The organism is Escherichia sp. S10b (assembly GCF_028421345.1).
Taxonomy (GTDB): domain Bacteria; phylum Pseudomonadota; class Gammaproteobacteria; order Enterobacterales; family Enterobacteriaceae; genus ECMA0423.
This window is the reverse complement of sequence record NZ_JAHZSO010000160.1, coordinates 1-56,248: the sequence shown is the minus strand read 5'-3', so window position 1 is coordinate 56,248 and position 56,248 is coordinate 1. Positions and strand designations below refer to the sequence as shown.

Here is a 56,248-nt window from a genome sequence, read left to right as displayed (position 1 = left end):
AATCCACAATTGTTACGCGTAACAAATCGAATCATTGAACGTTCGCGCGAGACTCGCTCTGCTTATCTCGCCCGGATAGAACAAGCGAAAACTTCGACCGTTCATCGTTCGCAGTTGGCATGCGGTAACCTGGCACACGGTTTCGCTGCCTGCCAGCCAGAAGACAAAGCCTCTTTGAAAAGCATGTTGCGTAACAATATCGCCATCATCACCTCCTATAACGACATGCTCTCCGCGCACCAGCCTTATGAACACTATCCAGAAATCATTCGTAAAGCCCTGCATGAAGCGAATGCGGTTGGTCAGGTTGCGGGCGGTGTTCCGGCGATGTGTGATGGTGTCACCCAGGGGCAGGATGGAATGGAATTGTCGCTGCTAAGCCGCGAAGTGATAGCGATGTCTGCGGCGGTCGGGCTGTCCCATAACATGTTTGATGGTGCTCTGTTCCTCGGTGTGTGCGACAAGATTGTCCCGGGTCTGACGATGGCAGCCCTGTCGTTTGGTCATTTGCCTGCGGTGTTTGTGCCGTCTGGACCGATGGCAAGCGGTTTGCCAAATAAAGAAAAAGTGCGTATTCGCCAGCTTTATGCCGAAGGTAAAGTGGACCGCATGGCACTACTGGAGTCAGAAGCCGCGTCTTATCACGCGCCGGGAACATGTACTTTCTACGGTACTGCCAACACCAACCAGATGGTGGTGGAGTTTATGGGGATGCAGTTGCCAGGCTCTTCTTTTGTTCATCCGGATTCTCCGCTGCGCGATGCTTTGACCGCTGCCGCTGCGCGTCAGGTTACACGCATGACCGGTAATGGCAATGAATGGATGCCGATCGGTAAGATGATCGATGAGAAAGTGGTGGTGAACGGTATTGTTGCTCTGCTGGCGACCGGTGGTTCCACTAACCACACCATGCACCTGGTGGCGATGGCGCGCGCGGCCGGTATTCAGATTAACTGGGATGACTTCTCTGACCTTTCTGATGTTGTACCGCTGATGGCACGTCTCTACCCGAACGGTCCGGCCGATATTAACCACTTCCAGGCGGCAGGTGGCGTACCGGTTCTGGTGCGTGAACTGCTCAAAGCAGGCCTGCTGCATGAAGATGTCAATACGGTGGCAGGCTTTGGTCTGTCTCGTTATACCCTTGAACCATGGCTGAATAATGGTGAACTGGACTGGCGGGAAGGGGCGGAAAAATCACTCGACAGCAATGTGATCGCTTCCTTCGAACAACCTTTCTCTCATCATGGTGGGACAAAAGTGTTAAGCGGTAACCTGGGCCGTGCGGTTATGAAAACCTCTGCCGTGCCGGTTGAGAACCAGGTGATTGAAGCGCCAGCGGTTGTTTTTGAAAGCCAGCATGACGTTATGCCGGCCTTTGAAGCGGGTTTGCTGGACCGCGATTGTGTCGTTGTTGTCCGTCATCAGGGGCCAAAAGCGAACGGAATGCCAGAATTACATAAACTCATGCCGCCACTTGGTGTATTATTGGACCGGTGTTTCAAAATTGCGTTAGTTACCGATGGACGACTCTCCGGCGCTTCAGGTAAAGTGCCGTCAGCTATCCACGTAACACCAGAAGCCTACGATGGCGGGCTGCTGGCAAAAGTGCGCGACGGGGACATCATTCGTGTGAATGGACAGACAGGCGAACTGACGCTGCTGGTAGACGAAGCGGAACTGGCTGCTCGCGAACCGCACATTCCTGACCTGAGCGCGTCACGCGTGGGGACAGGACGTGAATTATTCAGCGCCTTGCGTGAAAAACTGTCCGGTGCCGAACAGGGCGCAACCTGTATCACTTTTTAAGACGACAAATTTGTAATCAGGCGAGAGAAAACTCTGATGAAAAACTGGAAAACAAGTGCAGAATCAATCCTGACCACCGGCCCGGTTGTACCGGTTATCGTGGTAAAAAAACTGGAACACGCAGTGCCGATGGCAAAAGCGTTGGTTGCTGGTGGGGTGCGCGTTCTGGAAGTGACTCTGCGTACCGAGTGTGCAGTTGACGCTATCCGTGCTATCGCCAAAGAAGTGCCTGAAGCGATTGTGGGTGCCGGTACGGTGCTGAATCCACAGCAGCTGGCAGAAGTCACTGAAGCGGGTGCACAGTTCGCAATTAGCCCGGGTCTGACCGAGCCGCTGCTGAAAGCTGCTACCGAAGGGACTATTCCTCTAATTCCGGGGATCAGCACTGTTTCCGAACTGATGCTGGGTATGGACTACGGTTTGAAAGAGTTCAAATTCTTCCCGGCTGAAGCTAACGGCGGCGTGAAAGCCCTGCAGGCGATCGCGGGTCCGTTCTCCCAGGTCCGTTTCTGCCCGACGGGTGGTATTTCTCCGGCTAACTACCGTGACTACCTGGCGCTGAAAAGCGTGCTGTGCATCGGTGGTTCCTGGCTGGTTCCGGCAGATGCGCTGGAAGCGGGCGATTACGACCGCATTACTAAGCTGGCGCGTGAAGCTGTAGAAGGCGCTAAGCTGTAAAAGTCAAAACGCCCGATCTACGATCGGGCATTTTTGTAGCGTTTTTTTGCCGGGTTTAACCCTGTACTTTTACCTGTCCGGCGGCGTGCTTCGCGCGTTCAATGGCGTCAACAACACTCTCAGCGGTCGCCAGCGCAACACCCAGACGACGGCTGCCATCAATTTCCGGCTTACCAAATAAACGAATCTGCAAATCTGCGCCTACGGCATTCTGCACATTATCAAACGTGACATTCTGACTGGTCAGTTGTGGCAGAATAACGGCAGAAGCTGCAGGACCATACTGACGGATCCCGCCAACAGGAAGTCCGAGGAAGGCACGTACATGCAGGGCAAACTCTGAGAGATCTTGAGAAATTAACGTCACCATCCCGGTATCATGTGGACGAGGGGAGACCTCACTGAAAATCACCTCATCACCACAGACAAACAGCTCGACACCAAACAGACCATAACCGCCCAGTGCCAGCACCACTTTACGGGCAATCTCCTGCGCACGTTCAAGGGCAAGCGGGCTCATTTGCTGTGGTTGCCAGGATTCACGGTAGTCGCCATCTTCCTGGCGATGACCTACTGGTGCACAGAAATGGACGCCATCCACCGCGCTGACGGTTAGCAGGGTAATTTCGAAGTCAAACTTAACGACGCCTTCAACAATTACGCGGCCCGCTCCGGCGCGACCGCCTTGCTGAGCGTATTCCCATGCCTGAGCAAGTTGCTCTGCAGAACGAATAAACGTCTGCCCCTTGCCGGAAGAGCTCATCACCGGTTTTACAATGCAGGGATAGCCAATGGCGGCAACCGCCTCGCGGAAAAGGCTTTCGCTATCGGCAAAACGATAAGTGGAAGTGGGCAGCTGCAGCTCTTCTGCCGCCAGGCGACGGATACCCTCGCGATTCATCGTTAATTTCGTTGCGCGAGCGCAGGGGACAACATTCAGTCCTTCCTCTTCAAGTTGGATCAGCATATCGGTGGCAATAGCTTCGATCTCCGGCACGATATAATGTGGTTTTTCCAGTTCAACCACACGGCGTAATGCATCACCATCAAGCATATTAATGACATGGGAGCGATGCGCGACATGCATGGCTGGTGCGTCGGCATAGCGATCGACGGCAATCACCTCTACGCCGAGACGCTGACACTCGATTGCCACTTCTTTACCCAGTTCACCGGAGCCTAATAACATCACGCGAGTTGCTGCCGGACGCAGCGCAGTGCCTAATAACGTCATAACGAATATCCCCTGATTAATTCCGCGCGCAGTATAAACGAAAACGTTTGCGTGTGTCTTTATTGCTGATGTTGATTTCTCAACCGAAAAGAAATATACTGTATAAAATCACAGTTATTATGAGAGGCTGCAAATGGCGGTTGAAGTTAAATACGTAGTCATTCGTGAGGGCGAAGAGAAAATGTCGTTTACCAGCAAAAAGGAAGCCGATGCTTATGATAAAATGCTTGATACGGCGGATCTGCTTGACACCTGGCTGACAAATTCTCCAGTGCAAATGGAAGACGAGCAACGTGAAGCCCTTTCGCTATGGCTGGCAGAACAAAAAGATGTGCTGAGCACCATTCTGAAAACCGGCAAATTACCGTCCCCACAGGTCGTCGGTGCTGAATCCGAAGAGGAAGATGCCTCACACGCGGCCTGAAGCAACTTGCGCTCCTGACAATTTGTACCATGCTTTCTCCTGAATCATTGTGCTATGGAGAAAAACATGAAAAAAAGAGGGGCGTTTTTAGGGCTGTTGTTGGTTTCTGCCTGCGCATCAGTTTTCGCTGCCAATAATGAAACCAGCAAGTCGGTCACTTTCCCAAAGTGTGAAGGTCTGGATGCTGCCGGAATTGCCGCGAGCGTAAAACGTGATTATCAACAAAATCGCGTGGCGCGCTGGGCAGATGATCAAAAAATTGTCGGTCAGGCCGATCCCGTGGCTTGGGTCAGTTTGCAGGACATTCAGGGTAAAGATGATAAATGGTCAGTACCGCTAACCGTGCGTGGTAAAAGTGCCGATATTCATTACCAGGTCAGCGTGGACTGCAAAGCGGGAATGGCGGAATATCAGCGGCGTTAATGGCTTCTGATAATTCGATTGACCGTTGGCGGATGCGGCGCGAGTGCCTTGTCCGCCCCAGAACGCACCACAATCGTAGGCCTGAGAAGACGCAACAGCGTCGCATCGGGCAATCAGCATCAAACAATGCCACTCAAAACGACAAACTACTTTCACCTAAAATACCCTTATCACCTGATATACAGTAAATACCTTACCTGGCGCGAATTTCTTTGAATAACGGCCTACCGCCCCGCTTATTTGCGCATCTTTTGTCTCGATATACATTTTCTGACATCCTCATCCGCTATGCTACAGGCACTAAAAATGGTTATTGAGGAGCAAATATGGCTAACTGGTTAAATCAACTGCAATCCCTGCTTGGGCAAAGCAGTTCTTCTACCTCCTCGTCTGCGGATCAGGGATTGGGCAAACTGTTAGTGCCAGGCGCATTAGGCGGACTGGCTGGGCTGCTGGTCGCAAATAAATCAGCACGTAAACTTCTTACGAAATATGGCACCAACGCGTTACTGGTTGGCGGCGGAGCGGTAGCGGGTACGGTGCTGTGGAATAAATACAAAGATAAAATTCGCGCGGCGCATCAGGACGAACCGCAGTTTGGCGCGCAAAGTACGCCGCTGGATGAGCGTACAGAACGTTTGATCCTTGCGCTGGTCTTTGCCGCTAAAAGTGATGGTCATATTGATGCCAAAGAACGTGCGGCAATCGACCAGCAATTGCGTGAAGCCGGCGTGGAAGAGCAGGGGCGTGTACTCATTGAGCAGGCAATCGAACAACCGCTGGATCCACAACGCCTGGCTACCGGGGTCCGCAATGAAGAAGAGGCGCTGGAAATCTATTTCCTGAGTTGCGCGGCTATTGATATTGACCATTTTATGGAACGCAGTTACCTGAATGCACTGGGTGACGCGCTGAAAATCCCCCAGGATGTTCGTGACGGCATTGAACGCGATCTCGAACAGCAAAAACGCACTTTGGCGGAATAATTCCGCTCTCTGGATAGCCTGAAGTTGACTATTTCGGGCTATCCAGAATCGCACAGCCATTTGAACAGGCTGATTTTCTCTGTCTGCATAACATTCGATATCCGCGCCATTACCTGTCATCATCTAAGCAATGACTCCCCTGTTTCGCTTGCATCCCCGGTGAGTTTTGCCACCCTTATAAGATGTTTCAACCAGAAAGAACAATAACATGCTACCAAAAGCCGCCCGCATTCCCCACGCCATGACGCTTCATGGCGATACGCGCATCGATAATTACTACTGGCTGCGGGACGATACGCGTTCTCAGCCAGAAGTCCTGGACTACCTGCAACAAGAAAATAGTTACGGTCATCGGGTGATGGCCTCACAACAAGCCTTGCAGGATCGCATCTTAAAGGAAATCATCGACCGCATTCCGCAACGAGAAGTTTCTGCGCCCTACATCAAAAATGGCTACCGCTATCGGCATATTTATGAACCAGGCTGTGAATATGCTATCTACCAGCGTCAATCGGCATTCAGTGAAGAGTGGGATGAGTGGGAAACATTGCTCGATGCCAATAAGCGCGCAGCTCATAGTGAGTTTTATTCGATGGGCGGAATGGCGATTACGCCCGATAACACCATTATGGCGCTGGCAGAAGATTTTCTTTCCCGACGCCAGTACGGCATTCGTTTTCGTAATCTGGAAACTGGTAACTGGTACCCGGAACTGCTGGATAACGTTGAACCCAGCTTTGTCTGGGCAAATGACTCCTGGACTTTCTACTATGTTCGCAAGCATCCGGTGACGCTGCTGCCTTATCAGGTCTGGCGTCACGCCATCGGTACGCCAGCATCGCAAGATAAACTGATCTACGAAGAAAAAGACGATACCTATTACGTCAGCCTGCATAAAACGACCTCGAAGCACTATGTAGTCATTCATTTGGCCAGCGCCACCACCAGTGAAGTTCGCCTGCTGGACGCGGAAATGGCCGATGCCGAGCCGTTTGTTTTTCTGCCGCGCCGCAAAGATCACGAATACAGCCTTGATCACTACCAGCATCGTTTTTATCTGCGTTCCAACCGCCACGGCAAAAACTTTGGCTTATACCGTACCCGTATGCGTGATGAGCAACAGTGGGAAGAGTTAATTCCGCCACGCGAAAACATCATGCTGGAAGGGTTTACGCTGTTTACCGACTGGCTGGTGGTTGAAGAGCGTCAGCGCGGGTTAACCAGTTTGCGCCAAATTAACCGCAAGACCCGGGAAGTCATTGGTATTGCCTTTGATGATCCAGCCTATGTGACCTGGATTGCCTACAATCCAGAACCTGAAACCGCGCGATTGCGTTATGGTTATTCTTCCATGACCACACCAGACACTTTGTTTGAACTGGATATGGATACCGGTGAGCGTCGTGTATTAAAACAAACAGAAGTGCCCGGTTTTGATGCGGCGAATTACCGCAGTGAACACCTGTGGATAGTCGCCCGTGATGGCGTCGAAGTTCCGGTTTCGTTGGTCTACCATCGCAAACATTTTCGCAAAGGACACAACCCGTTGCTGGTGTATGGCTATGGTTCTTACGGCGCAAGTATTGATGCCGATTTCAGTTTTAGCCGCTTGAGTTTGTTAGATCGTGGCTTTGTCTACGCCATTGTCCATGTTCGCGGCGGTGGTGAGCTGGGGCAACAATGGTACGAAGACGGAAAATTTCTGAAGAAGAAAAATACGTTTAATGATTATCTTGATGCCTGCGATGCATTGTTAAAACTGGGCTATGGCTCTCCTTCGCTTTGTTATGCGATGGGCGGGAGTGCGGGGGGCATGTTGATGGGCGTTGCAATTAATCAACGCCCGGAATTATTCCACGGCGTTATCGCCCAGGTACCGTTTGTTGATGTTGTAACAACGATGCTTGATGAATCAATTCCTCTTACCACTGGTGAGTTTGAAGAGTGGGGTAACCCGCAGGATCCGCAATATTACGAGTACATGAAAAGCTACAGCCCGTATGACAACGTCACCGCACAGGCTTATCCGCATTTACTGGTAACGACCGGTTTGCACGATTCTCAGGTGCAATATTGGGAACCGGCAAAATGGGTCGCTAAATTGCGCGAGCTGAAAACCGATGACCATCTTTTATTGCTCTGTACCGACATGGACTCAGGCCATGGCGGTAAATCTGGTCGCTTTAAATCGTACGAAGGCGTAGCGATGGAATATGCTTTTCTGGTCGCGCTGGCGCAGGGAACATTACCCGCTACGCCTGCGGACTAAGTATTTTCCAGATAATGTTTCAGTGTTAAACGCAGCTCCGGGCTCATGCTGTCCAGGTTATTAAATAACCAGCGCAGATAGCCCGGATCGCGTTCGGCAACGTCGGAAACCGCTTTGCCACGGTATTTGCCAAAGGTGAAGGTCGTCATCAACGACGGACGTCCGGTGATATCGGCCATCTGTTCTGCCGTCCAGCCGGAGGTGTTCATAATATCGATAAGCAACGCGGCGGTGATATAACAGTCATACAACGCGCGGTGATGATGCAGGCCCGGCGGCGTCTGTACATTGAGCTTGCGTGTTTTATATAACGCCATATTGCTGTACTTGATCCCAGGCCACAAACGACGGGCCAGTTTCATAGTGCAAATCCACTCACCGGGCATCTCAGGCAGTACGCGGCGGTCAAAGCTGGCGTTATGCGCGACATACCATTCACTACCGTAATAGTGTGGGATCACATCTTCAATCCACGGTTTATCGGCGACCATGGCTTCGGTGATGCGATGAATCGCCATCGCTTGTGGACTAATAGGACGATCGGGGCGCACCAGGTGGCTCATGGGGTTGACGATTTTTCCGTCAATGACATCAACAGAGGCAATCTCAACGATCCCTCCCTGCAAACCGCAGGTTTCTGTATCGATAATGCGCAACATGGCATGCTCCAGGCCGAAAAAGCCTAGCGTAATGGAATGATATCGCCTTGCCAACCCTGTGATGAACGCTGACCGACTAACAATAATGAACCACGATCGGCGCGAACGATGAGACGACCATATTCATCCCATAGTGCACTGTTACCACGGGCATTTGCCATCAGCACGGCAATCGAGTACTGATGTGAAAAAAATTGTAAGCGACGGGCCGACGCCAGCAGGTCGGGTTCTCCCAGACATTGCCCTGTAGTAAACAGTGAACAGGTCGGGTCCATATCCATACCTTGCGGTTGTTCATCGACCACCGTGATGGTTCTGGAACGACGGCCCAGACATGCACCATGACTCTGATGGTAGATCCCAGGCGTTTTTCGCCACGGTGCGAACACCGCAATTCCACGAATAAAGCGATCGTTATATTCAACGGGAAGGCCGGCAATGATGGTCATTCGCCAGGTCGTTGCGGCATAACAAAGCGGGTCTAACAGTGAGAGATCGGGTGGGGCAGGAAGGGCACGTCGCGAATAATCACACCCCAGTAAAGAAAGCGATGGAAAAACTAACAGCTGACATTGTTGCCTGGCGGCGGCCCTCACAAACTCCAGATGATGAGCTACCTGTTCGGTGAGTGAGGTTTTACGAGGCTCATATTGCGCTGCTGCAACTTTCCAGAACGACATAATGACTTCCTTTTCAAAATGACTGCAAATTATGGGTGCGGTTTAGAAAATACTCATAATTTAGCAGGCGTTATGTAAGAAAGTGTAACTCTGTATAAGTTTTATTTAAGTTTGGGCTCGTAAGGTAAACGTGACAGATTGACCGAAGCCAAACGGTGGGCAATAAGCCGCTCGCGAAACCAGCTGCGCAAATGTTCAGGCTGTTCACGTTCAACCGCTTCAGCGATCACCGGCATATTGTAGCGTTCTTTAAATGCCACCCCGGCCGCCGCCAAATCGACATTCACTTTATCCATTTCTGTTTGATCCAGTTTAGCCAGATTCTTCAGCATTCTTAATCTCCTCATCATTCGCGGGCAAAAGTTACTAAGAGTGAGCCAGGATGGCAAGCCGGAATTGATGATCCTCGACTCAGACATTAGACAAGGTTATGCTCTGTAAAAAAGTTATTACAAAAAGGAATAGATAATATGACTTCAACTGCACGCTCCCTTCGCTACGCGCTGGCAATCCTGACCACTTCGTTGGTGACACCTTCCGTCTGGGCACATGCGCATTTAACGCATCAGTATCCTGCGGCAAACGCGCAAGTGACAGCTGCACCGCAGGCAATCACTTTAAACTTCTCGGAAGGTGTTGAAACAGGATTCAGTGGTGCAAAAATCACGGGGCCAAAAAACGAAAATATTAAAACATTACCGGCGAAGCGAAATGAGCAGGACCAAAAGCAACTGATTGTTCCACTGGCCGATTCGCTGAAACCCGGAACCTACATCGTTGACTGGCATGTTGTTTCGGTGGACGGGCATAAAACGAAAGGACACTACACCTTTAGCGTGAAATAAATCATGCTGGCGTTTACCTGGATCGCGCTGCGATTTATCCATTTCACCTCGCTGATGCTGGTCTTTGGCTTCGCAATGTACGGTGCCTGGCTGGCCCCCTTAACGATTCGTCGCTTGCTGGCGAAGCGTTTTCTGCGTTTACAACAGCACGCTGCCGTCTGGAGTTTGATCAGTGCCACTGCAATGCTCGCCGTTCAGGGCGGGTTGATGGGAACGGGATGGGCAGATGTATTTTCGCCAAACATTTGGCAGGCTGTTTTGCAAACGCAGTTTGGTGGCGTCTGGTTATGGCAAATTGTTCTCGCCCTCGTAACGTTGATCGTCGCCCTTATGCAACCGCGGAATATGCCACGTTTGCTGTTTATGCTCACTACCGCGCAATTTATTCTGCTGGCGGGAATCGGGCATGCGACACTGAATGAAGGGGTAACGGCGAAAATCCATCAGACTAATCACGCGATTCACCTGATTTGTGCGGCGGCGTGGTTTGGGGGATTACTGCCGGTGCTCTGGTGTATGCAACTCATCAAAGGCCGTTGGCGACACCAGGCCATTCAGGCGCTGATGCGTTTTTCCTGGTGCGGGCATTTTGCGGTGATCGGCGTACTGGCAAGCGGCGTGCTTAATGCATTGTTGATTACCGGATTTCCCCCCACGCTTACGACTTACTGGGGCCAACTCTTATTGCTCAAAGCCATCCTGGTGATGATTATGGTGGTCATTGCGCTGGCTAATCGTTATGTTCTTGTACCGCGCATGAGGCAAGATGAAGATCGTGCGGCACCCTGGTTTGAGTGGATGACTAAACTCGAATGGGCGATAGGTGCGGTAGTGCTGGTGATCATCAGCCTGCTTGCGACTCTCGAACCTTTTTGATGGATTACGAAAATGATGAAAAAAAGTATTCTGACGTTTCTGTTACTCACCAGTTCTGCAGCGGCGCTGGCTGCACCGCAGGTGATTACCGTCAGTCGTTTTGAAGTGGGTAAAGACAAATGGGCGTTTAATCGCGAAGAGGTGATGCTGACTTGCAGACCGGGTAATGCTTTGTATGTCATTAACCCAAGTACCCTCGTGCAGTATCCTTTAAACGATATCGCACAAAAGGAAGTTGCCAGTGGGAAGACTAAAGCCCAACCCATTTCGGTGATTCAGATTGATGATCCTAACAATCCCGGCGAAAAAATGAGTCTGGCACCGTTTATAGAACGAGCTGAAAAACTCTGTTAATTACCTAAAATAGCCTTTTGATTTCCAATAAAAAAACCGCCTCAGTTCTTTCACCAGAACGGGCGGTTTTTAACATTTCAGCTGATGACCACCACGCTTTTTATTGACCATTTTGCACGCAAACTGGAAAACCTGGCGTCGTCATCTATTCTTAAAGGGCAAGGCAACTAAGCCTGCATTAATGCCAACTTTTAGCGCACGGCTCTCTCCCAAGAGCCATTTCCCTGGACCGAATACAGGAATCGTGTTCGGTCTCTTTTTATCTGTTAAAAGCCAGAAGCATTTCCTTCGCTGACTTTATAGTCAACCATAACACACACTCTACTGTCTGAGTCCAGCGTTTTTTAACATTCTTGTTAAGATTATGTGATCTTTAGCGCGGGAGGAAAATATTGATGAAACAGCCTGCGCCCGTTTATCAGAGAATTGCGGGTCATCAATGGCGACATATCTGGCTTTCTGGCGATATACACGGTTGTCTTGAGCAGTTGCGCCGCAAATTATGGCATTGTCGTTTTGATCCGTGGCGAGATTTACTTATCTCAGTAGGAGACGTTATCGATCGTGGGCCGCAAAGTTTACGTTGTCTGCAGTTACTGGAACAACATTGGGTTTGTGCGGTAAGAGGCAATCATGAACAGATGGCGATGGATGCGCTGGCATCCCAGCAGATGTCTTTGTGGTTGATGAATGGCGGCGACTGGTTTATTGCGCTGGCAGATAATCAACAGAAACAAGCGAAAACGGCGCTGGAAAAATGTCAGCATTTGCCCTTTATTCTTGAAGTACACAGTCGTACCGGCAAACATGTTATTGCTCATGCCGATTATCCAGATGATGTTTATGAATGGCAAAAGGACGTTGATTTGCATCAGGTCTTGTGGAGCCGCTCGCGATTAGGTGAACGCCAAAAAGGGCAGGGAATTACAGGTGCTGATCATTTCTGGTTTGGTCATACACCGTTGCGACATCGCGTGGATATTGGCAACCTGCATTATATTGATACCGGTGCTGTCTTTGGGGGCGAACTGACTCTTGTGCAATTGCAATAATTAAAAATCACCGTACTCCTGTGCAGGTCGCCAGAAACCATCTATAAAATCCTCAATCGGAAAACAACCGCCCTGGCGGATCCGTTGATCGCTCATAGAATAAAGACACTGCTGTTCCGTGTTGTAGACATCCACAACAATATCTTCACAACCGCCATCCAGGTAGCAAACAAAAAGTACCAGCGCGAACATTTCATCCCCGAAGTGTGGTGCCGTACCGTTAAGTTTAGGAGAGATTTTACAACGGGGGAATAACCAGGACAAATAACCCGCCATGCCGACGGGTTCTTTTTGGATCAGGCAAGACGCATAATCCAGGCATCAGATTGTTGATCGTAACGGGTACGGTAAAGGACAGAGTGTTCGCCATTTAGCAGGGCAGGGATACTGGTTTCAGCATCCCAGGCATCCAGTTGCATACATAAATCGGGGTCAGATTTACAAGGAATGGTTAACGTTCGATCACCTGGCGATTCACCGTGTAATTCGCCGTCGTCGATTTCAAAAGCGCCTATGCGCACACTGGTTTTCATCTTCGTGCTCTCCATTTAGCTGCCGGTTGTGGTACGACCAGTCCGAACGCACCATTTTTCAGCCTAGTTGAGGCAGCCGAATGTGCCAGTCAAAAAGTGCGCTTTTTTTGTGCGCTGTCAGGCGTTACCGGTAAAAAGTTTCCCATCGCGCACCAGTTCACGCGGATAGCTGTTTTTCAATCGCGAACCAATCCGTTTGGCTAAACCAATCGGTTGATGCTGGAAAGTAACCAACACGTCATCCGCCACTGGCGCGGCTTGCGGGTAAACATCGCGCCCGCGATACCACTCCTCCGCTTCCTGCGGTGTCAGTTCAAAAGCGTTCACATTGTCGGGGGTGGCAAGGGCAATAACTGCTTCATGCTGCCAGCGATAACCTTTGTTGTGCGTTTCGGCAAGTTTAATCCCCAAGCGAGAAAATCGGACTTTACCGATCAGGGCTTCAATGCCCACCGGGAACAACCACAGTTCTTTGTCGCGTTGCCAGAGGCGCAGGTTTCCATCCCAGTTTAAGCCAACACTTGCAGCCGCCTGACGAATTTGTCCGGCTTCGCGATCTTTCACCGGGCTGAACGGGAAATTGCCCACTTTGTATTTGGGGGCGGGTAAGGCGGGGATCGCCTGAGTTTTACGCAGACGAGCAACGAAGAAGCCTTCGCAGTCGTAAATTTGTGGGAAAACATGCAAAAAGCCTTCTTCGGTCAGCGCTTTGTTTGCACCAGGGAAGAGATCGCCAAGTGGTAAAAACTCTACTGCGACGGGGTAAGTCTCTTTCAGCCACAGGCAAACGGCTTCGTTTTCTTCCTGGTTTAAGGTACAGGTCGAGTAAACCAGCGTACCACCAGGACGTAATGCATGAAAGGCGCTGTCGATAAGCTCCCGTTGTGTAGCTGCGATTTCCTGATTGCTTTCTGGTGACCAGTTTTTTAGCGCATCGGGATCTTTACGCACCACGCCTTCGCCAGAGCAGGGAGCGTCCAGCAAAATGGCATCGAACATTTCTGGCACTGCCGCACCAAACACGCGGCCATCAAAATGTGTGAGCGCAACATTACTGATGCCACAGCGGCTGATATTGGCATGTAACACTTTTACCCGACTGGCGGAAAACTCATTGGCAAGGATTGCCCCTTCGTTATTCATCCGCGCGGCAATTTGCGTCGTTTTGGAGCCTGGCGCAGCTGCGACATCCATCACCCGCTGTGGTGCATTATCGTCAGCAAACAAGGCGGCAACGGGCAACATTGAACTGGCTTCCTGAATATAAAACAGGCCGCTTAAATGCTCGGCGGTACTACCCAATGGCAATGCATCTTCATTGTCGCGTTCAATCCAGAAACCTTCTTCACACCACGGAATTGGCGTAAGCGTCCAGCCATAAGGAGCGGTTAATTGCAGGAAATCAGCAACGGAGATTTTCAGCGTATTAACGCGAATGCTGCGGCGCAACGGGCGCTGACAGGCGGCAAGAAAATCATCAAATGAGAGCGTCGAAGGCATCGCTTCGCGCATTTGTGTCAGAAAGGCGTCCGGGAAATAAACGGTGTGTTGGGCCACGAGCATGTACCACTGGCAAAAAAACAGGCGCGCAGTTTAGCATAAACGCTCCGGCGCAGGCACGCCGGAGCAGTGGGCATTATTTGGGAAGCGCAGTTCCCCATTCACGCCACTCTTTCGGTTCACTTTCCTGCAACAGGAAGTGTTTGCCTTCCTGGGCTTTCGGTGCCAGTGGCGTACCCGGAGGCGTGGCGAAGGCGATGCCGCCACGGATAAACTGGTTAAAGGTGCCGGTTTTCACTACGCCGCCCGTCAGACCAAAGTCCAGACTGTAACCCGATGCCAACCAGAAGACGGAATTGTTACGCACCAGGTGTTGATAGCGTTTACTGATGCGCATCGCAATCATCACGCGATCTGACAATGTCCCCAGCGTCATTCCTGTAACCGTACCGACTTCCAGACCACGGAACAGCACAGGCGTACCAATACCTAACGAACCGGCTTCCGGCGCTTCAACAATAATGCTTAAGCCATCCAGGTAACGCGAATCAGTAATGGTGGCCTCTTGTAATTCAAAGTCGCGGCGAGGATTGCCCCGGCCTGGTTCGACGTTGATATACGGCTGGAGGATAGTATCAAGATGCTCAACGCCCGCGGCTGAAATTTGCGGTGTGACCACTGAGAAGCGCGTACCACCGCGAGCAAAGGTCTGGACATATTCCGGATAGAGCACCGCCTTTGCCTGTACTTCATTGCGCGCGGTAATCAGATCCAGCGTCTGGATTTGCCCGATATCAATACCGAGATAGCGAATTGGCATCCCGACCGCCAGTTTTCCGGCATCGAAAGCGTGAAGCGTAATCTGCCCACCAACCGCACGGGCCGCTGTTTCGGAAGCATACAGAATACGTTTGTCGCCTTTACGCTGACTGGCGCTGGCACCACTGAGGTTATCGAAGCTAATAGCCCCTTTTAATGCTCTGGAGAGCGGGGATGCCTGTACGGTCAGGCCACTACCATTCAGCTGAACTTTCGCCCCGCCTTCTGCCCAGAACACGCTATTGCTGGTCAGAAGGTTGCGATACTCCGGCTTAATATGCAGATCGATATCAAACGCGTTAGCTCGCGGACGCACGGTAATAACTTCACCAACTTCAAATTTACGGTACAGCACTACCGATCCTGCCTGCACATCCGGCAGCGTCTCTGCACTCAAACTCACGGTTGTGGTGGGTAAATCGCTAAGGCTGTTCTCCAGCGCTTTTTCCAGATTGGCATACAGTGGATAGCTGGCTTTCATCTCGCCTTTATCGCCCGGCAGAATACGTATCCCGCCGTTAATCCATTCTGAGGCGCTGGCACCGAGAAACTCAACGCCATCCAGCCCCACCTTCACGTCGACACGGCTGTTGACGACAAATTTGCTATCGCCTTTTACCAGTTCTCGATGCTGAGGCTCGATGGCGACGGTAAAGGTGACGCCTTTGCTGGTGAGTTTACGATCGATAACCTGGCCTACCTGCACGCCGTGAAGAATGAGCGGCTGACCAGCATCAATACCGTAACTTTCCGGCGCGGTCAGGGTCAGCGTCAGAACATCAGGTTCATGCAGCAGTGCTTTTTCGCCTGGCACAACAACGAACTCTTTGCGTGGCTCGCCATCGCCGGGTACCAACTCGAAGGTTTTGCCAGTCAGCAGGGCGCTGAGATTGGCATCGCTAAGGGATAATTTCGGATTACGTAATTCGATGCGGGTATTTTCACGAAGCAGGGTAACGACGCTGGGATCAACTGTCATTTCCCCAGTGACTTTACCACCAGGATTTAAATCCAGTTTAGTTAGCTGTCCGACTTCCAGTCCCTGATACATTAATGGCGTCGAGTCGGCGGTTAATCCTGCCCCACTCGGCAGTTCCAGTTTTATTATTACGCCACGCTGGCTGTGGGCCAGATCTTCATACAGACCAAAGGTATCTTCCGCCTCGGCAGGTTTCGACTCTTCAGGTGAATCGAAGGCAATCGCACCGTTAACCAGTGCCGCCAGACTTTCCAGTTTCACCTTCGCGCCACTGATACTGACATTGGCATCAACGCCGGAAACGTTCCAGAAACGGCTACCTTTTTTCACCAGATCGGTAAAACGCCGCTCGATCAGGACATCAATCACCACGCCTTGCTTGTTGGGATTGATGGCATAGTCGTAGACTTTTCCCACAGGGATCTTGCGGAAATAGACCAATGAACCGCTGTTCAGCGAACCGAGATCGGGGGCTTGCAGGTGGATCATCAGATCGCCATTGTCCAGTCGATATTTCGGTTGGGTATCGAGTGCGACAAAGTGATCCTGCTCTTTACCTTTACCTGGCATCATGCCGATATAGTTACCACCGACGAGGGCGTCCAGCCCGGAGACACCTGCCAACGATGCTTTTGGCGTCACCAGCCAGAACTGAGTCTCTTCGCGCAGCGCATCTTTCATATCGGACTTGATGCTGACCTTGACTTCAATCTTACGAAGATCGTCGCTGAGGCTGATATCCTGCACTGTTCCGACTTCAACGCCCTGATAACGAACAGGCGTACGGCCCGGGACAATACCATCCGCCGACATAAAGTCGATGGTGACGGTATTACCCCGGTCCTGATAACTGTCCCAAATCAGCCAACCGGCAATCATTAGCGCGATGAACGGCAGCAGCCAGAAAGGTGAGATACGGCGTTTATTTTTAATCTGCGCTTCAGTCGTCGAAGCGGGCGTTTCCTGACTCATGTGCATCCCAAAGTAAGCGGCTGTCCAGCCATTCCACAGCAAGAATAGTCAAAATTACCGCTGCGCCGAAATAAAACGCAGCCGGTCCCATAGTAAAAGCGAGGATCTGATCGCGATTAATCAGCGACATGGTTAAAGATATGACAAACAGGTCGAGCATCGACCAGCGACCAATCCAGGTCACCATCCGCAGTAACAGAATGCGTGTGCGTAAACCTTGCTGGCATTTAAAATGAATGCTCAACAGTAAAGTGAACATGACGATCACTTTAGTAAACGGTACCAGAATACTGGCGATAAACACGATTCCCGCAACCGCAATGTTGCTACTTGCCAGCGACATAATTCCGGAAAGAATTGTATCTTCCTGCCGTCCTCCGTTCAGATAAATGATAGAAATAGGCAACAGGTTGGCAGGTAACAACAAAACGATTGACGCTAACAGCGCCGCCCAGCATTTTTGCAAACTATGACGGCGACGCAGGCGTAGCGGGATATGGCAACGCGGGCAGCGACCACGCTGATCAGGATAGCCGGTAAAATGGCACCCAAGACAGACACGAAGTTTCTCGTCCCTACGCGTAGCGGGGCGCTGCGGATAAAATCGCTCCCACAGCTCCTCGACATTAAGATGTGACAACGTCACCGTCGTTAAAATCACCAACGCCACAAAAGAGAACAAGCCGACACCCGCCTGGATATGGGCATAATCCTGTACCTTTATAGAAGCAACGCCAATGCCGACCAGGTAGATATCCAGCATTACCCACTCTTTAAGTCGCTCAAGCATCAGCAGTACCGGACGTAAATTCATTCCCAGTCGGTTACCAAACCATAAATATGCTATGGAGGACACCAGAATGAGGGGGGCACCAATAACGCAGAAAAAGACCATCGCCCCCGTTATCGTATCGCCCTGTTTGGTCATTTGCCAGATGCCTTGCATGACGTTGGCGTCGATACGAATACCTAACAGCCAGATATGCAACAGCGGTTCGCCCCAGGCAAACGGCATCAGCAACAGCATGGTGAAAGCCATTGCCGCCAGGCGCGTTAGCGACCAGTCGCGCCCGTCGCGAATTTTTGCCTGACAGCGCGGACAATAGGCACTCTGATGAGAATTTATCTCGGGCAGGCTAAACAGCATGTCACATTGCGGGCAACGTTGGTAATCACCACGCGGCAGTTCCTCGCCGATTGCCCTCACTGTTATCTTTTTTGTCGGCGTAATTTGTGGTGTGTTAAGAGCCATGACGTGCCAAATGTAATAAGAATTAACATTAATATTAACCCATGATTGGAATGATCTTGAGCATTAACGCATTTAATGCTTATTTTAATAGGCTGGCAGTTCCAGGTAAGACAACCAAGTGATTATATAATGAACAAAACAGAATTTTACGCGGATTTAAATCGCGACTTTAACGCGCTGATGGCGGGAGAAACCAGTTTTCTGGCAACGCTTGCGAACACCAGTGCGTTGTTATACGAGCGTCTCACTGACGTAAACTGGGCAGGTTTTTATTTGCTTGAGGACGATACACTGGTACTAGGACCATTTCAGGGCAAAATTGCCTGTGTCCGGATACCCGTCGGGCGCGGGGTGTGCGGCACTGCGGTTGCCCGCAATCAAGTGCAGCGTATCGAGGATGTTCACGCGTTTGACGGGCATATTGCCTGTGATGCGGCGAGTAATTCTGAAATTGTTCTGCCGCTGGTGGTGAAAAATCAGATTATTGGTGTTCTTGACATCGATAGTACCGTCTTCGGTCGCTTTACAGACGAGGACGAGCAAGGCTTACGTCAGCTTGTGGCACAGCTTGAAAAAGTGCTTGCAACGACGGATTACAAAAAATTCTTTGCGAGCGTCGCAGGATAATCAACGGATAACGTAGCATTTACTGGTAGCGTCATTATAATGACGCCTGTTCATGCCTGCGCTTGTTGGCTACGTCCGTTGTAATCAGGAAATTTCATGGAAAATCAACCTAAGTTGAATAGCAGTAAAGAAGTAATCGCGTTTCTGGCCGAACGTTTTCCCCACTGTTTCAGTGCGGAAGGTGAAGCGCGTCCGCTGAAAATCGGTATTTTTCAGGATTTGGTCGATCGTGTTGCCGGGGAAATGAACCTGAGCAAAACGCAATTACGATCCGCTTTACGTCTCTACACTTCGAGCTGGCGTTATCTTTACGGTGTTAAACCCGGCGCAACGCGTGTCGATCTTGACGGCAACCCATGCGGTGAGCTGGACGAGCAACATGTAGAGCATGCTCGCAAGCAGCTTGAAGAAGCGAAAGCGCGTGTTCAGGCACAGCGTGCTGAACAGCAAGCGAAAAAACGCGAAGCTGCCGCAGCTGCTGGTGAGAAAGAAGACGCACCGCGCCGCGAACGCAAGCCACGTCCGACCACGCCACGCCGCAAAGAAGGCGCTGAACGTAAACCTCGTGCGCAAAAGCCGGTAGAGAAAGCGCCAAAAACAGTAAAAGCACCTCGCGAAGAACAGCACACCCCGGTTTCTGACATTTCAGCTCTGACTGTCGGACAAGCCCTGAAGGTGAAAGCGGGTCAAAACGCGATGGATGCCACCGTATTAGAAATCACCAAAGACGGCGTCCGCGTCCAGCTGAATTCGGGTATGTCTTTGATTGTGCGCGCAGAACACCTGGTGTTCTGAAACGGAGGCCGGGCCAGGCATGAACATGTTTTTTAGGCTTACCGCGTTAGCTGGCCTGCTTGCAATAGCAGGCCAGACCTTCGCTGTAGAAGATATCACGCGTGCTGATCAAATTCCGGTATTAAAGGAAGAGACGCAGCATGCGACGGTAAGTGAGCGCGTAACGTCGCGCTTCACCCGTTCTCATTATCGTCAGTTCGACCTCGATCAGGCATTTTCGGCCAAAATCTTTGACCGCTACCTGAATCTGCTCGATTACAGCCACAACGTGCTGCTGGCAAGCGATGTTGAACAGTTCGCGAAAAAGAAAAGCGAGTTAGGCGATGAACTGCGTTCAGGCAAACTCGACGTTTTCTACGATCTCTACAATCTGGCGCAAAAGCGCCGTTTTGAGCGTTACCAGTACGCTTTGTCGGTACTGGAAAAGCCGATGGATTTCACCGGCAACGACACTTATAACCTTGACCGCAGCAAAGCGCCCTGGCCGAAAAACGAGGCTGAGTTGAACGCGCTGTGGGACAGTAAAGTCAAATTCGACGAGTTAAGCCTGAAGCTGGCAGGAAAAACGGATAAAGAAATTCGTGAAACCCTGACACGCCGCTACAAATTTGCCATTCGTCGTCTGGCGCAAACCAACAGCGAAGATGTTTTCTCGCTGGCAATGACGGCGTTTGCGCGTGAAATCGACCCGCATACCAACTATCTTTCCCCGCGTAATACCGAACAGTTCAACACTGAAATGAGTTTGTCGCTGGAAGGTATTGGCGCAGTGCTGCAAATGGATGATGACTACACCGTTATCAATTCGATGGTGGCAGGTGGTCCGGCAGCGAAGAGTAAAGCTATCAGTGTTGGTGACAAAATTGTCGGTGTTGGTCAAACAGGCAAGCCGATGGTTGACGTGATTGGCTGGCGTCTTGATGATGTGGTTGCCTTAATTAAAGGGCCGAAGGGCAGTAAAGTTCGTCTGGAAATTTTACCTGCTGGTAAAGGGACCAAGACCCGCACTGTAACATTGACCCGTGAACGTATTCGTCTCGAAGACCGCGCGGTTAAAATGTCGGTGAAGACCGTCGGTAAAGAGAAAGTCGGCGTGCTGGATATTCCGGGCTTCTATGTGGGTTTGACAGACGATGTCAAAGTTCAACTGCAGAAACTGGAAAAACAGAATGTCAGCAGTGTGATCATCGACCTGCGTAGCAATGGCGGTGGGGCGCTGACCGAAGCGGTATCGCTCTCAGGTCTGTTTATTCCTGCGGGTCCCATTGTTCAGGTCCGCGATAACAACGGCAAGGTTCGTGAAGACAGCGATACCGACGGGCAGGTGTTCTATAAAGGCCCGCTGGTGGTACTGGTTGACCGTTTCAGTGCTTCGGCTTCAGAAATCTTTGCCGCGGCAATGCAGGATTACGGTCGTGCGCTGGTTGTGGGTGAACCGACGTTTGGTAAAGGCACCGTTCAGCAATACCGTTCATTGAACCGTATTTACGATCAGATGTTACGTCCTGAATGGCCAGCGCTGGGTTCTGTGCAGTACACGATCCAGAAATTCTATCGCGTTAACGGCGGCAGTACGCAACGTAAAGGCGTAACGCCAGACATCATCATGCCGACGGGTAATGAAGAAACGGAAACGGGTGAGAAATTCGAAGATAACGCGCTGCCGTGGGATAGCATTGATGCTGCGACTTATGTGAAATCAGGCGATTTAACGGCCTTTGAACCGGAGCTACTGAAGGAACATAATGCGCGTATCGCGAAAGATCCTGAGTTCCAGAACATCATGAAGGATATCGCGCGCTTCAACGCTATGAAGGACAAGCGCAATATCGTTTCTCTGAATTACGCTGTGCGTGAGAAAGAGAATAATGAAGATGATGCGACGCGTCTGGCGCGTTTGAACGAACGCTTTAAACGCGAAGGTAAACCGGAGTTGAAGAAGCTGGATGATCTACCAAAAGATTACCAGGAGCCGGATCCTTATCTGGATGAGACGGTGAATATCGCACTCGATCTGGCGAAGCTTGAAAAAGCCAGACCCGCGGAACAACCCGCTCCCGTCAAGTAATATCAAGCAGGCACAAGAAATTGTGCCTGATTTTTTAACAGCGGCAAGATGCCGTAAATCAGATGCTACAAAATGTAAAGTTGTGTCTTTCTGGTGACTTACGCACTATCCAGACTTGAAAATAGTCGCGTAACCCATACGATGTGGGTATCGCATATTGCGTTTTGTTAAACTGAGGTAAAAAGAAAATTATGATGCGAATCGCGCTCTTCCTGCTAACGAACCTGGCCGTAATGGTCGTTTTCGGGCTGGTACTGAGCCTGACAGGGATACAGTCGAGCAGCGTTCAGGGGCTGATGATCATGGCCTTGCTGTTCGGTTTTGGTGGTTCCTTCGTTTCGCTTCTGATGTCCAAATGGATGGCATTACGATCTGTTGGCGGGGAAGTGATCGAGCAACCGCGTAACGAAAGGGAACGTTGGCTGGTTAATACTGTAGCAACCCAGGCTCGTCAGGCAGGGATCGCTATGCCGCAAGTGGCTATCTACCATGCGCCGGACATCAACGCTTTTGCAACCGGTGCGCGCCGTGATGCCTCTCTGGTTGCTGTCAGCACCGGTTTGCTGCAGAACATGAGCCCGGATGAAGCCGAGGCGGTAATTGCTCACGAAATCAGCCACATCGCCAATGGTGATATGGTCACCATGACGCTGATTCAGGGCGTGGTGAACACCTTCGTTATCTTTATTTCCCGTATTCTGGCGCAGCTTGCCGCGGGTTTTATGGGCGGAAATCGTGATGAAGGTGAAGAGAGCAACGGCAACCCGCTGATCTACTTTGCGGTTGCAACGGTTCTGGAACTGGTGTTTGGTATTCTGGCGAGCATTATCACCATGTGGTTCTCGCGTCATCGTGAATTCCATGCTGATGCCGGTTCGGCAAAACTGGTTGGTCGCGAGAAAATGATTGCCGCGCTGCAGCGCCTGAAAACCAGCTATGAACCGCAAGAAGCAACCAGCATGATGGCTTTCTGCATTAACGGTAAGTCGAAATCGCTCAGTGAGTTGTTCATGACTCACCCGCCGCTGGATAAACGAATTGAAGCTCTGCGTACGGGTGAATACCTGAAGTAATATGAAGTAAATACTAAAAAGCGCGTTCTGATCGACGCGCTTTTTTTATGCCCTGGATCGTGGCTGAGTGATACGTAAACCACTCACACAGGCAGCAATCACTGCCAGAATAGCCGCAGCCATCAGCGAAACGTGCGTACCATTATCACCGAACTGATTTAGCATCAGCGCCACCAGTGCCGCGCCGCTACTCTGACCCAGTAGACGAGCCGTTCCTAACATGCCACTGGCTCCACCGCTACGTTCGCGAGGAGCGGAGGTAATAATGGTGTGGTTATTGGGTGACTGGAACAAGCCAAATCCAGCGCCACATAAGATCATCGGCCAGATAATATTGATATCCGCAGGTGACGCGGGCAGCAGAACCAGGGAAAAAAGCCCCGCAGCCATGATGAACAACCCTAGAGCACCCAGCAATCCTGCATGTACGCGTTCAATCAAATAGCCTGCCAACGGAGCCATCACCATCGTTGCTAACGGCCACGGTGTCAGAAGTAAACCTGTTTCGACTTCACTACGCCCGAGCACGGTTTGCAGGTAAAAGGGCAGGGAAACCATTGCCAGCATTTGTGCGCAGAAAGAGCAAACAGATGTGCAAATAGAAAGTGAAAACAGCGGGATACGCAGTAAATCCACCGGTAGCAGCGGTACGGGAAGAGAAAGCTGGCGGCGAATAAAGAAAATACCAACAACAACCATTACCACCAGTTCCGCAGCAATTAACGTCAGCGATTGCCCCTGAGCGAAACCACTCAACGCAGTGATAAGCAGGCCGAAGGTTAACGCGTTCATCACGGCGCTGGGCAGGTCGAAACGGGGTTTACTGGCGCGAGAACCATTGGGTGGCAGAAAACGCATCGCCAGAAGCAGGGCGATAATACCTAACGGTACGTTGATTAAAAATAACCATTTCCAGGATGCGATGGAGAGGATTGCTGCAGCAATTGTCGGCCCGGCAGCAGAAGAGACGGCAACAATAAACGAGTTTATGCCCATCCCTCTCCCCAGAAAACGTTGTGGATAGATCAGGCGGATAAGTGCGGTATTAACGCTCATCAACGCTGCACCGCCGAAACCTTGTATGACACGCGCAAGGGTGAGCATTTGCAGCGAATCAGAAAGGGCGCAGAACAGTGAAGACAACAGAAAAACGACCAGACCGCATTTATAAATACGTCGATAGCCAAACATATCGCCCAGAAACGAAAACGAGAGCAGGGAGATGACAATGGCGATTTGATAGGCGTTCACTACCCAGATGGAACTGGCTGGCGTGGCATGAAGGTCCGTGGCGATTGTTGGCAGGGCGACGTTGGCGATTGCGCCGTCAAGGACAGCCATCGAAATACCAATCACAATGGTTAATATCGCACCGTATCGCTGGGGCAATGGCAGGCCGTCGGCCTGAACTTTTGGCATAGGAATTTTATATCTTTGGTGAATAATCAACAGGGGTATGATTCTAGCACTGATATTCACGGTGGATGTCGCAGAATTGTAACTAACCGGCAAAAGATGGATTGCGACCACCCTGGTGCGAAATTATAATAAAAAACAGTTCTGATTTTTATAAAACACTCGCAATGAGGTGATAAATGGCTAACGCAGATCTGGATAAACAGCCTGATTCTGTATCTTCCGTGCTAAAAGTTTTTGGCATTTTGCAGGCGCTGGGTGAAGAGCGCGAAATAGGGATAACCGAGCTGTCGCAGCGCGTCATGATGTCAAAAAGCACCGTTTATCGCTTTTTACAGACCATGAAAACCTTAGGTTATGTGGCGCAGGAAGGGGAGTCGGAGAAATATTCCCTGACCCTGAAATTGTTTGAACTGGGCGCTCGCGCGTTACAAAACGTCGATTTAATTCGTAGCGCAGATATCCAGATGCGTGAGATCTCCCGCCTGACCAAAGAAACTATCCACCTCGGCGCACTGGACGAAGACAGTATTGTTTACATTCACAAAATTGACTCTATGTACAATTTGCGCATGTATTCACGGATTGGGCGTCGTAATCCGCTGTACAGCACCGCGATTGGTAAGGTACTGCTGGCATGGCGCGATCGCGATGAAGTGAAGCAAATTCTTGAGGGCGTGGAGTATAAACGCAGTACCGAGCGGACCATCACCAGTACAGAAGCGTTATTACCCGTTCTGGACCAGGTGCGCGAGCAGGGGTATGGCGAAGATAACGAAGAGCAGGAAGAAGGGCTGCGATGCATTGCGGTACCGGTATTTGATCGTTTTGGCGTGGTCATTGCCGGTTTGAGCATCTCCTTCCCGACGTTGCGTTTCTCTGAAGAGCGTTTACAGGAATATGTCGCAATGTTGCATACCGCAGCGCGCAAAATTTCTGCCCAAATGGGTTATCACGACTATCCGTTCTGATGAGAGTAAGAACCTGTCGGAATATCAAACAGACAGGTTCTTTATTTAGCATGAGAAAAATAAAGTTGAAGGTGCGTTATATTAAACGCGCTTGCTATAAGAATATTTTACTCATGAGTGAGAATCTGGTTATTTATTACCCTTAACCATTATCGACCACGATATTGCTTTTACGTAACAGTGGGCAATCTGTTATCCCCAAGAAACCACTTTTAGTGTGCAAGTATTGTACCGTGCTGGTGCCTCTGGCAGTCAGATAGGTACATTGCAAACCTAATCCTGCGGCATTCTCTTTGCTTCCAATCAAAACGCCATATCCGCTGAGTAATAATCCTATCCATACCAGTGCTATCAGCATAACTGTGCGAATGATGAATCGCATTACAACCTCTTCTCTTTTTATGTTCGCTTAATCGTAGCGGCAATATGCGCTGAAGCAAGCTACTCATTCCGAAAAAGCACGAATATCGACATAGTTAGGCGCTGTTTAACTAACGCATGCTAGTTTAATGACATAAGGTAGGTGAAGCGGAGATTGGAGTGAAAAAGTTTCGATGGGTCGTTCTGGTTGTCGTGGTGTTGGCTTGCTTGCTGCTTTGGGCGCAGGTATTCAACATGATGTGCGATCAGGATGTACAATTTTTCAGCGGAATTTGTGCCATTAACCAGTTTATCCCGTGGTGATATCATTTTTTCAGCACTAGATTTTCTTCCTCTCCAGCAGTGGTAGAATAGCGCCTCTACTCAGAGGTGGTGAAATGAACGAAGTTGTAAATTCAGGCGTGATGAACATTGCGTCTTTGGTTGTATCGGTGGTGGTTCTTCTTATCGGGCTCATCTTGTGGTTTTTTATCAATCGTGCCAGTTCTCGGACTAACGAACAGATTGAACTGCTTGAGGCGTTGCTGGATCAGCAAAAACGTCAAAATGCACTGTTACGTCGTTTGTGCGAAGCAAACGAACCTGAGAAAGCAGATAAAAAGACCGTTGAGAGTCAAAAATCGGTTGAAGACGAAGATATTATTCGTCTGGTCGCCGAACGATAATCCTTCCTCAATCTTGAGTAACCCCGTCGTTGAAGGGTTACTCAATTCATCCTGATTATACGCACTGCCATGGTGCAACTGCTTCAAATTAAAACTCTGGTCTGACTTCAAATAATTATCATATTATTTATTTGCGTAACGGGATATCAGAAAAAGATATTTTCCTCATTAATTTATTAGGATGTTTACATCGGATTTGTGATTAAGCGTGGTATTATTTATTAGCGAAACGTTTCTCTCTTGATTTTTTGCTCATTCATCAATTTTTCTTATTTTAAGTTTTCAATCCCTTTGGGGATTGACTTCTCTTTAGGGTAATTGATAGCCGTTAACTGACTGTTTTATGAGAAAAAGTGATATAACTTTTTATTCATTGCATAGCAAAAAATGTGATATTGCACGCACTATGTAATAACTTCTCCCACTGGCCTGGAACAACTGAACTTATTGAACTATGTTAGAAACTACGCCAGTTTAAGTATCTGCCTGAACTGGCAAGGTTAAGCACAATGATATATCGGCGCGTATTCCGTTGCATAAGTGTGCAAAAAAAGTGGAAGACGTATCGAGATTTGTGCGTCTGATCGAGACATGTTTAAAAATGGCTTGCCATAATTAACGTTGTATGTGATAACAGATTTCGGGTTAAACGAGGTACAGTTCTGTTTATGTGTGGCATTTTCAGTAAAGAAGTCCTGAGTAAACACGTTGACGTTGAATACCGCTTCTCTGCCGAGCCTTATATTGGTGCCTCATGCAGTAATGTGTCAGTTTTATCTATGTTATGCCTGCGGGCGAAGAAAACAATCTAAGGAATTTTTCAAATGGCAAAGATTAAAGGTCAGGTTAAGTGGTTCAACGAGTCTAAAGGTTTTGGCTTCATTACTCCGGCTGATGGCAGCAAAGACGTGTTCGTACACTTCTCCGCTATCCAGGGTAATGGCTTCAAAACTCTGGCTGAAGGTCAGAACGTTGAGTTCGAAATTCAGGACGGCCAGAAAGGTCCGGCAGCTGTTAACGTAACAGCTATCTGATCGAATCCACTGATCTGAAGTGTGAATACGCTTCAATCTCGCTATAAAGCCTCGTCGAATGCGAGGCTTTTTACTATGCTTTATCTTCGCTCCTGGCGTTCGGATATTTGCCCGCCGCGTGATTCGCGTTACACTTGCGGCCTTTAGTATCCTGCCGGAGTTGTCATGTCTTTTTCCTGTCCACTTTGCCATCAGCCTCTTTCGCGTGAAAAAAACAGCTATATCTGTCCCCAGCGACATCAGTTTGATATGGCGAAAGAAGGGTATGTCAATCTGCTGCCCGTTCAGCATAAACGGTCTCGTGATCCGGGCGACAGCGCGGAAATGATGCAAGCACGCCGCGCATTCTTAGATGCCGGACATTATCAGCCGCTGCGTGATGCAATTGTCGCCCAACTGAGGGAACGGCTTGATGATAAGGCCACGGCGGTGCTGGATATTGGCTGTGGTGAAGGGTATTACACACACGCATTTGCCGATGCGTTGCCCGAAATCACCACGTTTGGTCTGGATGTTTCGAAGGTAGCGATAAAAGCGGCGGCGAAACGCTATCCGCAGGTCACTTTTTGTGTCGCTTCCAGCCACCGTTTGCCGTTTTCCGATACCAGTATGGACGCCATAATACGTATTTACGCGCCGTGTAAAGCAGAAGAATTAGCACGAGTAGTGAAGCCCGGCGGCTGGGTCATTACTGCCACGCCGGGACCGCGACATTTGATGGAGCTGAAGGGGCTGATTTACAATGAAGTACATCTTCATGCACCTCATGCAGAACAACTGGAAGGTTTTACATTACAGCAGAGTGATGAGTTGTGTTATCCGATGCGTCTTCGCGGTGATGAAGCCGTCGCATTATTGCAGATGACGCCGTTTGCCTGGCGTGCGAAGCCAGAAGTCTGGCAAACACTGGCAGCAAAAGAAGTGTTCGACTGCCAGACGGACTTTAATATTCACCTCTGGCAGCGTTCTTATTAACCGTGGAAGTGCGTCCAGAGGATCTGGACGCCGATGCCGATCAGCACCAGCCCGCCGAGAATTTCCGCTTTTTTCCCAATAATTGAGCCGATAAAGCGACCAACCATCATCCCTAATGTCGACATAATCAAGGTTGCACAACCAATGGCCAATGCGGTCGCGATAATGTTGACCTGCAGGAAAGCAAGACCAACACCCACAGCCATGGCATCCAGGCTGGTGGCAATCGCGGTGGTTACCAGTAGCCAGAAACCGTGCCGACGGCGCGGCTCTTCATCTTCATCATCTGCGCCACGAAAACCCTCAATAATCATTCGCCCGCCGAGGAATATCAGCAGCACAAACGCAATCCAGTGGTTCCATTCAAGGACAAACCGGCTGGCTAACATGCCCATTCCCCAGCCGATCAGCGGCGTCAGGGTTTCGACGGCACCAAAAATAAGGCCGGTTCGCAATGCTTCAGAAAATTTCGGTTTATGGAGGGTGGCACCTTTACCGATTGATGCAGCAAATGCATCCATCGACATACCAAACGCAAGAAGAACAGTAGCAGTGATATTCATGACAATGTCCTGACCGGGGTATCCATAAAACACATCATCGCCCCCAGCAAACATGCATACATGAACAACAAGCCGTGATGGTTTTCGCGTTCATGCAGGCATAGCGATTGATGTGCATATGGTCTCGCCTGACTGAAAGTATTCAGTCCGTACGTGCCACGTTTTGCAACGAGTATGTTGACACGTACATTTCCGGAATCTGGAAATCGGCTACTCCCCAAATGAGGGCGCAACCTTAACATATTTTGAGAATATAAAACAACTGTTGGAATATATTATTTCATTGCTTTATTGATAACGATTTTCATTTATATTTATATATCAATGAAACGTTAAAATAAATAACAAATAAGGGAAGAGGTAATATAGCCTAAGCTATGTCTGATTATTAAAAATACACTAAACATAGCTTTGGCTAAATTCATAACTTATTGAGTTGAAACGAGAAGCTTATAAATTTTTTCCAGATCGTCGATATTTCGAACGCGGATTAACAGCCGACGGTGTTCTAATTGCATCACCAACACGCCATCTTCCGACAAGTTCATCGCTTTGATTCGGCTATATTCAATCCAGACATTGGCGAAGAAAAAACCTTTTTGTTTAAAGATGATCTTCGGAACGCGGATCCAGAATATATAAAAACCCATCAGAGCCAGTGCGCTTAATAACCATGTCGTTATTAACGCACCATGATTCGTGACGTTGTTATAGATAAGAATGACAATCAATCCGACGAAGATAACGCTATCGATGCGACCACGCCGGAGCAAAGGAATTGCCAGCAGGGTGGGGCCGTTACGGCGGGGCATGATGAACTGATCGTAGATCGCGAAGGCCAGGAGTGCGGCGATGAAAAGAATCAGTACCAGGTCCGTGATTGTCATTAATCCTCCAGATAAAAAAACGGGGCCAAAAGGCCCCGGTAGTGTACAACAGTCTTACAGTCCCAGCAGGCCGCAAGCGTAACCAGCGATACCGATGACGAAGAAGCCAACGATGATCCACAGCGGGTTAACTTTTTTGCGCAGTAGCCACATACAAGCAAAGGTCAGCAGCAGTGGTACCAGGCCTGGCATTAACTGGTCCAGAATAGTCTGGACAGTAGTAACGTGTTCTTTGCCCGTCTGGTCAGTAATGCGAGAGACAACCAGCGGAATGTTGACATGTGTCCACTTGTTAACCAATGCCCCCATGACAAACAGGCCGAGGATAGACGCCCCTTCCGTCAGTTTTTGCAGGAAGCCACCACCCATATCTTTAACGATATCGATACCTTTGGAGTAACCATACGCTACGCCGTAGTAACGGGTTGCCAGACGCACCAGGTTAAACAGGATGAAGAACAGCAGCGGACCTAACAGGCTGCCGCTCATCGCGATACCGGCACCCAGTGCTGCAAATACCGGACGTACGGTTCCCCAGAAGATCGGGTCGCCTACACCAGCCAGCGGCCCCATCAAACCGACTTTGATACCGTTGATAGCACCGTCGTCGATCTCTGCGCCATTAGCACGCTGTTCTTCCAGCGCCAGGGTTACGCCGAGAATCGGCGCAGCCACGAACGGCTGGGTGTTAAAGAACTCCAGGTGACGGCGAATAGCTTGTTTACGAGCTTCGTTGTTCTCAGGGTAGAGGCGACGAATTGCCGGTACCATAGAGAAGCAGAAACCCAGTGCCTGCATACGTTCGAAGTTCCATGAACCCTGGAAGAGGTTAGAACGCAGGAAGACGCCACGAATATCACTTTGAGTGAGTTTTTTCTCGGTGGTAGTTTGAGTTGTATCAACCATTTCGCTCACCTGTTAGTCCAGTTCGTTATCGAGATCGTTGTTACCAGCTGCCTGAGCAGGCGCACCGGCTACGCGGTTGTATTTCGGGCTAAGTTGGATGTAGAGCACTGCCATAACAGTACCAATCACACCCAGAGCAACCAGGTTAAAGTTGGTGAATGCTGCGGTTACGAAGCCGAGGTAGAAGAACGGCATCAGGTAGCCAGCACGCATCATGTTGATAACCATCGCATAACCAACCACCACGATCATGCCACCGGCGATATTCAGACCATTGGTCACCACTTCCGGAATCGCATTCAGCATGTTCTGTACTTCGCTGGTACCAACAGACAGCGCAACGATGACGGCCGGAATAGCCACACGCATTGCTTGCAGGAACAGAGAAGAAACGTGGATCCAGGAAATCGCTGTCAGGTTGCCGTTATCAGCAGCCTTATCCGCAGCGTGCTGGAAAGCAACGGTAATAGTACGAACGATGATGGTCAGTACCTGGCCCGCAGCGGCCAGAGGGATTGCCAGTGCGATACCTGCACCAATGCTCTGATGACCTGCGATAACCAGAATGGTAGAAATGATAGAAGCCAGAGCGGCGTCAGGCGCAACTGCAGCACCGATGTTCATCCAGCCCAGCGCGATCATTTCCAGCGTACCACCGATAATAATACCGGTTTTCATATCCCCAAGAACGATACCCACCAGGGTACACGCGATTAGCGGACGGTGAAACTGAAATTCATCGAGGATTGATCCCATACCTGCGATACAGGCTACGATAAATACCAGCACAATTTGAAGAGTGGTAATCTCCATTGTACTTCTCCTGTTTACGTAAGACTTAAGTGTGAAAACTGAGTGATAATCAACACAATACGTTACTTATCGATTTTGCTGATCAGATCCATCATTTTCAGTTTCGGATCGGTGGAAACCTTACGGACTTCCAGCTCAATACCGCGCGCATTCAGTTTCTTGAACGCCTCGATATCTTTTTCATCAACCGAAACCGCGTTATTCACCTGGGTTTTACCCTGACGGAATGCCATACCACCGACGTTAACAGAGGTGATTTTCACGCCGCCTTCAACGAGACGCTCTACATCTGTTGGGTTGGTAAATAACAGCATTACGCGTTCGCCAGCATATTTCGGGTTGTTGTAGACGCGAATCATTTTGGCAACATCAACTACGTGTGCTGTTACGCCCGGAGGTGCAACCTGGGTGAGCAGTGTCTTACGAACGGTATCCGCAGCCACTTCATCACTAACAACAATAATACGGGAGACATTGGTTTCTTTGGTCCAGCGGGTGGCGACCTGACCGTGAATCAGACGGTCGTCGATACGCGCAAGGCCAATAACCATGTAGTCGTTTGGCCCCATTGGTTTTGCCGGAGTTGGAGCCGCTTTTGGTGCTGCGGCAGCGGGTGCTGGCGCGGCTTTTTCAACCGGTTTGGCTTTCAGAGCTTTCACGCCTTCACGGCCTGTTTCTACTGCCAGTGCCACCAGTTCATCAAAGCTTGGGTCATCATCACGGGCCATTAACGTTTCCACGAGCATTGGAATGTTAACGCCTGCAATGACTTCATAATGCTCTTTGTCGACGACAATGCGGCTGGCAGCATTGAACGGGCTGCCTCCCCATGTATCAACGAGAAACAGCACGCCTTTAGTGGTGTCGAGTTTTGCCAACTGAGCGTTGTACTTTTCAATCAGCGTTTCGGCATTTTCACCTGGAACGAAATCGATCCAGCCGACGTTTTCCTGCTCGCCTAACAGCATTTCTGCCGTTTTAAGCAACTGCTCTGCAGCCCAACCATGTGTGCCTATAACAATAGCAATGGTCACTTGCTACCTCCTTTATTATCGTTAACACCTCAACGTGCCAGATGTATTTTTGAATCGTCGTCCACAATCGAATCGATTCAGATAAGGGCTACAACCAAAAACCCCTGCGTTTCGCGATTTATTTTAGATATCGAAAAAATTATTTTATGTGATGAAGATCCGTAATTTAACTTTCGATTAGCAGAAATTTCGAAAGGTAAAATATCCTTGTCACATTCGTTTGCAAAGGAAGGTAAATCTTTGCCAAATCAGAGGCGTCTCTGATATGTTTAACTCCCGTTTAACAACCATGGAGTATAGGGCAGTAGCCCGCAGTATGGATCGTCACCGACGTCATTTCAGCATCAGGCCTTTTAACGCCTGCCTTTCTGGCTCTCTATGCCGCACCTTTCGTTTGCATTTTGTCGTTACGCCTGCATTATTTCTGGCGTCGAATAGCTATTCCTTAAGCAGGAGCTTGTCATGGAATTCTTAATGGACCCCTCAATTTGGGCGGGGCTACTCACGCTTGTTGTTCTCGAAATTGTGCTGGGTATCGATAACCTGGTCTTCATCGCCATTCTTGCTGACAAACTGCCGCCAAAACAACGCGATAAAGCGCGTTTGCTGGGGTTATCACTGGCGCTGATTATGCGTCTGGGGCTGCTGTCGCTGATTTCATGGATGGTCACGCTGACCAAACCGCTATTTACCGTCATGGATTTCTCCTTCTCCGGACGCGACCTGATTATGTTGTTCGGGGGGATATTCTTGCTGTTCAAAGCAACAACCGAACTGCATGAACGGCTGGAAAACCGCGATCATGATTCCGGCCACGGTAAAGGCTACGCCAGTTTCTGGGTGGTCGTCACACAGATTGTCATCCTTGACGCCGTCTTCTCGTTGGATGCGGTAATTACTGCAGTAGGGATGGTTAACCATCTGCCGGTGATGATGGCGGCGGTAGTGATTGCGATGGCGGTTATGTTGCTGGCATCCAAACCGCTGACGCGATTCGTTAACCAGCACCCCACGGTGGTGGTGCTCTGTCTGAGCTTCCTGTTAATGATTGGTCTGAGTCTGGTGGCAGAAGGTTTCGGTTTCCACATTCCGAAAGGTTACCTGTATGCCGCGATTGGCTTCTCGATCATCATCGAAGTGTTTAACCAGATTGCGCGTCGCAACTTTATTCGTCACCAGTCGACTTTGCCGCTGCGAGCGCGTACTGCCGATGCCATCCTGCGTTTGATGGGCGGGAAACGTCAGGCCAATGTTCAGCACGATGCCGATAACCCGATGCCGATGCCGATCCCGGAAGGTGCATTTGCCGAAGAAGAACGTTACATGATTAACGGCGTACTGACGCTGGCGTCGCGTTCTCTGCGCGGGATCATGACGCCGCGCGGTGAAATAAGCTGGGTTGACGCTAATCTCGGGGTCGATGAAATCCGCGAGCAGCTGCTCTCCTCACCGCACAGCCTGTTCCCGGTATGTCGCGGTGAACTGGATGAAATCATCGGAATCGTACGTGCTAAAGAACTGCTGGTGGCGCTGGAAGAGGGCGTTGATGTGGCGGCGATTGCTTCGGCGTCTCCGGCGATTATCGTCCCGGAAACCCTCGATCCGATCAACCTGCTGGGCGTGCTGCGTCGCGCTCGCGGGAGCTTTGTTATCGTGACCAACGAGTTTGGTGTGGTACAAGGCTTGGTCACGCCGCTGGATGTGCTGGAAGCCATTGCGGGTGAATTCCCGGACGCTGACGAAACGCCGGAAATCACTACCGATGGTGACGGCTGGCTGGTAAAAGGCGGTACAGATTTGCATGCCTTGCAGCAGGCGCTTGATGTTGAGCACCTTGCCGATGACGATGATATCGCGACGGTCGCGGGCCTGGTGATCTCGGCAAATGGTCACATTCCCCGTGTGGGCGATGTGATTGATGTAGGGCCACTGCATATCACCATCATTGAAGCCAATGATTATCGTGTTGATCTGGTTCGCATTGTTAAAGAGCAACCGGCGCACGATGAAGATGAGTAAGCGTTAACGTAACGGCATAATGGGCGTGATATGTCCATTATGCCGGGCGGGCGGCGGTTGGCTGCCCGCCAGCCATTTGGGAAAATCACGTAGCGGCATCGGCTGTGCGTACAAATACCCTTGCAAAATATGCACGCCATGACGGCGCAAATACTTCGCCTGTTCTTGCGTTTCCACGCCCTCCGCCACCAGTTCAATATTCAGTCTTTGCCCCAGCGCGATGATGATATCGGTCACCGTCGAGTTAACCGCGTCAGAACCTATAGCTGCGGTAAATGACTTATCAATTTTCAGCACGTCAGGACGTAATGTTTCAAGCCAGGAAAATGAACTGTTGCCGGTGCCGAAGTCATCAATCGCCAGTTTGACGTTTTTACGATGTAGCTCGCGGGCAATCCGATAATCAACATCCAGTAAGGCATCGCGTTCGGTGATTTCGAGGATCAGTTGCTGAATCGGGTGAGCGCTAAACCAGTACTGATTGAGATCTTTTATCAGCACACCACGGCGAAAATGGCTGGGTGCGACGTTAATGCCAACATGAAACTGACTACTCATCGGGAAAACATGGCGCTGACGAATGGTTTCTGCCATCACATAGCGGGTCAGTGGCACAATTAAATGATGTTCTTCCGCGATAGGAATAAACACATCCGGTGAAATCCAGCCCTGACGCGGATTGTTCCAGCGCAGCAAAATCTCTACACCAATACATTGCTGGCTGCGCGCATTAAGCAAAGGCTGACAGAACAATTCGAACTCATGTTGCGCCAGGCCCAGATTGATTTCGCGGGAAAAGCTCATCCGGTAAGCGGTCGCCAGCCAGGCGATGTAGCCCACCAGTAAACTTAGCAGCACCGCCAGCGGTAATTGTGTTGGAAGATAGTGCCATGCCAGCGCCGTAGCCCCCGGACCATTAACGTTAATGGTAAAAGGAAAGCGTTGCGAAGAAACCTGATAGTTTTCATTGTCTTCAGGTTGCGGAAGGGAATCTACCAGCCCATTACCATAGAGCAAATGCCGTTTGTCCACCGTCAGGCTGGCGCTACTGATTTGCGGCAGTTGTGGCTCAAGGAGCATTGCCGTCAGTAAGTCGATGTTAATCATCTCCATGACCCCAGCATTGCTACTGCCCGCTGCAGGCGTCCATTGAATCAAAACCGGACTGCCTTTAATCAGGGCACGGTCGATCGTCAGGCGTAAAAGTGGTTGCGGTGCAGGAAGTTCAGCCAGAATGTCCACGACGGGCACATTGCGATAACCAAAAATGCTGGAGCAATAGAGTGTGCCGTCTTGCACCAGGCCAATGGATCGCACAGTTTGGAGTTTTGCCGCCTGTTTACGTAATGGCAAATGGGCGACAGAGCAGGGCAGACCAATCAGCGGAAGCAAGACTTCGCTACCTGCCTGTAGGGGAAGCAGTACTTTATCTAATTCCTCTACAGCGTGATTGGCGAATTGTACTACCCGTTGTTGATTTAAGTTACGCTGTGAAATAAATCGCACGCTCAGGGTCGAAGCGAGCGTAACGAGTGCGCAAATCGTACAAACAATCATTCGATTACGGCGATAGGTTTTAATGATCCGTTGTGCTTTTTGCATGCGGGCCACCCTGTAAGCGTATGGCGACAAACGCCTGACGCAACAGTGGAAGTGTAGTGGGGAATATTACAGCAGACGAGAAAGCGGGTATAAATTCGCCCATCCGTTGCAGATGGGCGAGTAAGAAGTATTAGTCACACTGGACTTTGATTGCCAGACCACCGCGTGAGGTTTCGCGGTATTTGGCGTTCATGTCCTTACCGGTTTCGTACATCGTTTCGATGACCTTATCCAGCGAGACGCGCGGTGCACTGGTGCGGCGCAGAGCCATCCGTGCGGCGTTAATCGCCTTCACAGAGGCAATGGCATTACGCTCAATGCACGGCACCTGAACCTGCCCTGCAACCGGGTCGCAGGTTAAACCAAGGTTGTGTTCCATGCCAATTTCCGCCGCCACGCAAACCTGTTCCGGGCTACCGCCCAGCAGTTCTGTAAGACCCGCAGCAGCCATTGAACAGGCAACACCCACTTCGCCCTGGCAACCAACTTCCGCACCGGAAATAGAGGCGTTCATTTTATACAATGCACCAATCGCGCCCGCTGCCATAAAGTAACGGGTATAGATGTCCGGGCTGACCGATTCAATAAAGTGGTCATAGTAAGCCAGCACTGCCGGAACGATACCGCAGGCACCGTTGGTTGGCGCAGTTACCACACGACCACCGGCGGCGTTTTCTTCGTTAACTGCCAGCGCAAACATGTTTACCCAGTCAATGACATTCATCGGATCGTTAGACAGTTTATCGCTGGAAACTAACATCCGGCGCAGGGCAGACGCACGACGTGGCACGCGCAGCGGGCCTGGCAGTACACCTTCGGTGTTCATCCCGCGATCGATACATGCCTGCATGGTTTGCCAGACATGCGCGAAATACTCGTCGATCTCTTTCTTGCTGTGCAGCGCCAGTTCGTTCTGCATAGCGAGACCAGACAGCGAATAGCCGGTTTCATTACAGTACGCGAGCAGTTCGGTGGCAGATTTGAACGGATACGGCACGCTCACTTCGTTGGCAGCATCCTGACCAAAGTGTTCTTCATCGACGATAAAACCGCCGCCGATGGAATAATAAGTTTTGCTGTAGACGACTTCATCGCCGTTATAGGCGTGGATTTGCATACCGTTTTCATGCAGCGGCAGGTTGCCGTTATGAAAACGCATCCCGTTGTCGCGCGGGAAATCCACTTCATGCCGTCCCTGTGCCAGCAGCAGACGTTCGCGCTCTTCTACGTCGCGAGTAAAACCGGGAATACTGTCGATATCCACGGTGGCAGGTTCGTTACCTGCAAGACCCATAATAATGGCGATATCGGTGTGGTGGCCTTTACCCGTCAGCGACAGTGAACCATAAACGTCCACGGCAACGCGAGTAACGCTATCCAGTAAGCCTTTTTCGACCAGATCATCGACGAACTGTTTACCCGCCTTCATAGGCCCTACGGTATGGGAAGATGAGGGACCAATCCCCACCTTAAACATGTCGAATAGACTAATCACGATAATACTCCTGACAAGGTGACTGGACTTCCAGTAACGAACTAATAACAGCGCATAGTGTAAGAGGGAACGCGGCGACTGGCTTAACTATTCACATGAATTAAACTAATCAAAAACCGCGATTTAACTAATATTGCGATGATTGTCTCAAGTAGTGTTTTGTAGATGTAAAGATAAGTATAGTCAGGGTTTCACACCAATTTGCAGCGCCAGCTCACGAATTATGCCTGCGGTCATTCCCCATACAAAATACTGTTCGTACCAGGACAGCCATACCCGATGTGAATCGCCACGGCGGTAGATATCTAAAGGGTGATAACGACCCAGATGTAATGCCTGGGCGAGCGGCATTTCAAACACCGCCGAGACTTCATCTTCACTGGCGCGATACGGCAGATCGGGCGGGATAATGCCGACCACTGGGGTTACCTGATAGCCAGTTACGCTATCGACGGGCGGCAGCACGCCGATAACTTCAACGGCGGAAGGCGGTATAGCGACCTCTTCTTCAGCTTCGCGCAGCGCGGCGGCGATAACTGATGCGTCCGTGTCATCGACTGCACCTCCAGGGAATGCCACTTGTCCAGCGTGTTTACGCAGATGAATTGAACGCTGAGTCAGCAACAACCCCGGTTGCGGTCGACGGACGATGGGGATTAACACGGCAGCCTGACGATGATTTAGGGTTTCCCGGTTAATTTGCGGGCGCAAAAGTTGAAAGCGAGATAAAAAATCATCAAGCGTCAGGCTACGGTATTCCACGTCTTACTTCTCCAGTTGGCGTAATATCTTATTAACTTTATCAAAAGTTTCCTGATATTCCGCTTCTTCCTGGCTATCGGCGACAATTCCACCGCCCGCAGAGCAGTATATTTGTCCGTTAATGGCAGTCAGCGTGCGGATAGTAATGCTGGTATCCATGTTGCCGCAAAAGCTCAAATAGCCAATGCTGCCGCACCAGGCATTACGTCGCTGCGGTTCCAGTTCGTCGATAATTTCCATAGCCCGTACTTTCGGAGCCCCGGTTATTGAGCCACCAGGAAAAGCTGCGCGCAGCAGATCGCTGGCGTGTAACTGTTCTGGTAGTCGCGCCGTTATAGTGCTGACCAGATGATGCACGGCAGGGAAGGGTTCCACCACGAACAGCTCTGGTACTTTTACCGAACCGGCTACGGCAACACGACCGATATCATTACGCATTAAATCGACAATCATCAGATTTTCGGCACGATCTTTCGCTGAGTTCGCCAGTTTTTCTGCTTGTTTGCTATCTTCCTGAGGATCGGGCAGGCGTGGTAGCGTGCCTTTAATCGGGCGGGTCTGGATTTCACTATTATCACAAAGAATAAACCGCTCTGGCGAAAGGCTTAAAATTGCACCCTGTTCAAGACGTAAAAAAGCGCTAAATGGCGCGCGGTTGGCCTGATTAAGCTGAAGGAATGCCTGCCATTCATCGCCAGAATAGGTCGCATGAAAACGCTGGGCGAGATTCACCTGATAGCAATCACCGCTGTGCAGATATTCCTGTACCTGGCGAAATTTTTCGCCGTACTGCTCGCGGGTCATATTGGATTGCCAGTCGGAAGTGAGCGTGAAATCTTCCTGCGGCGAGAATTGCTGGCTTTCCAGCCAGGCCCGACGGGCATTGACATCATTATGACTCAGCAAAGAAACTGTATGACGCTGGTGGTCGACAATGAGCGCCCAATCGTAGATACCCACTGCCATATCCGGCAGAACGATATCTTGTTCCGCAATTTCTGGCAGTGACTCAAAACGGCGGCCCAGATCGTAGCCAAACAACCCCAGTGCGCCGCCCTGAAATGGCAAATCTTCGTTATGCGTTGGGCGAATGTCTGCGCGATCCAGCACCTGCTGGAGCACCTGTAGCGGGTCATCAGTGGTCGTTGTGCGTTTTTCGCTTTCACTAACAACGGTTTCTTTACCGAAAGTGGTTAAAGTGCAAATCGGATCGGCGACCACAATATCAAAGCGGCTATACGGATGATCGGCATAGCCGGAGTGTAAAAGCATCGCCCACGGCAGGTGGCTTAAGCGGGAGAAATAAAATTCAGCGGCGTCCTGACGCCAGGGTAAAGTAATCACAGCGGGAGATAACGTCTTCATCAGTCCTGACTCTACTGGCTATGTGCCGGGTAGCATGAAATAATTAGCGCCAACAATTTAGCAGGAGTTAACAATGTTTGCAGGTTTACCTTCACTCACCCATGAACAGCAGCAAAAAGCTGTCGAGCGGATCCAGGAACTGATGGCACAAGGGATGAGCAGCGGCCAGGCAATCGCGCTGGTGGCAGAAGAGCTGCGTGCCAACCACTCCGGCGAGCGAATCGTGGCGCGTTTTGAGGATGAAGACGAGTAACACACTAATCCGTATCGATTTCGTTATAGAATCCGATGATTATTTGATTGTGAGAAAAAGGACGCTTTTTATATGTGATTAAAAGCGTCCTGACCCATTTATGCTGATATAAATTAAGCTCAGACCAGTGCTTTTAGTTCTTCCTGCATATATTTTGAAAAGTATTCAGGATTTTTAATTACAGTGCGTTCACCAGACTCCATTTTTTTTGCCCATCCAACCATTTTTTCCGTGAACCCAGGGTTCCAGCCTTCCTGGTCAGCTCGCGCCGTAATATCAGCGGCACTCGCGGGTACTCCCAGTTCTTTTAAATATTTAAAGATTCCCTTCGCTGTGCTTTCATTCATCGAACTTGGTGTTGGCGCTGATACATCCATGGCACCAATGAAATCCAGGGCTTTATCTATTACAGCAGGCATATTCTTATCCTTAAAATTAACCATGTTATCGATAAGGCTATATATGACCTTAATTTGCATCTAATATCAAAGGGATTATAACGATATGGCACGAGTTAACCTGTTGACATTCAGGTGTTTTAAAGGTAGCAGCTCATGGTGTGTTATCCAGTAAGATGGAGAAAATTAACGGTCAGTCCGCACGCTATAACCAGATTGTTCAGCTAAGAAAGAAAACCAGAGGTGCTAATCGAAGGGCGAACACAACGGCATGGTTATGTTTATTTATATAGTTAACTTTATAGCTAAAATTGAAATTATAAAAATAAATAATGAATTAGCAGGAGCATCAACAGTAATATCTTAATCTCTGGTCGATTTATGTAAAACCGACCAGTATTATCGATAAATTATCGTCTGACTTATTTTGCTTCGATAAAGCTTACACCGCAGCCACAATCTTAATTTCAACTTTATACTTCGGGTTCATCAGCCCCGCTTGCACCGTGCAGCGCACCGGCGCATGACCCGCCACAACCCAGGCATCCCACGCTTTATTCATCGCCGCGAAGTCGTTTTTATCAGCCAGGAAAATGGTGGCATCCAGAATGCTCGATTTATTGCTGCCCTGTTTTTCCAGCACGGCGTCAATCTGCGCCAGCGTGTTGGCGGTTTGCTCAAAAGCATCGGCGTCGAGGTTTTCCGGTACACCAGTGTAGTAGAGCGTGTTATTGTGGATTACTACATCAGACCAGCGGGCTTCAGCATCGATACGAACGATAGTCATCATTTTGTCCTCATTATACTTCCATTTTCGTGCTGCAAAGACTGCCACAATGTGAGGTTGCCGTCACCACTTCAACTGGCGAAAGCGCCCTCATCCTGACATAATCCCTGTTCAAATCAACAGGGGGTAGTGTGACGGACGATTTTGCACCAGACGGTCAGCTGGCGAAAGCGATACCAGGCTTTAAGCCGCGAGAACCACAGCGACAGATGGCGGTAGCCGTCACCCAGGCGATAGAAAAAGGCCAGCCGCTGGTGGTGGAAGCAGGAACCGGTACGGGCAAAACCTACGCTTACCTGGCTCCTGCGCTGCGGGCGAAAAAGAAAGTCATTATCTCGACCGGCTCAAAAGCGTTGCAGGATCAGCTCTACAGCCGCGATTTGCCAACAGTCTCAAAGGCATTGAAATATACGGGCAACGTGGCGCTGCTGAAAGGGCGCTCAAACTACCTCTGCCTCGAACGTCTCGAACAGCAGGCGCTGGCGGGGGGCGATCTGCCGGTACAAATCTTAAGCGATGTGATCCTGCTGCGCTCCTGGTCTAATCAAACAGTCGATGGTGATATCAGCACCTGCGTCAGCGTGGCGGAAGATTCACAGGCGTGGCCGCTGGTTACCAGCACCAACGACAACTGTCTTGGCAGCGACTGCCCGATGTATAAAGATTGCTTTGTGGTCAAAGCACGTAAAAAAGCGATGGACGCCGATGTGGTGGTGGTAAACCATCATCTCTTTCTGGCGGATATGGTGGTTAAAGATAGTGGATTTGGCGAGTTGATCCCGGAAGCGGACGTCATGATCTTCGACGAAGCCCACCAGCTACCGGACATTGCCAGCCAGTATTTTGGTCAGTCACTCTCCAGTCGACAACTGCTCGACCTGGCAAAAGACATCACCATCGCTTACCGCACCGAATTAAAAGACACCCAGCAGTTACAAAAGTGCGCTGATCGTCTTGCCCAGAGTGCGCAGGATTTTCGTCTGCAACTCGGTGAGCCAGGTTATCGCGGTAACCTGCGTGAGCTGTTAGCTAATCCGCAAATTCAGCGGGCATTTTTACTGCTCGATGACACCCTGGAACTTTGTTATGACGTGGCGAAACTGTCACTGGGGCGTTCCGCCTTGCTGGATGCGGCATTTGAGCGCGCTACGTTGTATCGCACACGGCTGAAGCGGCTAAAAGAGATCAATCAGCCGGGCTACAGCTACTGGTACGAATGCACTTCGCGCCATTTTACTCTGGCTCTCACGCCGCTCAGCGTGGCGGATAAATTCAAAGAGTTAATGGCGCAAAAGCCTGGTAGCTGGATCTTCACCTCAGCAACGCTGTCGGTGAACGACGATCTGCATCATTTCACCTCGCGGCTTGGGATAGAACAGGCGGAGTCGTTGCTATTGCCAAGCCCGTTTGATTACAGCCGCCAGGCGTTACTCTGTGTGCCGCGCAATCTGCCGCAAACCAACCAGCCAGGTTCTGCTCGCCAGTTAGCGGCAATGCTGCGACCGATCATCGAAGCTAACAACGGTCGTTGTTTTATGCTTTGTACCTCGCACGCCATGATGCGTGATCTGGCCGAGCAGTTCCGCGCTACCATGACGCTTCCCGTTTTGTTGCAGGGGGAAACCAGCAAAGGGCAACTGTTGCAGCAATTTGTCAGCGCCGGTAACGCGCTTCTTGTGGCAACCAGTAGTTTCTGGGAAGGGGTGGACGTGCGTGGCGATACATTGTCATTGGTGATTATCGACAAGTTGCCGTTTACCTCGCCGGATGATCCACTGTTAAAAGCGCGCATGGAAGATTGTCGTTTGCGCGGTGGCGACCCGTTCGATGAAGTGCAACTACCAGATGCCGTCATTACTCTCAAACAGGGGGTAGGGCGACTGATTCGCGACGCCGACGATCGTGGCGTGCTGGTGATTTGTGACAATCGGCTGGTGATGCGTCCTTACGGCGCGACGTTTCTCGCCAGTCTGCCGCCCGCGCCACGCACTCGTGACATTGCCCGTGCGGTTCGTTTCCTTGCGATACCATCCTCCAGGTAATTTGTTACGGAGTATGGTATGATGCGCGCCTTTTTATTGATCTAAGCACGAAGACCCATGCGAATTCTGGCTATCGATACCGCGACAGAGGCCTGCTCTGTCGCCCTGTGGAACGACGGTACTGTCAACGCTCATTTTGAGCTTTGCCCTCGTGAACATACTCAACGAATCTTACCGATGGTGCAGGATATCCTGACCACCAGCGGAACTTCCCTGACTGATATTAACGCTCTGGCTTACGGGCGCGGCCCCGGTAGCTTTACCGGCGTGCGCATTGGTATTGGCATTGCGCAAGGGCTGGCACTTGGCGCAGAGCTACCGATGATTGGCGTCTCCACGCTAATGACGATGGCGCAAGGGGCGTGGCGCAAAAACGGCGCAACCCGCGTGCTGGCAGCCATTGACGCGCGAATGGGCGAAGTTTACTGGGCCGAATATCAGCGTGATGAAAACGGTATCTGGCACGGTGAAGAAACCGAAGCCGTACTCAAACCCGAACTCGTTCATGAACGAATGCAACAGCTTTCCGGCGAATGGGTAACGGTAGGGACGGGCTGGCAAGCCTGGCCGGATCTCGGTAAAGAGAGCGGGCTGGTTTTGCGCGACGGAGAAGTGTTACTGCCCGCTGCAGAAGATATGCTGCCGATTGCTTGTCAGATATTTGCCGAGGGTAAAACGGTGGCGGTGGAACATGCCGAGCCGGTTTATTTGCGTAACAACGTCGCATGGAAGAAACTTCCGGGCAAAGAATGAATCTTAAGAGTATGCCCTGAGAAAAAAAGGAGTCGCATCATGGCGGTTCATAAGAATGTTATCAAAGGCATACTGGCAGGTACGTTTGCGCTAATGCTGAGCGGTTGTGTCACTGTGCCGGACGCCATTAAAGGCAGCAGTCCCACGCCGCAACAAGATTTAGTTCGGGTGATGAGTGCGCCGCAGCTGTACGTTGGTCAGGAGGCACGCTTTGGTGGCAAAGTGGTTGCGGTACAAAACCAGCAAGGGAAAACCCGCCTGGAAATTGCTACCGTACCGCTGGACAGCGGAGCCAGACCGACGCTGGGAGAACCTTCTCGCGGTCGCATTTATGCCGATGTGAACGGTTTTCTGGACCCGGTGGATTTCCGTGGACAACTGGTTACGGTAGTCGGGCCAATCACTGGTGCGGTTGACGGCAAAATCGGCAATACGCCCTATAAATTTATGGTGATGCAAGTAACGGGTTACAAACGTTGGCATTTAACCCAGCAGGTGATTATGCCGCCTCAGCCGATTGATCCATGGTTTTATGGCGGTCGTGGCTGGCCCTATGGCTACGGCGGATGGGGCTGGTATAATCCCGGCCCCGCGAGAGTACAAACAGTTGTAACTGAATAATTGCTTGTTTTTAAAGAAAAAGAAACAGCGGCTGGTCCGCTGTTTCTGCATTCTTACGGTAAAGATAAAAATAAATAGTGACGCGCTTCGCAACCTTTTCGTTGGGTAATTATCAAGCTGGTATGATGAGTTAATATTATGTTAACGGCATGTATATCATTTGGGGTTGCGATGACGACGAACACGCATTTTAGAGGTGAAGAATTGAAGAAGGTTTGGCTTAACCGTTATCCCGCGGACGTTCCGACGGAGATCAACCCTGACCGTTATCAATCTCTGGTAGATATGTTTGAGCAGTCGGTCGCGCGCTACGCCGATCAGCCTGCGTTTGTGAATATGGGGGAGGTAATGACCTTCCGCAAGCTGGAAGAACGCAGTCGCGCGTTTGCCGCTTATTTGCAACAAGGGTTGGGGCTGAAGAAAGGCGATCGCGTTGCGTTGATGATGCCTAATTTATTGCAATATCCGGTGGCGCTGTTTGGCATTTTGCGTGCCGGGATGATCGTCGTAAACGTTAACCCGTTGTATACCCCGCGTGAGCTTGAGCATCAGCTTAACGATAGCGGCGCATCGGCGATTGTTATCGTGTCTAACTTTGCTCACACACTGGAAAAAGTGGTTGATAAAACCGCCGTTCAGCACGTAATTCTGACCCGTATGGGCGATCAGCTATCTACGGCAAAAGGCACGGTAGTCAATTTCGTTGTTAAATACATCAAGCGTTTGGTGCCGAAATACCATCTGCCAGATGCCATTTCATTTCGTAGCGCACTGCATAACGGCTACCGGATGCAGTACGTCAAACCCGAACTGGTGCCGGAAGATTTAGCCTTCCTGCAATACACCGGCGGCACCACAGGTGTGGCGAAAGGCGCGATGCTGACTCACCGCAATATGCTGGCGAACCTGGAACAGGTCAACGCCACCTATGGGCCGTTGCTGCATCCAGGTAAAGAACTGGTAGTAACGGCACTGCCGCTGTATCACATTTTTGCCCTGACCATTAACTGCCTGCTGTTTATCGAACTGGGTGGGCAGAACCTGCTTATCACTAACCCGCGTGATATTCCAGGGTTGGTAAAAGAGTTAGCGAAATATCCGTTTACCGCTATCACTGGCGTTAACACCTTGTTCAATGCGTTGCTGAACAATAAAGAGTTCCAGCAGCTGGATTTCTCCAGTCTGCATCTTTCCGCAGGCGGTGGGATGCCAGTGCAGCAAGTGGTGGCAGAGCGTTGGGTGAAACTGACCGGACAGTATCTGCTGGAAGGCTATGGCCTTACCGAGTGTGCGCCGCTGGTCAGCGTTAACCCATATGATATTGATTATCATAGTGGTAGCATCGGTTTGCCGGTGCCGTCGACGGAAGCCAAACTGGTGGATGATGATGATAATGAAGTACCACCAGGTCAACCGGGTGAGCTTTGTGTCAAAGGACCGCAGGTGATGCTGGGTTACTGGCAGCGTCCCGATGCTACCGATGAAATCATCAAAAATGGCTGGTTACACACCGGCGACATCGCGGTAATGGATGAAGAAGGATTCCTGCGCATTGTCGATCGTAAAAAAGACATGATTCTGGTTTCCGGTTTTAACGTCTATCCCAACGAGATTGAAGATGTCGTCATGCAGCATCCTGGCGTACAGGAAGTCGCGGCTGTTGGCGTACCTTCCGGCTCCAGTGGTGAAGCGGTGAAAATCTTCGTAGTGAAAAAAGATCCATCGCTTACCGAAGAGTCACTGGTGACTTTTTGCCGCCGTCAGCTCACGGGATACAAAGTACCGAAGCTGGTGGAGTTTCGTGATGAGTTACCGAAATCTAACGTCGGAAAAATTTTGCGACGAGAATTACGTGACGAAGCGCGCGGCAAAGTGGACAATAAAGCCTGAGCGTTAAGTCAGTCGTCAGACGCCGGTTAATCCGGCGTTTTTTTTGACGCCCACTAAAGAGAAAACAATTTGAATTACCAAATGATTACCACGGACGATGCGCTGGCTTCTTTGTGTGAAGCCGTCCGTGCCTTTCCGGCGATAGCCCTGGATACTGAATTTGTTCGTACGCGCACTTATTACCCGCAGCTGGGGTTGATTCAACTTTTCGATGGCGAGCATCTGGCGCTAATCGATCCACTCGGGATCACCGACTGGTCACCGCTGAAAGCGATCCTGCGCGATCCGTCCATCACAAAATTTCTCCATGCAGGCAGTGAAGATCTGGAAGTGTTCCTCAATGTCTTTGGCGAATTACCACAACCCTTGATTGACACGCAAATCCTTGCTGCCTTCTGCGGACGCCCGATGTCATGGGGTTTCGCTTCCATGGTGGAAGAGTATTCCGGCGTTACGCTGGACAAGAGTGAATCGCGCACCGACTGGCTGGCCAGACCGCTGACCGAACGTCAGTGTGAATACGCAGCGGCGGATGTCTGGTATCTGTTACCGATCACCGCCAAGCTTATGGTAGAAACGGAGGCCTCCGGCTGGCTACCTGCGGCGCTGGATGAATGCCGCCTGATGCAAATGCGTCGTCAGGAAGTCGTTGCGCCGGAAGATGCCTGGCGTGATATCACCAATGCCTGGCAATTACGCACACGCCAACTGGCCTGTCTGCAACTGTTAGCCGACTGGCGACTGCGCAAGGCGCGAGAGCGTGATCTGGCGGTGAACTTTGTCGTGCGTGAAGAGCATTTGTGGTCGGTAGCGCGTTATATGCCGGGAAGTTTAGGCGAACTGGACAGCCTGGGTTTATCCGGTAGCGAAATCCGCTTTCACGGTAAAACGCTGCTGGCGCTGGTGGAAAAAGCGCAGACATTGCCGGAAGAGGCCTTACCGCAGCCGATGCTTAACCTGATGGACATGCCGGGTTATCGTAAAGCGTTTAAAGCGATTAAGTCGCTGATTACTGACGTGAGCGAAACGCATAAGATCAGCGCCGAATTGCTGGCATCGCGTCGGCAAATCAACCAACTGCTGAACTGGCACTGGAAACTGAAACCGCAGAACAATTTGCCGGAGCTGATTTCCGGCTGGCGTGGTGAGCTGATGGCGGAAGCATTACACAATTTATTGCAGGAATATCCGCAGTAAAATCTTCCGAAGCCGGACTGGGCGCGCTCAGCGCCACATCCGGCTTCGGCAAACTACAAATCCAACACCAGGCGTTTACCCTTCGCACGCGAACAACAGATCAACATACTTTGCTGGCTGGCACGCTCTTCATCGCTAAAATATTGATCCCGATGGTCAGCTTCACCTTCCAGTATTGCTGTTTCGCAGGTTCCGCATACCCCTTCACGACATAAACATTCCACTTTCGCGGCTTTATTATTTTCAATAACCTGCAAAATAGTCATCTCTTCCGGCACCACAAACTCTTTTCCGGAACGGGCAAGCACCAGGGTAAATGCATCGCCGGTTTTGTCTTCGATAGCAAATTGCTCAAAGTGCAGCGTATCGGCGGCGATGTCCAGACGCGCAGCTTCACTTCTTACCGCTTCAATTAGCGCCTCGGGGCCACAGGTATAAACGTGTGTGCCAGGTTCGATATCCGCCAATAATCGCGCTAATTCCAGTCGTGTTCCGGTTGATGAATGATGCAAATGGACTTTCTCAGCCTGCGGATGCTGGACTAGCTCATCACGAAATGCGCAACTTTCTGGATTTCGCGAGCAGTAATGTAGCTGCCAGTCGACGTCGCTGTGTTGCAGCTCTGCCATGTGCGACAGGAAAGGGGTGATACCAATACCGCCCGCGATAAACAGATGCTTTCTGGCTGAGGGAATTAGCGCAAACAGGTTATTAGGCGTTGAAATCGTTAACCGATCGCCCACTTTTACCTGCTGATGCAAAAAGCGGGAACCGCCGCGCGAGTTTTCCTCCAGCCGAACGGCAATCTGATAACAAGAGGTGTCATGCGGCGAACTCAGTAGTGAATACGCATTGCTGTACTGGTTATCACCATCGCTCATCTGCACAATGATGTGACTTCCTCCGGTGAACGCAGGCAGCGGTTTGCCATCGGTTGCCACCAGCGTGAAGCGTTTCACCTGTTCGGTAAGCGGTTCCACCTGACTCACCTGTACTTCAAACATTTGATAGTCTGACATTGCTGTACTCCATCAAAAATCAGCCCAGCGGCGGAAAATACCGCCGCCGATGTCATTAGTCCTTAAACACCTGCGCCAGCAGATTATGGAAATGGGCGATACCATGTTCGGAAATGCCACTACCGCTACTGTCGGCCATGATGCGCCCCTGACCACGATAGCCACGCGATTTCAGCCCTTTCTGTACGCTTTCAACCAGACGTAAATCTTCCGGACGGAACACATCGCGATACCACTCAATCAGCGATTTTTGCTCGTCGGTTAACTCTTCATTGGTGAAGTAAATATCGTAGTTTTGCAGGGTAGTTTCAGAATCCACCGGGAATTCATAAATGACCGTCATCATCCCTTTGATCGGGGTGACGTTCAGCATCGTGCACGGCCACAGCCAGAAACCGTGGAATGCCGCATCCGTACCCTCTTCAAATTTAAACGACTGTTCGGACGGTTTGGCGAAACCGTATTGCAGCGTCCAGTTACCGTGTATGGTGTGCCAGTAACGATCAACCTGTACGGAGTCGGAGAAACCTGGATGCGCCGGACCACAGTGATAGCACTCGAGATAGTTATCGACAATGTTCTTCCAGTTGGCAGGCGTGCGGGTGGTAAAGCGGGCCGCCAGTTTCAGATCGTGGACTTCCGGGCAGGCTTCCAGCACTTTCGCGCCCAGACCGGGTAACTGATCTTCTACGCTGGTGGCGTTGGGGTCCATGTTGATGAAGACGAATCCGGCATATTCTTCCAGACGCACCGGAACCAGTTGCGCTTTGTCGCTATCGAAATTGGCGACGTTTTCGCAGTTACGTGCATGGGCCAGATTGCCATCGAGTTTGAATGCCCATGCGTGATACGGGCAGGTAATCACATTTTTTGCTTTTCCTTCACCGCTCAACAACTGATGACCACGGTGCGGACACACGTTATAGAACGCGCGCAAAACCTTATCACGACCGCGTACCAGCACGATGCTTTCGCCAATGATCTCACGCGTCACATAATCATTGGCATTCGCCAGTTCGCTGCTGTGAGCGACGCAAATCCAGCTTTTGGCGAAGACGTTCTCTTTTTCGTGTTCAAACGCGTTCTGATCGGTATAAAAACGGGCAGGAATGGTCCACGCCTCTTGCGGGTTAGCGCAAAAATTTTCGGGTAGTACAAAGTCAGGGCTCAGATTGCTCATAGGGATACCTTTATCGTTAGGATGATGGCGCTCAGTTGTCGCCTTTGAATACGGTTCCCGCAGGGAGCACTGGCGTTTTTTCCAGGGCTTCAACCGGTGTCTGCGGGAGATAATGTTCAACTTGATGAGCCGGAATGTCGGCGTAATCCTGTTTCAGCCAGCGAATAAATCCGCCGACTTTCACCAGTAAAATGACGAGGAAGGGAAGGGCTGTGAGCACGACGGTGGTTTTCATCGTTTCCAGCGAAGCACCGGTAAACAAGATGGAAAGCGGGATCAGAGTGATCACCACGCACCAGAAAAGACGCAGCCCACGGTCAGGATCGTCACCTTCCTGGAGATTACGCGTACTGGTCGCAGCCATGGTGTAGGCCACCGCATCCATATGCGAGGCAAGGAAAATAATCATCACACCCAGGTATGCGGCGAGGAACAATTTACCGGCTGGCAACGACATCAGAACTTGCTGCACAGCTGTTTCGCCGCCCAGTGTTTCCAGCACCTGTGGGACGTTGATTACGCCATTGATAAACTGATGAATGGCATAGCTTTCCATTACGCCAAAGAAGAACCAGCAACCGACGGTGCTGCCGAGGATCAGTCCCCAGATAACTTCTTTAATCTTACGACCGCGGGAAACGCGGGTGACAAACATTGCTACGCCAGGGGTGTATGAGATCCACCACAGCCAGTAGAAAACGGTCCAGTTGCGGGTAAATGAACCATCGCCAAGCGGATCGGTGAATAAGCTCATTTGCAGGAAGTTTTGCGTGGTCAGACCGATGGCATTGATGATGCTGTTGGTAATAAATTCGGTTGGGCCGACAATCAGCACCAGTAATGGCAGCAGGAACGCGCCCCAGCCAACCATTTTGCTCAGACGTTGCAAACCGTTGTTGATACCAATCCACGAGCTTAGGCAAAAAATGCCGCCGGAAAGCAGGATCACAAATGCCTGCACGGTGAAGTTATCGGGTAAACCGGTCAGCGCGGAAAGTCCACGAGTAAAGGTTGCTGCGGTGACAACAAGGGAAATAGTCAGTGCGCCGACAGTGGCGATCAGGAACATCAAATCAACCAGTTTTCCCCATGGGCCTTGCGGGCGAACGCCGGTAATCGCGGCAATAATGCCGGAAAGACTCAGACCTTTGTTTTTACGCACATGAAAGTGATAAGCCATGATTAATGAGGCCAGCGTATAAGTTGCCCAGGCGCTGATGCCCCAGTGGAAGAAGGAGTAAGGGACGCTAAATTCGAGTGCCTGTTGTGAACGCGGTGCGATATTTAATCCAGGCGTTTGATAATAATAGGCCCATTCAGCAACCCCCCAATAAAGCGTAGAAGAACCTAAACCGGCACAAATAAACATAAACAGCCAGGAGAGCGTGCTGTATTCCGGTTTTCCTTCGCCAAGACGAATATTGCCGTATTTACTGGTGGCTAAATAAATCACCAGTCCCATTGCCAGCAAAACCAATACCTGTACGGCGGAACCTAACGTACGCGTAACAAAAGTGTATATTGCGTTGGCCGCGTCGGCCGATTGTTGTGGGAAAAGGCTTAATGCAGCTGCGATGAAAAGAATGGCCACCAGGCTGATGCTTATCAGCGGCACATCTTTTTTCTTAACATTGCTCATCATGAGTCATCTCCTGGGCATAAAAGCCCGTCTCTGGCTTTTGCCAGTTGTAATTATTTGCAGGGTAATGAGTTGTATGTTGTGTTTAACAAATTGATTATTTTCATGTTACATAAATTAAACAATTAAGAATACGGAAAGCCATAAAACACGAAACGGAAACAATAAAAGGTGAAATGACGCAGGTTATTTACTGCAAAGAACGAATAAAAAAACCGCGTCAGTGACGCGGTTCAAATAAACTGGTTTGACCTTAACGCAAAATAATCTTGCAAATCGCGTCGGCAACCTGTGGCGTGGTGGCATTGCCTTTCATATCAGGTGTTTTCGGCCCGTGAGCAATCACTTCTTCAATTGCTGCCAGAATACCGTTATGCGCTTGCTGGAAACGCTCATCGCCATTGCCGAGAAAATCGAGCATCATTGCACCGGCCCAAATCGTGGCGATAGGGTTAGCAATGTTTTTCCCGTAGATATCCGGCGCGGAACCGTGGACTGGCTCGAAGAGCGACGGGAAAGTGCGTTCCGGATTCAGGTTGGCGGATGGGGCAATGCCAATGGTGCCGGTGCAGGCCGGGCCAAGATCGGAAAGGATATCGCCAAATAAATTGGACGCCACCACCACATCGAAGCGTTCCGGCTGCATCACAAAACGCGCGCAGAGAATATCAATATGCTGCTTGTCCCAGCGGATCTCCGGGTAATTCTCGGCCATTGCTTCCACTCGCTCATCCCAGTACGGCATGCTGATGGCTAAACCGTTTGATTTAGTGGCAGAAGTTAGCGTCTTACGTGGGCGGCTTTGCGCAAGTTCGAAGGCATAACGCAAAATGCGATCGACACCACGACGCGTAAATACCGATTCCTGAATGACGACTTCATGCTCTGTACCTTCATTCACTCTACAGCCGAGCGAGGAATATTCGCCTTCGGTGTTTTCCCTGACCACGTAAAAATCGATGTCGCCAGGCTGTTTTCCCGCCAGCGGGCAGGGAACGCCAGGAAAGAGACGAACCGGGCGCAGGTTGACGTACTGGTCGAATTCACGACGAAATTTCAGCAGCGAACCCCACAACGAAATATGGTCAGGAACGGTGTCCGGCCAGCCGACGGCACCAAAATAGATGGCGTCGAAACGGCTAAGTTGCTCATGCCAGTCGTCCGGCATCATTTTACCGTGATGGCTGTAATACTCGCAGCTCGCCCACTCCATTTGCTCAAAACTCAAGGCGAAGCCCCAGCGCTCAGCGGCAGCCTGTAACACGCGAATCCCTTCAGGAAGGACTTCTTTGCCAATCCCGTCTCCCGGGATCGCAGCAATACGCATTGTTTTCATCATTGGGTTCTCACTTCCTGACCATCAAAATTGACAACATCACCATCCTATAATTGACTGAAAAGGAATTAATCCCCGTAACTGGTGAAACATAAAACACGAATCATGAATAATTTACCGCTGCTGAATGATTTGCGCGTCTTTATGCTGGTGGCTCGTCGGGCTGGTTTTGCCGCCGTGGCGGAAGAACTGGGCGTTTCACCGGCGTTCGTCAGCAAGCGCATCGCCTTGCTGGAGCAAACGCTAAACGTGGTGTTGTTACACCGCACCACCCGCCGCGTCACCATTACCGAAGAAGGAGAGCGGATTTATGAATGGGCGCAGCGGATTTTGCAGGATGTCGGTCAGATGATGGACGAACTTTCTGACGTGCGTCAGGTGCCGCAGGGGATGCTGCGTATTATCAGCAGCTTTGGTTTTGGACGACAGGTGGTGGCTCCGGCGTTATCAGCGCTGGCTAAGGCGTATCCGCAACTGGAATTACGTTTTGATGTGGAAGACCGGTTGGTCGATTTGGTCAATGAAGGTGTTGATCTCGATATTCGCATTGGCGATGACATCGCCCCTAATTTAATCGCCCGCAAACTGGCGACTAATTACCGCATTCTCTGCGCGTCGCCGGAATTTATTGCGCAACATGGCGCGCCGAAACATTTAACCGATCTTTCCGCATTGCCGTGCCTGGTCATTAAAGAGCGCGATCATCCTTTTGGTGTCTGGCAATTACGCAATAAAGAAGGCCACCATGCGATTAAAGTCACCGGCCCACTGTCGTCTAATCATGGAGAAATTGTCCATCAGTGGTGTCTCGATGGGCAGGGGATTGCTCTGCGCTCCTGGTGGGATGTTAGCGAAAACATTGCCAGTGGTCATTTAGTGCAAGTGCTACCGGAATATTACCAGCCAGCGAACGTCTGGGCCGTTTATGTTTCAAGGCTGGCGACGTCAGCGAAAGTGCGGATAACGGTAGAATTTTTACGCCAGTATTTTGCCGAGCACTACCCGAATTTTTCACTGGAGCATGCCTGATTAATTATTCAATTATCGGGTTGATATCGGGTTAAAACCTGATTTTCTCCTTTCTAAGCCGCTACAGATTGGTTAGCATATTCACCTTTAATCGCGCATGATCGAAAGATAATTAAAGAGGTTAATGTGTTCGCTGAATACGGGGTTCTGAATTACTGGACCTATCTGGTTGGGGCCATTTTTATTGTGTTGGTGCCAGGGCCAAATACCCTGTTTGTACTCAAAAATAGCGTCAGTAGCGGTATGAAAGGCGGTTATCTTGCGGCCTGCGGTGTATTTATTGGCGATGCGGTATTGATGTTTCTGGCATGGGCTGGAGTGGCGACATTAATTAAGACCACCCCGATATTATTCAACATTATACGTTATCTTGGTGCGTTTTATTTGCTCTATCTGGGGAGTAAAATTCTCTACGCGACCCTGAAGGGTAAAAATAACGAGGCCAAATCCGATGAGCCCCAATACGGTGCTATTTTTAAACGCGCGTTAATTTTGAGCCTGACTAATCCGAAAGCCATTTTGTTCTATGTGTCGTTTTTCGTACAGTTTATCGATGTTAATGCCCCACATACGGGAATTTCATTCTTTATTCTGGCGACGACGCTGGAACTGGTGAGTTTCTGCTATTTGAGCTTCCTGATTATTTCTGGTGCTTTTGTCACGCAGTACATACGTACCAAAAAGAAACTGACTAAAGTGGGCAACTCACTGATTGGTTTGATGTTCGTGGGTTTCGCTGCCCGACTGGCGACGCTGCAATCCTGATACATTCAGCCCGCGTTGTCGCGGGCTTCCCACTTGTAATCCTCCCTGATTCTTCTCTGATATGATGCTAAAAAATAACCAATAAATGGTATTTAAAATGCAAATTATCAGGCGTACTCTGAAACGGCTGGAATACCGTTTTCAGCGCATTCAACGAAGGAGGGAAAAAGATGCTGCAAATCCCACAGAATTATATTCATACGCGCTCAACGCCTTTCTGGAATAAACAAACTGCGCCTGCCGGAATATTCGAACGTCATCTTGATAAAGGAACGCGCCCGGGGGTTTACCCACGCCTTTCCGTTATGCATGGGGCGGTCAAATATCTCGGCTACGCTGATGAACACAGTGCAGAGCCTGATCAGGTGATCCTTATCGAAGCGGGGCAGTTTGCGGTGTTCCCTCCAGAAAAGTGGCACAACATTGAAGCCATGACTGACGATACTTATTTCAACATTGACTTCTTCGTGGCTCCTGAAGTCCTGATGGAAGGTGCGCAACAACGGAAAGTCATTCATAACGGGAAATGAATCATGGGCAAAGCAACGTATACCGTGACCGTCACCAATAACAGCAATGGCGTTTCTGTCGATTATGAAACAGAGACGCCGATGACTTTGCTGGTGCCAGAAGTGGCGGCTGAAGTGATAAAAGATCTGGTGAATACCGTGCGTTCTTATCCGGTGCGCCGTAAAACCCCGTCCTTCAGGGCGGGGATATAAGGCGCGGTTTTCCACCTAACCAGGTGTTTGCTGTTGTTCAATGTATTGGCGGATGACGGATATTGGCGCACCTCCGCAGCTATTGGCAAAATAGCCAGGACTCCACAAAACGCCTTTGTAGTAATACCTGACTGCAATATCTGGTCGATCTCGTCGCAGTAACCTACCCGATACGCCTTTGAGGCTGTTTACCAGACTGGATATCGCCAGTTTGGGAGGATAGTTAATTAACAAATGGACGTGATCTGGTTCGCCATCCATTTCAACAAGTTCAGCTTCAAAATCAGCACATACATTTGAAAAGTAAGCGCGTAGTTTTTCTGTCGCGTCATGGTCAAAAATCTGACGTCTGTATCTGGTGACAAAGACCAGGTGAACATGCATCAGGAAAACACAATGCCTTCCACGCCGGATATCGGTTTCTTTTTTCACAGACCAAAGTATCATTTGGCCTGTGAAACGACTACAGGCATTTAAATTCCAGTTAAGACCAGGTGATCAACAGGAGTGTGAAATGAGGCGCTTCGCAGGCGCATGTCGTTTCGTTTTCAATCGTGCTCTGGCGCTTCAGAATGAGAATCATGAGGCCGGTAATAAATACATCCCTTACGGGAAAATGGCTTCCTGGCTGGTTGAGTGGAAAAATGCCACTGAAACGCAATGGCTTAAAGATTCTCCCTCACAGCCATTGCAACAGTCACTGAAAGACCTTGAGCGGGCTTACAAAAACTTCTTCCGGAAGCGGGCTGCTTTTCCCCGATTCAAAAAGCGGGGACAGAATGATGCATTCCGCTACCCGCAGGGCGTTAAGCTCGATCAGGA

General features: G+C 50.3%; 60 protein-coding genes (1 of these 60 cut by a window edge). 33 read left to right on the top strand and 27 right to left on the bottom strand.

The window, feature by feature from the left end:
- Both edd and kdgA read left to right on the top strand, forming a co-directional pair.
- Nucleotides 1–1,809, top strand: the 3' portion of a protein-coding gene (edd, locus tag FTE26_RS11315) for a phosphogluconate dehydratase (RefSeq protein ID WP_001069467.1). It extends 3 nt beyond the left edge of the window; the window shows 1,809 of its 1,812 coding nt (coding positions 4–1,812); the start codon falls outside the window, past its left edge; it ends in the stop codon at nt 1,807–1,809.
- 36 nt (nt 1,810–1,845) lie between these two features.
- Nucleotides 1,846–2,487 carry a bifunctional 4-hydroxy-2-oxoglutarate aldolase/2-dehydro-3-deoxy-phosphogluconate aldolase gene (gene kdgA, locus FTE26_RS11310; protein ID WP_000800512.1) on the top strand — a complete coding sequence of 214 codons (642 nt, stop codon included), beginning with the start codon at nt 1,846–1,848 and terminating at the stop codon, nt 2,485–2,487.
- A 55-nt stretch (nt 2,488–2,542) separates the two neighbouring features.
- On the opposite strand, the gene purT is transcribed toward kdgA, so the two are convergent.
- Nucleotides 2,543–3,721, bottom strand: coding sequence for a formate-dependent phosphoribosylglycinamide formyltransferase (purT, locus tag FTE26_RS11305; protein ID WP_000173474.1), 1,179 nt, complete (start codon nt 3,719–3,721; stop codon nt 2,543–2,545).
- A gap of 133 nt (nt 3,722–3,854) precedes the next feature.
- Between purT and yebG the strand changes: the two genes are divergently transcribed.
- The 4 genes from yebG (at nt 3,855) to ptrB (ending at nt 7,823) form a co-directional block, all read left to right on the top strand.
- Nucleotides 3,855–4,145, top strand: coding sequence for a DNA damage-inducible protein YebG (gene yebG, locus FTE26_RS11300; protein WP_000257738.1), 291 nt, complete (start codon nt 3,855–3,857; stop codon nt 4,143–4,145).
- A gap of 66 nt (nt 4,146–4,211) precedes the next feature.
- Nucleotides 4,212–4,568 (top strand): protein YebF, encoded by a 357-nt coding sequence (yebF, locus tag FTE26_RS11295; RefSeq protein WP_001295500.1) that lies wholly within the window; start codon nt 4,212–4,214, stop codon nt 4,566–4,568.
- A gap of 326 nt (nt 4,569–4,894) precedes the next feature.
- Nucleotides 4,895–5,554 carry a tellurite resistance TerB family protein gene (locus FTE26_RS11290; RefSeq protein ID WP_000024745.1) on the top strand — a complete coding sequence of 220 codons (660 nt, stop codon included), beginning with the start codon at nt 4,895–4,897 and terminating at the stop codon, nt 5,552–5,554.
- A 208-nt stretch (nt 5,555–5,762) separates the two neighbouring features.
- Entirely contained in the window at nt 5,763–7,823 is a 2,061-nt protein-coding gene (gene ptrB, locus FTE26_RS11285; protein WP_000936951.1) for an oligopeptidase B, read from the top strand.
- On the opposite strand, the gene exoX is transcribed toward ptrB, so the two are convergent.
- The 3 genes from exoX to holE form a co-directional block, all read right to left on the bottom strand.
- The gene (gene exoX, locus FTE26_RS11280) at nt 7,820–8,482 is read right to left on the bottom strand and encodes an exodeoxyribonuclease X (protein WP_000944256.1); all 663 of its coding nucleotides are present in this window, start codon (nt 8,480–8,482) and stop codon (nt 7,820–7,822) included. The two genes, ptrB and exoX, sit on opposite strands and share 4 nt — an antisense overlap.
- A 23-nt stretch (nt 8,483–8,505) precedes the next feature.
- Complete coding sequence (yobB, locus tag FTE26_RS11275; RefSeq protein ID WP_000011658.1) at nt 8,506–9,162, bottom strand: carbon-nitrogen hydrolase family protein YobB; 657 nt, start codon at nt 9,160–9,162, stop codon at nt 8,506–8,508.
- A gap of 101 nt (nt 9,163–9,263) precedes the next feature.
- Nucleotides 9,264–9,494, bottom strand: a complete 231-nt coding sequence (holE, locus tag FTE26_RS11270; protein WP_000916763.1) for a DNA polymerase III subunit theta — start codon at nt 9,492–9,494, stop codon at nt 9,264–9,266.
- Nucleotides 9,495–9,632: 138 nt separating this feature from the next.
- Between holE and yobA the strand changes: the two genes are divergently transcribed.
- From yobA to pphA, 4 genes are all read left to right on the top strand, one after another.
- The gene (yobA, locus tag FTE26_RS11265; RefSeq protein WP_000204699.1) at nt 9,633–10,007 is read left to right on the top strand and encodes a CopC domain-containing protein YobA; all 375 of its coding nucleotides are present in this window, start codon (nt 9,633–9,635) and stop codon (nt 10,005–10,007) included.
- A gap of 3 nt (nt 10,008–10,010) precedes the next feature.
- A complete protein-coding gene (copD, locus tag FTE26_RS11260; protein ID WP_000879280.1) occupies nt 10,011–10,883 on the top strand; it encodes a copper homeostasis membrane protein CopD in 873 nt (290 codons plus the stop codon).
- Between the two features lie 12 nt (nt 10,884–10,895).
- On the top strand, nt 10,896–11,237 hold the full coding sequence (locus tag FTE26_RS11255; protein WP_000976492.1) for a YebY family protein: 342 nt from the start codon (nt 10,896–10,898) through the stop codon (nt 11,235–11,237).
- A gap of 395 nt (nt 11,238–11,632) precedes the next feature.
- On the top strand, nt 11,633–12,289 hold the full coding sequence (pphA, locus tag FTE26_RS11250) for a protein-serine/threonine phosphatase (RefSeq protein WP_000812724.1): 657 nt from the start codon (nt 11,633–11,635) through the stop codon (nt 12,287–12,289).
- On the opposite strand, the gene FTE26_RS11245 is transcribed toward pphA, so the two are convergent.
- The 5 genes from FTE26_RS11245 to yebS form a co-directional block, all read right to left on the bottom strand.
- Complete coding sequence (locus FTE26_RS11245; protein WP_000457842.1) at nt 12,290–12,481, bottom strand: YebW family protein; 192 nt, start codon at nt 12,479–12,481, stop codon at nt 12,290–12,292.
- Nucleotides 12,482–12,585: 104 nt separating this feature from the next.
- Nucleotides 12,586–12,822, bottom strand: coding sequence for a YebV family protein (locus tag FTE26_RS11240; protein WP_001295499.1), 237 nt, complete (start codon nt 12,820–12,822; stop codon nt 12,586–12,588).
- A 117-nt stretch (nt 12,823–12,939) separates the two neighbouring features.
- A complete protein-coding gene (gene rsmF / locus FTE26_RS11235; protein WP_024198516.1) occupies nt 12,940–14,379 on the bottom strand; it encodes a 16S rRNA (cytosine(1407)-C(5))-methyltransferase RsmF in 1,440 nt (479 codons plus the stop codon).
- 79 nt (nt 14,380–14,458) lie between these two features.
- A complete protein-coding gene (gene yebT / locus FTE26_RS11230) occupies nt 14,459–17,092 on the bottom strand; it encodes a lipid-binding membrane homeostasis protein YebT (RefSeq protein ID WP_001297532.1) in 2,634 nt (877 codons plus the stop codon).
- On the bottom strand, nt 17,061–18,344 hold the full coding sequence (yebS, locus tag FTE26_RS11225) for a membrane integrity lipid transport subunit YebS (RefSeq protein WP_001207283.1): 1,284 nt from the start codon (nt 18,342–18,344) through the stop codon (nt 17,061–17,063). Before yebS ends, yebT begins: the two co-directional genes overlap by 32 nt.
- Nucleotides 18,345–18,473: 129 nt before the next feature.
- Here yebS and msrC point away from each other — a divergent pair, with 129 nt between their 5' ends.
- From msrC to htpX, 4 genes are all read left to right on the top strand, one after another.
- Entirely contained in the window at nt 18,474–18,971 is a 498-nt protein-coding gene (gene msrC, locus FTE26_RS11220) for an L-methionine (R)-S-oxide reductase (protein ID WP_001043882.1), read from the top strand.
- Nucleotides 18,972–19,067: 96 nt separating this feature from the next.
- Entirely contained in the window at nt 19,068–19,766 is a 699-nt protein-coding gene (gene proQ / locus FTE26_RS11215; protein WP_000431370.1) for an RNA chaperone ProQ, read from the top strand.
- A gap of 19 nt (nt 19,767–19,785) precedes the next feature.
- The gene (gene prc, locus FTE26_RS11210) at nt 19,786–21,834 is read left to right on the top strand and encodes a carboxy terminal-processing peptidase (protein WP_001055771.1); all 2,049 of its coding nucleotides are present in this window, start codon (nt 19,786–19,788) and stop codon (nt 21,832–21,834) included.
- A gap of 191 nt (nt 21,835–22,025) precedes the next feature.
- Nucleotides 22,026–22,907: a protease HtpX gene (gene htpX, locus FTE26_RS11205; protein ID WP_000984517.1), complete on the top strand. Its 882-nt coding sequence runs from the start codon at nt 22,026–22,028 to the stop codon at nt 22,905–22,907.
- Nucleotides 22,908–22,952: 45 nt separating this feature from the next.
- Here htpX and FTE26_RS11200 read toward each other — a convergent pair whose 3' ends face one another.
- The gene (locus tag FTE26_RS11200; RefSeq protein ID WP_001127216.1) at nt 22,953–24,326 is read right to left on the bottom strand and encodes an MFS transporter; all 1,374 of its coding nucleotides are present in this window, start codon (nt 24,324–24,326) and stop codon (nt 22,953–22,955) included.
- 176 nt (nt 24,327–24,502) lie between these two features.
- Between FTE26_RS11200 and kdgR the strand changes: the two genes are divergently transcribed.
- Complete coding sequence (gene kdgR, locus FTE26_RS11195) at nt 24,503–25,294, top strand: DNA-binding transcriptional regulator KdgR (protein WP_001262182.1); 792 nt, start codon at nt 24,503–24,505, stop codon at nt 25,292–25,294.
- A 142-nt stretch (nt 25,295–25,436) separates the two neighbouring features.
- On the opposite strand, the gene FTE26_RS11190 is transcribed toward kdgR, so the two are convergent.
- Nucleotides 25,437–25,676 (bottom strand): YobH family protein, encoded by a 240-nt coding sequence (locus tag FTE26_RS11190; RefSeq protein ID WP_001211011.1) that lies wholly within the window; start codon nt 25,674–25,676, stop codon nt 25,437–25,439.
- A gap of 158 nt (nt 25,677–25,834) precedes the next feature.
- On the opposite strand from FTE26_RS11190, the gene mgrB reads away from it, so the two are divergent.
- From mgrB to rlmA, 5 genes are all read left to right on the top strand, one after another.
- A complete protein-coding gene (gene mgrB / locus FTE26_RS11185) occupies nt 25,835–25,978 on the top strand; it encodes a PhoP/PhoQ regulator MgrB (protein WP_000714550.1) in 144 nt (47 codons plus the stop codon).
- A gap of 74 nt (nt 25,979–26,052) precedes the next feature.
- A complete protein-coding gene (locus FTE26_RS11180; RefSeq protein ID WP_001006866.1) occupies nt 26,053–26,340 on the top strand; it encodes a YebO family protein in 288 nt (95 codons plus the stop codon).
- Nucleotides 26,341–27,008: 668 nt separating this feature from the next.
- Nucleotides 27,009–27,152, top strand: coding sequence for a DUF2627 domain-containing protein (locus FTE26_RS11175; RefSeq protein WP_001295496.1), 144 nt, complete (start codon nt 27,009–27,011; stop codon nt 27,150–27,152).
- A gap of 12 nt (nt 27,153–27,164) precedes the next feature.
- Nucleotides 27,165–27,374, top strand: coding sequence for a transcription antiterminator/RNA stability regulator CspE (gene cspE, locus FTE26_RS11170; protein WP_001062678.1), 210 nt, complete (start codon nt 27,165–27,167; stop codon nt 27,372–27,374).
- A gap of 165 nt (nt 27,375–27,539) precedes the next feature.
- Nucleotides 27,540–28,349: a 23S rRNA (guanine(745)-N(1))-methyltransferase gene (gene rlmA, locus FTE26_RS11165; RefSeq protein WP_000010116.1), complete on the top strand. Its 810-nt coding sequence runs from the start codon at nt 27,540–27,542 to the stop codon at nt 28,347–28,349.
- On the opposite strand, the gene mntP is transcribed toward rlmA, so the two are convergent.
- The 5 genes from mntP to manX form a co-directional block, all read right to left on the bottom strand.
- Complete coding sequence (gene mntP, locus FTE26_RS11160) at nt 28,346–28,912, bottom strand: manganese efflux pump MntP (RefSeq protein WP_001296134.1); 567 nt, start codon at nt 28,910–28,912, stop codon at nt 28,346–28,348. The two genes, rlmA and mntP, sit on opposite strands and share 4 nt — an antisense overlap.
- Nucleotides 28,913–29,340: 428 nt before the next feature.
- Complete coding sequence (locus FTE26_RS11155; RefSeq protein ID WP_000156251.1) at nt 29,341–29,799, bottom strand: DUF986 family protein; 459 nt, start codon at nt 29,797–29,799, stop codon at nt 29,341–29,343.
- Nucleotides 29,800–29,853: 54 nt separating this feature from the next.
- Nucleotides 29,854–30,705, bottom strand: coding sequence for a PTS mannose transporter subunit IID (gene manZ, locus FTE26_RS11150; protein WP_000228655.1), 852 nt, complete (start codon nt 30,703–30,705; stop codon nt 29,854–29,856).
- A gap of 12 nt (nt 30,706–30,717) precedes the next feature.
- Nucleotides 30,718–31,518, bottom strand: coding sequence for a PTS mannose transporter subunit IIC (manY, locus tag FTE26_RS11145; RefSeq protein ID WP_000406926.1), 801 nt, complete (start codon nt 31,516–31,518; stop codon nt 30,718–30,720).
- 62 nt (nt 31,519–31,580) lie between these two features.
- The gene (gene manX / locus FTE26_RS11140) at nt 31,581–32,552 is read right to left on the bottom strand and encodes a PTS mannose transporter subunit IIAB (RefSeq protein WP_000150543.1); all 972 of its coding nucleotides are present in this window, start codon (nt 32,550–32,552) and stop codon (nt 31,581–31,583) included.
- A 316-nt stretch (nt 32,553–32,868) separates the two neighbouring features.
- Between manX and FTE26_RS11135 the strand changes: the two genes are divergently transcribed.
- Nucleotides 32,869–33,027, top strand: a complete 159-nt coding sequence (locus FTE26_RS11135) for a protein YoaL (RefSeq protein WP_269212562.1) — start codon at nt 32,869–32,871, stop codon at nt 33,025–33,027.
- Nucleotides 33,015–34,571: a CNNM family cation transport protein YoaE gene (yoaE, locus tag FTE26_RS11130; protein ID WP_000394987.1), complete on the top strand. Its 1,557-nt coding sequence runs from the start codon at nt 33,015–33,017 to the stop codon at nt 34,569–34,571. The genes FTE26_RS11135 and yoaE overlap by 13 nt, the downstream gene beginning before the upstream one ends.
- Before the next feature lie 3 nt (nt 34,572–34,574).
- Here yoaE and FTE26_RS11125 read toward each other — a convergent pair whose 3' ends face one another.
- The 4 genes from FTE26_RS11125 to pabB form a co-directional block, all read right to left on the bottom strand.
- Nucleotides 34,575–36,173, bottom strand: a complete 1,599-nt coding sequence (locus FTE26_RS11125; RefSeq protein WP_001295494.1) for an EAL domain-containing protein — start codon at nt 36,171–36,173, stop codon at nt 34,575–34,577.
- 130 nt (nt 36,174–36,303) lie between these two features.
- Nucleotides 36,304–37,668 (bottom strand): L-serine ammonia-lyase, encoded by a 1,365-nt coding sequence (sdaA, locus tag FTE26_RS11120; protein WP_000624317.1) that lies wholly within the window; start codon nt 37,666–37,668, stop codon nt 36,304–36,306.
- 183 nt (nt 37,669–37,851) lie between these two features.
- A complete protein-coding gene (locus FTE26_RS11115) occupies nt 37,852–38,430 on the bottom strand; it encodes a CoA pyrophosphatase (protein WP_000456725.1) in 579 nt (192 codons plus the stop codon).
- 3 nt (nt 38,431–38,433) lie between these two features.
- Complete coding sequence (pabB, locus tag FTE26_RS11110) at nt 38,434–39,795, bottom strand: aminodeoxychorismate synthase component 1 (protein WP_000854972.1); 1,362 nt, start codon at nt 39,793–39,795, stop codon at nt 38,434–38,436.
- 73 nt (nt 39,796–39,868) lie between these two features.
- On the opposite strand from pabB, the gene FTE26_RS11105 reads away from it, so the two are divergent.
- A complete protein-coding gene (locus FTE26_RS11105) occupies nt 39,869–40,048 on the top strand; it encodes a YoaH family protein (RefSeq protein ID WP_000457334.1) in 180 nt (59 codons plus the stop codon).
- Nucleotides 40,049–40,167: 119 nt separating this feature from the next.
- Here the strand turns inward: FTE26_RS11105 and FTE26_RS11100 are convergent, their stop codons facing one another.
- Both FTE26_RS11100 and FTE26_RS11095 read right to left on the bottom strand, forming a co-directional pair.
- Nucleotides 40,168–40,467, bottom strand: coding sequence for a DUF1889 family protein (locus tag FTE26_RS11100; protein ID WP_001111992.1), 300 nt, complete (start codon nt 40,465–40,467; stop codon nt 40,168–40,170).
- A 421-nt stretch (nt 40,468–40,888) separates the two neighbouring features.
- Nucleotides 40,889–41,233, bottom strand: coding sequence for a RidA family protein (locus tag FTE26_RS11095; RefSeq protein WP_001295493.1), 345 nt, complete (start codon nt 41,231–41,233; stop codon nt 40,889–40,891).
- A gap of 131 nt (nt 41,234–41,364) precedes the next feature.
- Between FTE26_RS11095 and FTE26_RS11090 the strand changes: the two genes are divergently transcribed.
- The 5 genes from FTE26_RS11090 (at nt 41,365) to rnd (ending at nt 47,736) form a co-directional block, all read left to right on the top strand.
- A complete protein-coding gene (locus FTE26_RS11090; protein WP_000128833.1) occupies nt 41,365–43,275 on the top strand; it encodes an ATP-dependent DNA helicase in 1,911 nt (636 codons plus the stop codon).
- Nucleotides 43,276–43,332: 57 nt separating this feature from the next.
- Nucleotides 43,333–44,028 carry a tRNA (adenosine(37)-N6)-threonylcarbamoyltransferase complex dimerization subunit type 1 TsaB gene (gene tsaB / locus FTE26_RS11085; RefSeq protein WP_001220979.1) on the top strand — a complete coding sequence of 232 codons (696 nt, stop codon included), beginning with the start codon at nt 43,333–43,335 and terminating at the stop codon, nt 44,026–44,028.
- A 39-nt stretch (nt 44,029–44,067) separates the two neighbouring features.
- On the top strand, nt 44,068–44,649 hold the full coding sequence (gene yeaY / locus FTE26_RS11080) for a Slp family lipoprotein YeaY (RefSeq protein ID WP_000268230.1): 582 nt from the start codon (nt 44,068–44,070) through the stop codon (nt 44,647–44,649).
- A 204-nt stretch (nt 44,650–44,853) separates the two neighbouring features.
- The gene (fadD, locus tag FTE26_RS11075) at nt 44,854–46,539 is read left to right on the top strand and encodes a long-chain-fatty-acid--CoA ligase FadD (protein ID WP_000758422.1); all 1,686 of its coding nucleotides are present in this window, start codon (nt 44,854–44,856) and stop codon (nt 46,537–46,539) included.
- Nucleotides 46,540–46,620: 81 nt separating this feature from the next.
- Complete coding sequence (gene rnd / locus FTE26_RS11070) at nt 46,621–47,736, top strand: ribonuclease D (protein WP_001303529.1); 1,116 nt, start codon at nt 46,621–46,623, stop codon at nt 47,734–47,736.
- A gap of 53 nt (nt 47,737–47,789) precedes the next feature.
- Here the strand turns inward: rnd and yeaX are convergent, their stop codons facing one another.
- The 4 genes from yeaX to dmlA all read right to left on the bottom strand — a co-directional run bounded on the left by yeaX (nt 47,790) and on the right by dmlA (nt 52,913).
- Nucleotides 47,790–48,755, bottom strand: a complete 966-nt coding sequence (yeaX, locus tag FTE26_RS11065) for a carnitine monooxygenase reductase subunit YeaX (protein ID WP_001287001.1) — start codon at nt 48,753–48,755, stop codon at nt 47,790–47,792.
- A gap of 55 nt (nt 48,756–48,810) precedes the next feature.
- Nucleotides 48,811–49,935 (bottom strand): carnitine monooxygenase, oxygenase subunit YeaW, encoded by a 1,125-nt coding sequence (gene yeaW / locus FTE26_RS11060; protein WP_000067817.1) that lies wholly within the window; start codon nt 49,933–49,935, stop codon nt 48,811–48,813.
- A 31-nt stretch (nt 49,936–49,966) separates the two neighbouring features.
- Nucleotides 49,967–51,577, bottom strand: coding sequence for a BCCT family transporter YeaV (gene yeaV, locus FTE26_RS11055; protein ID WP_000987525.1), 1,611 nt, complete (start codon nt 51,575–51,577; stop codon nt 49,967–49,969).
- 250 nt (nt 51,578–51,827) lie between these two features.
- Complete coding sequence (gene dmlA, locus FTE26_RS11050) at nt 51,828–52,913, bottom strand: multifunctional D-malate/3-isopropylmalate/tartarate dehydrogenase (RefSeq protein WP_000978484.1); 1,086 nt, start codon at nt 52,911–52,913, stop codon at nt 51,828–51,830.
- A 102-nt stretch (nt 52,914–53,015) separates the two neighbouring features.
- Between dmlA and dmlR the strand changes: the two genes are divergently transcribed.
- From dmlR to FTE26_RS11030, 4 genes are all read left to right on the top strand, one after another.
- Nucleotides 53,016–53,939 carry a DNA-binding transcriptional regulator DmlR gene (dmlR, locus tag FTE26_RS11045; protein WP_001061578.1) on the top strand — a complete coding sequence of 308 codons (924 nt, stop codon included), beginning with the start codon at nt 53,016–53,018 and terminating at the stop codon, nt 53,937–53,939.
- Between the two features lie 126 nt (nt 53,940–54,065).
- The gene (gene leuE / locus FTE26_RS11040) at nt 54,066–54,704 is read left to right on the top strand and encodes a leucine efflux protein LeuE (protein WP_000457200.1); all 639 of its coding nucleotides are present in this window, start codon (nt 54,066–54,068) and stop codon (nt 54,702–54,704) included.
- 170 nt (nt 54,705–54,874) lie between these two features.
- On the top strand, nt 54,875–55,234 hold the full coding sequence (gene yeaR, locus FTE26_RS11035; protein WP_000939317.1) for a DUF1971 domain-containing protein YeaR: 360 nt from the start codon (nt 54,875–54,877) through the stop codon (nt 55,232–55,234).
- A 3-nt stretch (nt 55,235–55,237) separates the two neighbouring features.
- A complete protein-coding gene (locus FTE26_RS11030; protein ID WP_000513743.1) occupies nt 55,238–55,426 on the top strand; it encodes a DUF1869 domain-containing protein in 189 nt (62 codons plus the stop codon).
- A gap of 15 nt (nt 55,427–55,441) precedes the next feature.
- Here the strand turns inward: FTE26_RS11030 and tnpA are convergent, their stop codons facing one another.
- Nucleotides 55,442–55,873 carry an IS200/IS605 family transposase gene (gene tnpA / locus FTE26_RS11025; RefSeq protein ID WP_098733407.1) on the bottom strand — a complete coding sequence of 144 codons (432 nt, stop codon included), beginning with the start codon at nt 55,871–55,873 and terminating at the stop codon, nt 55,442–55,444.
- 7 nt (nt 55,874–55,880) lie between these two features.
- On the opposite strand from tnpA, the gene FTE26_RS11020 reads away from it, so the two are divergent.
- The coding region (locus FTE26_RS11020) for an RNA-guided endonuclease InsQ/TnpB family protein (RefSeq protein ID WP_272457566.1) at nt 55,881–56,248 on the top strand (368 nt) is incomplete at its 3' end.

What these genes read in the sequence shown, in the direction of transcription:
- yebS (WP_001207283.1), bottom strand. Translation starts at nt 18,344, where the DNA reads ATGGCTCTTAACACACCACAAATTACGCCGACAAAAAAGATAACAGTG.
- FTE26_RS11175 (WP_001295496.1), top strand. Translation starts at nt 27,009, where the DNA reads ATGTGTGGCATTTTCAGTAAAGAAGTCCTGAGTAAACACGTTGACGTT.
- FTE26_RS11030 (WP_000513743.1), top strand. Translation starts at nt 55,238, where the DNA reads ATGGGCAAAGCAACGTATACCGTGACCGTCACCAATAACAGCAATGGC.
- manZ (WP_000228655.1), bottom strand. Translation starts at nt 30,705, where the DNA reads ATGGTTGATACAACTCAAACTACCACCGAGAAAAAACTCACTCAAAGT.
- yobA (WP_000204699.1), top strand. Translation starts at nt 9,633, where the DNA reads ATGACTTCAACTGCACGCTCCCTTCGCTACGCGCTGGCAATCCTGACC.
- cspE (WP_001062678.1), top strand. Translation starts at nt 27,165, where the DNA reads ATGGCAAAGATTAAAGGTCAGGTTAAGTGGTTCAACGAGTCTAAAGGT.
- FTE26_RS11200 (WP_001127216.1), bottom strand. Translation starts at nt 24,326, where the DNA reads ATGCCAAAAGTTCAGGCCGACGGCCTGCCATTGCCCCAGCGATACGGT.
- FTE26_RS11135 (WP_269212562.1), top strand. Translation starts at nt 32,869, where the DNA reads ATGGATCGTCACCGACGTCATTTCAGCATCAGGCCTTTTAACGCCTGC.
- yeaX (WP_001287001.1), bottom strand. Translation starts at nt 48,755, where the DNA reads ATGTCAGACTATCAAATGTTTGAAGTACAGGTGAGTCAGGTGGAACCG.
- rlmA (WP_000010116.1), top strand. Translation starts at nt 27,540, where the DNA reads ATGTCTTTTTCCTGTCCACTTTGCCATCAGCCTCTTTCGCGTGAAAAA.
- yebG (WP_000257738.1), top strand. Translation starts at nt 3,855, where the DNA reads ATGGCGGTTGAAGTTAAATACGTAGTCATTCGTGAGGGCGAAGAGAAA.
- FTE26_RS11240 (WP_001295499.1), bottom strand. Translation starts at nt 12,822, where the DNA reads ATGAAAACCAGTGTGCGCATAGGCGCTTTTGAAATCGACGACGGCGAA.
- yebF (WP_001295500.1), top strand. Translation starts at nt 4,212, where the DNA reads ATGAAAAAAAGAGGGGCGTTTTTAGGGCTGTTGTTGGTTTCTGCCTGC.
- kdgR (WP_001262182.1), top strand. Translation starts at nt 24,503, where the DNA reads ATGGCTAACGCAGATCTGGATAAACAGCCTGATTCTGTATCTTCCGTG.
- dmlA (WP_000978484.1), bottom strand. Translation starts at nt 52,913, where the DNA reads ATGATGAAAACAATGCGTATTGCTGCGATCCCGGGAGACGGGATTGGC.
- pabB (WP_000854972.1), bottom strand. Translation starts at nt 39,795, where the DNA reads ATGAAGACGTTATCTCCCGCTGTGATTACTTTACCCTGGCGTCAGGAC.
- FTE26_RS11180 (WP_001006866.1), top strand. Translation starts at nt 26,053, where the DNA reads ATGAACGAAGTTGTAAATTCAGGCGTGATGAACATTGCGTCTTTGGTT.
- FTE26_RS11095 (WP_001295493.1), bottom strand. Translation starts at nt 41,233, where the DNA reads ATGACTATCGTTCGTATCGATGCTGAAGCCCGCTGGTCTGATGTAGTA.
- msrC (WP_001043882.1), top strand. Translation starts at nt 18,474, where the DNA reads ATGAACAAAACAGAATTTTACGCGGATTTAAATCGCGACTTTAACGCG.
- FTE26_RS11255 (WP_000976492.1), top strand. Translation starts at nt 10,896, where the DNA reads ATGATGAAAAAAAGTATTCTGACGTTTCTGTTACTCACCAGTTCTGCA.
- yobB (WP_000011658.1), bottom strand. Translation starts at nt 9,162, where the DNA reads ATGTCGTTCTGGAAAGTTGCAGCAGCGCAATATGAGCCTCGTAAAACC.
- copD (WP_000879280.1), top strand. Translation starts at nt 10,011, where the DNA reads ATGCTGGCGTTTACCTGGATCGCGCTGCGATTTATCCATTTCACCTCG.
- yeaV (WP_000987525.1), bottom strand. Translation starts at nt 51,577, where the DNA reads ATGATGAGCAATGTTAAGAAAAAAGATGTGCCGCTGATAAGCATCAGC.
- pphA (WP_000812724.1), top strand. Translation starts at nt 11,633, where the DNA reads ATGAAACAGCCTGCGCCCGTTTATCAGAGAATTGCGGGTCATCAATGG.
- rnd (WP_001303529.1), top strand. Translation starts at nt 46,621, where the DNA reads ATGATTACCACGGACGATGCGCTGGCTTCTTTGTGTGAAGCCGTCCGT.
- FTE26_RS11245 (WP_000457842.1), bottom strand. Translation starts at nt 12,481, where the DNA reads ATGTTCGCGCTGGTACTTTTTGTTTGCTACCTGGATGGCGGTTGTGAA.
- htpX (WP_000984517.1), top strand. Translation starts at nt 22,026, where the DNA reads ATGATGCGAATCGCGCTCTTCCTGCTAACGAACCTGGCCGTAATGGTC.
- FTE26_RS11105 (WP_000457334.1), top strand. Translation starts at nt 39,869, where the DNA reads ATGTTTGCAGGTTTACCTTCACTCACCCATGAACAGCAGCAAAAAGCT.
- yeaR (WP_000939317.1), top strand. Translation starts at nt 54,875, where the DNA reads ATGCTGCAAATCCCACAGAATTATATTCATACGCGCTCAACGCCTTTC.
- tnpA (WP_098733407.1), bottom strand. Translation starts at nt 55,873, where the DNA reads ATGATACTTTGGTCTGTGAAAAAAGAAACCGATATCCGGCGTGGAAGG.
- FTE26_RS11125 (WP_001295494.1), bottom strand. Translation starts at nt 36,173, where the DNA reads ATGCAAAAAGCACAACGGATCATTAAAACCTATCGCCGTAATCGAATG.
- yoaE (WP_000394987.1), top strand. Translation starts at nt 33,015, where the DNA reads ATGGAATTCTTAATGGACCCCTCAATTTGGGCGGGGCTACTCACGCTT.
- FTE26_RS11190 (WP_001211011.1), bottom strand. Translation starts at nt 25,676, where the DNA reads ATGCGATTCATCATTCGCACAGTTATGCTGATAGCACTGGTATGGATA.
- FTE26_RS11155 (WP_000156251.1), bottom strand. Translation starts at nt 29,799, where the DNA reads ATGACAATCACGGACCTGGTACTGATTCTTTTCATCGCCGCACTCCTG.
- manY (WP_000406926.1), bottom strand. Translation starts at nt 31,518, where the DNA reads ATGGAGATTACCACTCTTCAAATTGTGCTGGTATTTATCGTAGCCTGT.
- FTE26_RS11290 (WP_000024745.1), top strand. Translation starts at nt 4,895, where the DNA reads ATGGCTAACTGGTTAAATCAACTGCAATCCCTGCTTGGGCAAAGCAGT.
- prc (WP_001055771.1), top strand. Translation starts at nt 19,786, where the DNA reads ATGAACATGTTTTTTAGGCTTACCGCGTTAGCTGGCCTGCTTGCAATA.
- purT (WP_000173474.1), bottom strand. Translation starts at nt 3,721, where the DNA reads ATGACGTTATTAGGCACTGCGCTGCGTCCGGCAGCAACTCGCGTGATG.
- tsaB (WP_001220979.1), top strand. Translation starts at nt 43,333, where the DNA reads ATGCGAATTCTGGCTATCGATACCGCGACAGAGGCCTGCTCTGTCGCC.
- mntP (WP_001296134.1), bottom strand. Translation starts at nt 28,912, where the DNA reads ATGAATATCACTGCTACTGTTCTTCTTGCGTTTGGTATGTCGATGGAT.
- proQ (WP_000431370.1), top strand. Translation starts at nt 19,068, where the DNA reads ATGGAAAATCAACCTAAGTTGAATAGCAGTAAAGAAGTAATCGCGTTT.
- holE (WP_000916763.1), bottom strand. Translation starts at nt 9,494, where the DNA reads ATGCTGAAGAATCTGGCTAAACTGGATCAAACAGAAATGGATAAAGTG.
- yeaY (WP_000268230.1), top strand. Translation starts at nt 44,068, where the DNA reads ATGGCGGTTCATAAGAATGTTATCAAAGGCATACTGGCAGGTACGTTT.
- yeaW (WP_000067817.1), bottom strand. Translation starts at nt 49,935, where the DNA reads ATGAGCAATCTGAGCCCTGACTTTGTACTACCCGAAAATTTTTGCGCT.
- dmlR (WP_001061578.1), top strand. Translation starts at nt 53,016, where the DNA reads ATGAATAATTTACCGCTGCTGAATGATTTGCGCGTCTTTATGCTGGTG.
- yebT (WP_001297532.1), bottom strand. Translation starts at nt 17,092, where the DNA reads ATGAGTCAGGAAACGCCCGCTTCGACGACTGAAGCGCAGATTAAAAAT.
- FTE26_RS11100 (WP_001111992.1), bottom strand. Translation starts at nt 40,467, where the DNA reads ATGCCTGCTGTAATAGATAAAGCCCTGGATTTCATTGGTGCCATGGAT.
- exoX (WP_000944256.1), bottom strand. Translation starts at nt 8,482, where the DNA reads ATGTTGCGCATTATCGATACAGAAACCTGCGGTTTGCAGGGAGGGATC.
- kdgA (WP_000800512.1), top strand. Translation starts at nt 1,846, where the DNA reads ATGAAAAACTGGAAAACAAGTGCAGAATCAATCCTGACCACCGGCCCG.
- ptrB (WP_000936951.1), top strand. Translation starts at nt 5,763, where the DNA reads ATGCTACCAAAAGCCGCCCGCATTCCCCACGCCATGACGCTTCATGGC.